Genomic DNA, 55129 nt, shown 5'->3' with positions numbered 1-55129 from the left:
CCAAGACCAACAAGGTGGTCATCACCGCCGACAAGACGGTCAGGGGCGCCGCGCTGGCGAAGCTCAAGAAGCAGGTCGCGGCGCAGGACGGCAAGGCCGTACTCAAGCGCACGGCCGGCGAGTTCACCACCAAGCTGTCGGGCGGCGACGCCATCTGGGGCTCCGGCTCCCGGTGTTCGCTCGGCTTCAACGTCACGGTGAACGGCCAGCCCGGCTTCCTGACCGCCGGGCACTGCACCAACGCGGTCGCCAGCTGGTCCGACTCGCAGGGCGGCCAGGAGGTCGCGGCGACCGAGGGCGGCAGCTTCCCGGGCGACGACTACGGCCTGGCGATGTACTCGGCCGACACACCGCACCCCAGCGAGGTGAACCTGTACAACGGCAGCACCCAGGCCATCTCCGGCGCGGGTGAGGCGACCGTCGGCCAGACCGTCCAGCGCAGCGGCAGCACCACGCAGCTGCACGACGGGGAGGTCCTGGCGGTCGACGCCTCCGTGTCCTACCCCGAGGGCACGGTCGACGGACTGATCCACACAAACGTGTGCGCGGAGCCCGGCGACAGCGGCGGCGCGCTCTTCGCGGGTGACGAGGCGCTCGGCCTGACCTCCGGCGGCAGCGGCGACTGCTCCTCCGGCGGCGAGACCTACTTCCAGCCCGTGGGAGAGGCCCTCCAGGCGTACGGCGCGCAGATCGGCTAGACGGTCCGGACCGACTGGATGGTTCTTCCGTCCGACCGGACCACAGCGTTCAACCCCCCACGCAGCACAGCCCCCGGGAGAGATCCTGGGGGCTGTGCTGTCTCTGCTGCGCCGTCTTCGCTGTGCGCGGTGACCGCCGGGCGTCAGCCCGCCTCGGCCGCCACCAGCTCCGCGATCTGCACGGCGTTGAGCGCCGCGCCCTTGCGGAGGTTGTCGTTGGAGAGGAAGAGGGACAGGCCGTGCTCCACCGTCTCGTCCCCGCGGATGCGGCCGACGTAGCTCGCGTCCCGGCCCGCGGCCTGGAGGGGGGTGGGGATGTCCGACAGCTCGACGCCCGGCGCCTCCGCGAGCAGCTCACGCGCCCGCTGCGGGCTCAGCGGCCGCTCGAAGCGCGCGTTGACCTGGAGTGAGTGGCCGGAGAAGACGGGGACGCGCACACAGGTGCCCGAGACCTTCAGACCGGGGATGTCCAGGATCTTGCGGCTCTCGTGCCGCAGCTTCTGCTCCTCGTCGGTCTCGTCCAGGCCGTCGTCCACGATCGAGCCCGCCAGCGGCAGCACGTTGAAGGCGATCGGCCGCTTGAACTTCACCGGCTCCGGGAAGTCCACCGCGTCGCCGTGGAAGGCGAGCCTGCTCGCGTCGCTCTCCACCGCCTTGCGCGCCTGCTCGTCCAGCTCCGCCACCCCGGCCAGACCGCTGCCGGAGACCGCCTGGTACGTCGCCACGACCAGGGAGGTCAGCCCGGCCTCGGCGTGCAGCGGGCGCAGCACGGGCATCGCGGCCATGGTGGTGCAGTTCGGGTTGGCGATGATGCCCTTGGGGCGCTGCCGCGCGGCCTGCGGGTTGACCTCGGAGACGACCAGCGGCACCTCCGGGTCGAGCCGCCAGGCGGAGGAGTTGTCGATCACGACGGGGCCCTGCGCGGCCACCGTCTCCGCGATCGCCCGCGAGGTCGCGCCGCCCGCGGAGAAGAGGACGATGTCCAGTGCGGAGTAGTCGGCCTCGGCCGCGTCCTCGACGGTGACCTCGCCGTCCTGCCACGGCAGCGTACGCCCGGCGCTGCGGGCCGAGGCGAACAGCCGCAGCTGGGTGACCGGGAACTTCCGCTCGGCCAGAATCTCGCGCATCACGCTGCCGACCTGACCGGTCGCTCCGACGATCCCGATCCTCATGGGGCTCCTTCTCCTCGTTCGTACGCTGGCGCGCTCGCTTGTGTCCTTGTGCCTGTACTTCCCCTACCCTGCCCTGCTCCGGCTACGGTCGCCAAACTCTTTGACCTGGGTCACACTCCCGGCCCCACCCCGGTGCGGCCGTCCCGCGGGCCGAAGGCGGCGAGCGCGTCCTCCGCGCTGTTCCGGGCCCGCAGGTACTCCGCCGCCCACTCCGCGGCGTCCGGGAAGCCCGACTCGGCCGCGATCCGGGCGCAGGCCGCGTCCAGGTCGTAGCGCGTGCGGCGCAGGCTCACCGCGTCCCCCGGACCGAGCAGTGCCCAGTGCGCGCCGGAGCGGCCGTACGGCATGCCGACGCTGCCCGGATTCACCGCAAGCAGCCCGTGCGTGAGCCGGACGTACGGCATGTGCGTGTGCCCGCACACGACGGCGGCCACCCCCGGCGACACCTCGGCCAGCACCTCCGCCCAGCGTGCCGGGCGCGAGTCGACGAGCACCACCTCCTCGTCGTCGCGCGGCGTCGCGTGGCAGAACAGCACCCGCCCGAGCCCGCCGACCGTCAGCTCCGCCCCGGCGGGCAGCCCGGCCAGCAGCTCGATCTGGTCCGGGCGCAGCTCCCTGGCCGCCCAGGGCGCGATCGGGTCCGGGATGTCCTCGACCTCCCCGCGCCGGTACTGGACCAGCTCCCGGTCGGCGTTGCCGCTGATCCACACGGCACGCTCGCCGAGCGTGCCCAGCAGGTCGAGCGTCGCGGCGGGCAGCGGACCGGCGGCGAGATCGCCGGCCAGCACGACGCGGTCGGCGTTTCGTACGGCGGGCTCGGCGAGCACCGCCTCCAGTGCGGGCAGCACGCCGTGGATGTCGGAGAGGACAGCGATCGTGCGGTACGGCGGTGCGCCGGCGTGGTCGTTCATGCGGCCCAGCTTCGCCCCGCGCCCGCCGTGGACGCGACGCTTTTCACCCCGGGCGATCACCGGCCGCCCGGCGCAAGGCGGGGCAAGGGGGTGCGCCCATGGCAGAGATACGGCTTGAACCGGTCACCGTGGACACCTACGAGGAAGTGTTGCGGCTACGGGTGGCCGAGGGGCAGCAGGACTTTGTGGGTGCGGCTTCCGCGCGACCGGCGAGGTCGACGAGGGCGAGGAGGGCATGGTGCGGGACCTGCCCGGCTGAGGGGCGGCGCGGGCGGTTCGCGGGGCAGAGCGTGCGCGGATCAGAGCCTGAGATGCATGACGTGCAGCCCGACGTAGCCCTGCTCCGGGTGGCGGAAGCCTTCGGGCAGCGTGCCGGTGATCTCGAAGCCGAGTGACTCGTACAGCTTGACGGCGTGCACGTTCGTCGCCACGACGGCGTTGAACTGCATCAGCCGGAAGCCCGCCGCCCGCGCCCACTCCACCGAGTACGCGCACAGCGCCCGGCCCACGCCCCGGCCCGAGTGCTCCGGGTCGACCATATAGCTGGCGCTCGCGACGTGCGAGCTGTTGCCCGTGTGGTTGCGGTTCATCTTGGCGGTGCCCAGGACTTTTCCGGCCTCGTCCACCGCGACGACCGCGCGGTCGGGCGCGGGCAGCAGCCACATCTCGCGGGCCACCGCCTCGGGGAGGTCGGCGGGGTAGGTGAAGGTGTCGCCCGCGGCGGTGATGCGGTGGAAGAACGGCCAGATGGCGGGCCAGTCCGCCGTGGTTGCCTCTCTGATCTGCATCCCCCCAGCATGCGGCACGGGCGTCGTGGTCGAACACCTGCCCCCGGCGAGACCCCGCCGCCCGCCGGGCGGGGTATGGAGTGCCGTCACGCTCATGTGCTACGCCAGCACGGATGGAGCGAGGAATTCAGGGTAATCGTTCGCCGTGGTCACGTGCGCGTACTGCGCGCATCGACCAGCGCATCGAACAGCCGGACAAGCGGCCGTTCGTACCAGACGGCTTTGAAGCCTGCCGCGAATGGCTCGACCTGTCGGCCTTCGATGACCACTCGACAGTGAGTGATCGGATTCCCCATCTGCCATTTCCCGCCGGTCTCGTTGACCAGTACCCGGCCGATGAATGCACCCAGTTCGGCAACGAATTTCTGTTGCAGAAATTCACCTTCGTACTCGATCCGTGGGCGGCGCTGCCCGACAAACAGTGCGTCAAGCGCTGCCAGTGCCGACCGGTCCGGGTGGAGCAGGGCATTCATCCCAGGCTCGGTGTGGTGGTAGACGAGCATCGCCTCGGCTGCGTTTTCGGGGTCGGTGTACGGCTTGTCATGCGGATCGATCGCGGCCAGGTCGGCCAGTCGTGGACGCCATCCGGACGCCTGCCCCTGGTGTGCGTAGACTTCTTCAAAAAGCTGTTCCGCTTCTCGTTCACCTCGCAATGTGCCGGCAGTGGTAAGCAGGCTGGCCAGATCTTCTTCGGGGTGTGACGGTGTGATCAGCGATCGTGCGCCAAGCGGACAGGTGGTGATGGCGTGTCGGTAGTGCTGTTCGGCCGCGACGGAATCACCCATGGTCTCGGTGTATCGGCCCAGCTCGTGATGCGTCACGCTCGCCCAACCAGGCTCGATTCCTTGCACTTCCGACAAGGACCGGCGCAGCAACTCAACGGCGGCAACCTGCCTTTCCGGATCATTCGAGCGGAAGAGAAAGCTCGCCTTGATGCGCATATACCGCCATCTGTTCCACGATTGCCTGCTGTGTCGTATCTTCGTTTCGAAGAGTTTCCGCGCGGCTTCGTTCCAGTCCGCAGATCGATACCACCGGTCACGCTCTCCTGTCATTCGCACGCCCATCTAATTTGTGCCCATCCCCCGAGAAGGGATCGTGGCGTACCGTTGGAAATCATCCGAGCCCCGGCGGCTACAACAGGCTCCCGATCCGCGAACTGGTTCCGGTGGCGGTCGCCGCCACCGGGTAGACCCCCGGCGACCGGAGTGCGCCCCTCGGCCGGCGAGGGCGGGATCGACGGTTCCCCCTCATTTCTGATCGGCGCTCCCCTCGTCAGAACGGCGCCCGCCGAAGGGCCGACGGATGAATCCGGGCGGGCGTCACGGCGAGGTTGCCGACGTATCCGGTGCGGGTGGCTGCCCAGACGGTGCCGTTCGGCCCGATCGCGGTGGCGATCGGCGCATCCGGCACGTCGGTGGTCCCGACCATGCGTCCGGTACCGAGGTCCCACACGCGCAGCGCCTCTCGTGTCGTGCCTGCGAGGACGGGCCGCCCGTGCAGCAGCCCGAGTTGGGGGTTGGACAGCTCCATGCCGCCCAGCCTGGGGCCGAGAGGTTCCCGACGTGCCAGGTCCCACGCCTGGCGGCGGGCCCCGAGCAGGGCCACGGGCCGCCCGGCCAGACCCCAGACGCCGTGCTGGAGGACGGGGACCGCCAGGGGCGGTCCGACAGGGGTGTCCGAGGTGACGTCCCACAGCAGGTGGCCGGGCTCAGCGGCCGCACGCCACCGCTCCTCCGCGGAGGTTGCGTCGGACAGTTGCCGCTCCAGCCAGGCGTATGTCCGTCCTCCGGTCCCCAGCAGGCGTGAACACCTCCACCCCTGGGGAACGCCCCAGGACCCGAGCACCCGGTCGCCGTCGAACGCGTCATGGAACACCGCGGCGCGCGAGGGGCTGTGGGACTCGCACACCAGGATGGCCAACCGCCCGGCGATGACCGCAGGGGCCGCAGCGTGGCCGGACATGTCGACAACCTGCTCGACGAGTTCGAAGCCGTCCCGGGTCACCCGCAGGAGGCGGTAGCCACGCCGGCGGCGCGTGAGGTGCAGGATGAACGGGCTGTCCTGCCAGGTGAAGCTGGTGAAGTGGTCGGCCGGGTCGTGCGGCCACTCCTTGTCGCCAAGGCCGTGGACATCGATCACCTCACCCGTGGAGGCGTCGCGCAGGTCCACACGCTGGAACCCCTCCTCCGAGCAGTACATCCCGGCCAGCAGGGTCCGGCGGCCGACCACGACGACCTGCAGCGCACCCGAGAGGTACTCGCCGGAGTGCGTCGTCGTGCCCGGCTCCGCCCCGCGCGTCTGCCTCATCAGGGCATTGTCCCACCGGGCGCGCCCGGACTCCCGAGGTGGGGCGGTGGCACCGCGCCGCCGCGTACGCCAGGCGCCGCACGTCAGCCGGCCGGAGACCCCGTGGAACTCCTCAGCCCGGAAGGGCCCCGCCCTGCCTGAAGGGGCAGGACGGGGCCCGTGGCGGAGGTGTCGGTCAGCAGGCGCTGACGTCCCGCCAGACGCCCGACTCGCCGCCCACGCCGGGTTCCTGGCCCTGGGTCCACCACTTGGCCTGGTAGACGCGGCCCTTGTGGGAGACCTGCTGGCCGCCCGTGTAGACCGTGGTCGCCGACCACGCCGCGACGGTGCAGTCACCCGGGCCGCCCGGGTCGCCGCCGCCGGGGTCGCCCGGCGTGGTGCCGCGTGGGTGGTCCCCGTTGAGGGAGTAGCTCTTGCCGCCGAAGGTCACCGTCCAGTTCGACGGGGTGGAGATCGGCAGCTGGTAGACGAGGTCGATGCTCGCCGTCTGCCCCGGCGCCAGCGTCTGGTAGCCGGGCAGCTTCACCGAGGCGCGGTGGAAGTCGCCCTTGAGGCCGCCGATGTTGCTGCCGGTGTGATCGGAGCTGATCACTCTGAGGCCCCACCCGGACTGGTCGGAGGCGGTCCCCGGCGCCGAGGTGCCGTAGTCGAACTGGAACTCCGTGCCTCCCGGAAGGGTGGCCTTGGTGTTGTTCGTGATCTTGAGCTTGGGGTTGATGGGGTAGTTGCTGTCGCCCAGGGCGAAGCCCGTCACGTCGGTCTGGATGTCCAGCGCTTCCGTGGGCATCGCGCGGTTGGCCTTCTTGGCGCCGTAGGGGGTGGCCGCCTTGAAACCCTCGTACATCTGCGTGACCATGGAGTCGCCCGGCTCGTACTGGCCCTTGGCGGCGTTCCAGCCGTAGTCGCCCGCCAGCTCCCACATCATGGTGCCGCCGAGGCCGCGTTCCTTGACGTAGTCGATCTTGGCGCCCAGGGACTGCTCGTCCTCGGTAGAGAGGAAGACCTTCTTCTGGGCGTTCCACAGCCAGGGGGACTTGAGCGTGGAGTCGTAGTGGCGGGTGTACCCGGTGGGCTTGGCGTCCGCGGGGACGCCGTAGTCGGCGAGGTAGTCGCCCGCGATGCCCTTCTCCAGGTTCTTGTTGTGCCACATCGGGTTGTACCCGGCCGGGACCTCCTTGCCCGCGGCGTCCTTGTCGTGCCAGATGTTGTCGATGCCGACGGCGCCGTCACCGCACTGCTGGTTGGTGCAGGTGACCTTCGCGGTGCCCCACAGCCCGTTGTTCCCGCCGGTGACGTTCTTCCAGCCGCGGGAGTAGGACGGCAGGCCGATGTTGATCCGGCCCGCAGGCATGGAGCCGCGGAAGTAGTGGTAGGCCCAGTCGGTGTTGAGGTAGCCGATGCCGCCGTACTGGGGCGAGTTGTAGACGTTCCAGTGCGCGAGTTCGGCGTCCTTGCCGTCGTCGAAGAGCGCGGAGTTGGGGCCGACGAACTCGTTCCAGGTGCCGTGCAGGTCGTACGACATGATGTCGACGTAGTCCACGTACTGCGTCACCTGGTGCGTCTCCATGCCGCGCAGCAGCCAGGCGGAGGCGGGGGCGGCGATGGTGAGCAGGTAGTGCTTGCCGTCCGCGGCGCCGGCCCTGTCGAGCTTCTCGCGCAGCGTCTTCATCAGCACGGAGTAGCTCTTCATCAGGCCCTTGCGCCGTGTGTTGGCGTGCGGCCAGTCCTCCGGGTTGCCCGCGTCCATCATCGACGTCGCGTACTCGTAGTCGATGTCGGCGCCGCTGAAGCCGTACTTCTTGATGAAGGCCACGGTCGAGTCGGCGAACGCGTCGATGCCCGCGGTGTTCACCGTGCCGTCGGCGTTGGTGGTCATGCGGTAGAAGCCGCCCTGGTCGAGGCGCTTGCCGTCGGGGCCCAGGACACCGCCGCTCTCGGCCCAACCGCCCACGGAGACCAGGGTCTTGACGTCCGGGTGTTGCTTCTTGAACTTGTTGAGCAGGTTGAAGTGGCCCTTGTAGGCGTACTCCGGGTCCATCTCGGCGCCCGCGACCCCGGGCCAGGTCATGCCGGTCGCGGGGTTGTCCGGGCTGTCGGCGCCCACCGAGAGCTTGTTGTCGGCACCGACGTGCGCGAAGGCGTAGTTGATGTGGGTGATCTTGTCCCACGGGATGTCGGAGGCCAGGTAGCGCTGCTGCTTGCCGTTCTTGCCGGTGCGCCAGCTGGTGAAGTAGCCGATGGCGCGGCGCTGGTGGTCCGCGCCCATCTTCTCGCGGCCCTCGGTGTCGTAGACGGTGCAGTAGGGCACCGCGACACCGGGAGTGCGGTACAGCCCGTCGGGGCGGCAGGCTTCGTGGTCCTGTGCGGCGGCTGGAGCGGGAGTCGCGGAGAGCAGCCCGGACAGGAGTCCGGCCAGTCCCGCGAACATTCCCGCGACCATGGTGCGTCTCAGTCTGTGGGAAGACAGCACGGTCACTTCCTCCATGGATGCGGTGGAGCAAGACAGGGCTTGCGTGGCTCGCGGTGTGCGCACACCGCGAACCGGTACCTCGGAGGTGTTTGTCAAAGTAGGAGGGCCAGGCCCTTCGGTCAATAGGTCTGTACCAATCCGCTCACCGGCTGTCACTCCGCGGATCAGGGGAGCGGAGCTTCCCGCCGCCCGGCGCCCGCCGCGGCACGCGGGACAGATAGGTTCGCCGCATGACACACGAGGAGGAGCCGACGGGGGCCGCGGCGTTCGTGGCCCACGAGTGGCGCTGCGCCCTGGAGGCGGACAGCACCCTGATCGACCCCGCGATGACACGGGCGGCCTACGCCGAGCCCCGCCTGCGTCAGCTGTTCCCCTTCGTCAGCCACGGCGCGCTGAGCCTGAGCCGGTGCACCCGGTTCCCCTGGACGAAGGACGTGGGCACGCTCTACCGCCGCGCGGGCGGCGGCTACGTGGTGATCCGTCACTCCGACGGCGCCACCCTGGGCGAGCCGGAGACGGCGGAGGCGGCGGCCGCCCTGATCGCGGCCCACCTCCCGCCGGGCACCGGCCCCGCGGTGGACGGCACCGCTGAGGACCTGGCGGGCTGAGCCGGGCCCGCCGCCGACGACTCGTGGGTGAGGCCGTGAAACCCTGGTCGTTCGAGCGTGCGCTATCCGCCGAGTGACCGCAGAGCGGCCACGAGCGCGAGCGGCCGGTACAGTTCGGCGGCCCCGCGCGTCGTGGCGGAGGCGGCGGCGCACTCCGCGCGCAGCGTCCGGGGATCGAGCAGCCTTTGACGGACGAGGACCGATCCGGGCAGCCACTGGGAGAGCAGCGGCAGGCCGTGTCGGAGCATGGCCGTCTCGCAGGTTCCTGCGAAGTCCTCCCGTAGCGGCGGCCGGATGACCTCGCGGGAGTATCCGGCCCGTGCCAGGCGCACACGCATCAGCCGCTTTCCCCGCCGCCAGACCAGCGGAAGTGATTCGCCGAACCGCAGGACGAGAGGCGTGGCGAGCGGGCTGACCGGCCACAGGCCATGGCGCATGGCGGTCGCGCTGTGCACGGCGAGGGCGGCGAGTGTCGAGGCGTGGAGTACGGAAGCGGGCGCCAGGTCGTCCGCGATGGTGGGCAAGAGGTCACGGGCGCGGGGGCCCAGGTGGCCGGGTGCTGGATGCAGATTCCACGGGTCACCGGTTCGGGCTCGCTCCTCTGGGCGCTGAAAGCACAGCTCGTCGCCACCTATTCCGGTGAAGACCCATCGGACGCCGATCGCGCCCAAGCGTCTGTACAGCTCGTTCATCGCTTCGGAGTAGGTGCCGTCCGCAGGACTGTTGGGCCGTCCAACGGCGCGGGGCCCCCGGGGATGGAACGGCGCGAACTCCTCGACGGGCACGGTCAGGTCGGGGCCGAGGTCGGCACGGGCGGTGAGTTCGCGGCGTCGCCGGACCTGCTGTTCGCCGACCACCCCACCGAGGCGGAGGGCTGCGGTGCGTGTGCCTCCGATGGACTCGGAGAGGGCCAACGCGGTCATCGCGCTGTCCATGCCGCCGGACAGTTCTACCGCGCAGGAGGGGAAGCCGGAGGTGCGCTGGCCGGGGGAGGACGAGACCTGCGGGCGCGGGCTGCTGCTCGTGGAGGCGCTGGCCGGTCGGTGGGGGGTGCGGGGCCGGGAGGGCGGCGACGGCAAGACCGTCTGGGTGGAGCTGGCCGCACCCGGCGCGGGGCGGGGCGCAGGCTCCTGACCGGGCCCGGGCCCGGGCCCGGGCCCGGTCACGCAGGCGTGTCCGCGAGCGCGTGGAGGGCCCGGGCGGTGAACTCGTCCAGCGGGTAGAAGAACTCGACCGCCAGCTCCGAGAGCGTCACGTCGGCGGGGGCGCCGAAAGTCGCCATCGTGCCGAACATCGACAGCTCACCCAGCGGCGTCCGGACGCGCATCGGCACCTGGATCGGGCCGGGCGGGGAGGCCGCGTCCCCCTTCGCGGGCGCCGCCTCCGCGCCGCCCTCGGGGCTCGGATAGCGGCTCACCTCCTCGTACAGCTCGCGCAGCCGCGTGTCGCCGGTGGCGTTGACCTGGCGCAGCAGCCGTTCCAGGAAGAGGGCGCGGACTTCGGCCAGGTTCACCAGGCGCCCGGCCAGCCCCTCCGGGTGCAGCGTCAGCCGGAAGACGTTCGGCTCAGGCTCCAGCAGATGCTCCGGTACGCCGTCCATCAGGACGGACAGGGCGCGGTTGCCCAGCCGCACGTTCCAGCAGCGGTCGACCACGACGGCCGGGTACGGCTCGTGGGTGGTCAGCATCATCTCCAGCGCGGAGCGGACCTGGGCCATGCTCTCGTCATCCAGGCCGCTCTCCTGGTACGCGGGTGCGTAGTCGGCGGCCAGCAGCAGGGTGTTGCGCTCGCGCAGGGGCACGTCCAGGGCGGCGGACAGCCGCAGCACCATCGCCCGGCTGGGGCGGGCCCGGCCGGTCTCCACGCAGGACAGGTGCCGCGTCGAGCTGTCCGCGCGGAGCGCCAGCTCCAGTTGGCTCAGCCTGCGCCGCTGCCGCCACTCCCGCAGCAGGACACCCACGCGCGACGGCTGATCCTCATCCATGCCGGGAGTGTAGCCGCCGGCGGATCAACGCGGCCATGACCTGGGAGGTCATTGAGTCCGGCACCTCCGGGATGCCACCGTCCGACCGTACGGGCCGGGCCGCTTCAGCCCCCGGCCCACGCATCGACCACGTGCCGAGGAGGCCCGTATGACCAGCCAGGCCCCGCCCCTCCGTGTTCCGGCTCCCGCCGCCCCGCGTCCGGCGGACGAGCTGCTGCGCATCATCCTGCGCGTCGACAGCTGGGGCACCGCCGCCTTCGGCGTGTTCTTTCTCTCCTGCGGCAACTGGCTCAGCGGGCCGCTCGGCCTGCCGGTCAGCTGGTCCCTGCCCTTCGGGATCGCGATGCTGGGCGGGGCCGCCGCGCTCGGCCTGATCGCGGGATACCCGCGCATCCCGGACCGGCTCGCCCTGACGGTCGTCGTGGGCAATACGCTCTCCACCGCCGGACTCCTCCTGCTGGTCCTCACCGGGGTGATGCCGCTCAACGGCCCCGGGACCGCCTTCATGCTCTTCGGCGTCCTGCTCGTCGCGGTCTTCGCCCTGCTCGGAGACCGCGGCCGGCGCGCCGCGAAGGAGGGCGGCGCGCTGCGCTGAGCACGAACGGGCGGCTCTGTCCGACGACGGCCCGCCCCGCCGTCGCGCTGCTGACCACCGAACTGGCACGCCGCCGACGGCGGGACGCTCCGCAGGACGGGGCCCCCTGCGTGGTCAACATCAGCACCGACGCCGCCCGCGCCTTCCCCGGCCAGCTCGGCTACGGCACCTCCAAGGCCGCGCTGGAAGCCTTCACCCGCGCCGCCGCCCTCGGCCTGGCCGAGGCCGGCATCCGCGTCAACGCGGTGGCACCCGGCCCGGTGCAGACCGGCTGGATGGACGCCGGGACGTACGAGCACGTCCGCGCCCTCGTGCCCATGCGGCGGGTCGGGGAGCCGGAGGACATCGCCGACGCCGTGGTGTTCCTGGCCTCGTCCCAGGCCCGCTGGATCACCGGCCAGGTCCTCCAGGCGGCGGGCGGGCACGCGCTCTGAGCACGTGCCGGCGTACGGGTTTCCGCGGCGGTGGCTCGAGTGCTAGCGTGACGGCCATGTTCCTCCTCTGTGCATAGGACGCGTACGGACCGCACCCACCGGGTGCGGCACTCCGGCGTCCGTGCACACCCGCAGCTTCCGGCCTCCGCGCCGCGCTGCCCTTCCGGGGAACGACCTCATGACTTCGCCTTCGCACACCTCGTGTGCCTCGCACACCCCCTCGTACGCGGCCGTCCTGCGTACCCGTCATGCCCGCGCCACCTTCGGCGCGGCGCTGCTGGGCCGCCTCTCGTACGGCATGGTCTCGCTCTCCCTCATGCTGGCCGTCAAGGACACCACCGGCTCCTACGCCGTGGCCGGTTCCGTGCTGGCGCTCTTCGGGATCACCGGTGTCCTCCTCTCACCCGCCCGCGCCGCCCTGATCGACCGCTACGGTCCGCGCCGCGCGCTGCCGCCGATGGCGGCGGCGTACGCGCTGCTGCTCACCGCGCTGGCCGGCGCCACCTGGCGGCCCGGGACCGGCGGACTCGCCCTGGGCGCCCTCGCGATGGCGGCCGGCACGTGTATGCCGCCGCTCGGTCCCGTGATGCGGACCCTGTGGAGCGTCCTGCTGCCCGACCGGCGGCTGCGGCAGCGGGCGTACAGCCTCGACTCCGTGGCCGAGGAACTCCTCTTCGTCAGCGGCCCGTTGCTGGTGGGGCTGCTGATGAAGCTGGCCTCGCCCGCGGCCGGAGTGGCCGTCAGCGCCGCGCTCGTGCTGACCGGCGCCCTCGCGCTCGCCGCCTCCCCGGCGATGCGCGCCGTGCCGGTGAGGGTGCGTACCCGCCCCGAGCCGGGCCGGCGCCTACGGGGCGCCGACCGGCCGCGGATGGCGCCGGACCTGCGTCGTGCCGTCCTCGCCGCGGCCGGGGTAGGGCTGTGCGTGGGCGCGCTGGAACTCCTGGCGGTGGCGTTCGCCGAGCAGCGCCACCAGGCGTCGTCAGTGGCCTGGGTGCTGGCCGCACTCTCGGCGGGCAGCGCGCTCGGCGGTCTGGCCTACGGCGCCGTGACCTGGCGGAGCACCGACCGGCGGCGGCTCCCGGTGCTCGCCGCCGCCCTGGCCCTGCTGCTGGCGGTGGCCGGACTCGCCCCCGGGCTGCTGGTGTTCACCGCTGTGTTCGCCGTCGCCGGGCTGTTCATCGCCCCGGCGCTCACGACCGCCTACCTGCTCGCGGACGAGTCCGCCGCACCGGAGCGCCGTACGCAGGCGGGCGCGTGGGTCAACACCGCCGTCAACGCCGGGATCTCCGGCGGCACGGCGGCGGTCGGGCTGCTGGTGGGGCGGCTGCCGCTGCCCGTCTGCTTCGTGCTCGCCGCCGCCCCGGCGCTGCTGTGCGCGGCAGCGGCGGCGTACGGGTCCGGGTCCGGGGGCGGGGCCGGTGCCGCTGCCGGTGACCGGCCGGCGCGGGAGGAAGTCGGATCCGGAGAGGCCATAAGCTGATCCGGCCACCGTGGCAGTGATCCTGTGGAGGCGGGAGCCGAGTCGATGGACATGTCCCTGCGCGAAGTTCGGGCCAGCGACCTGCCGTTCCTCCAGGAGCACCTGGCAGACCCCCGGTTGCCGCAGCTGACGGCCGTGACCAGGTGAGCGCGTCGCCGAGCACGCGGTCGGTGATCGCGCCCGCACAGCCGCCCGCACAGTCGCCCGCGCTGCTGTCCGGGCTGTCCGAGGTGCCGTTGCTGGAGCGCACCGAGGACGGCGTCGCCTGGCCGCTGCTGCTGTGGGCGCCGGGGCCCGGCTGGCGCATGTTGTCCAGCGCGGTGCTGGGCGGCGGCTGGGGCGAACGGCACTGGGTGCTCAACGCGCAGGTCACCCCCGGCTACCGCCGACCGGACCCGGCCGCGCACCTGGCGGCCCTCGCGGCCGAGGCGGGCGCGAGCGGGCCCGGCGTGGGGCTGATGACCGCCGCCTGCGTCGCGGACCGGCGCAGCGCCACGGACGAGGGGGTGGAGGCCCTGGTCACCGCCGGGGTGGGAGTGCACGGCTGGGCCGCCGCCCCGGCGGTGGCCGCGCGTCCGGGTCCGCCCCGGGCGGGGACGATCAACATCGTCGCCGCGCTGCCCGTACCGCTGGGCCCGGCCGCCCTGGTGAACGCGGTCACCACCGCGACGGAGGCCAAGGTCCAGGCGCTGCGGGACGCCGGATACGACGCCTCGGGCACCCCGACGGACGCGGTCTGCGTCGCCGCACCTCTGGCACCCGGCGGCCGGGACGGCTCGGACGAGGAGCCCTTCGCGGGCCCCCGCTCCCGCTGGGGCTCCCGGCTGGCCCGCGCCGTCCACACGGCGACCCTCGCCGCCTGCCTGGCCGACCACCACCGCCGGGTGGGCTGACGGGCAGGACGCCGGGACCTATTCGTCGCGGGCCTGGAGAAGCAGGTCCGATCTGGCCCGCAGCGGGGAGAAGTCGTCGTGGGGAAACGTCCGCTCCAGGAGGTCGAGGCCCGGTCCCAGGTCCGGCTGGCACCAGCCGAATCCGGGGTCGCGCGGATCGGCGTAGAGGTACTGCCAGTTGCACAGCCCCCGGGTCAGCAGCAGGGCTTCCAAGTACTCGGGATAGGTGAGGTCGAGCCGCACGAGGGTCCCGTCCGTGTTGACGGAGAACCAGATCTCCAGGTGCCCGGGCGCTCCCGCGGCGGTCTCGAATCCTTCGTCGCCTAGGAGGAACCCGGCGATCGCGCCCGTCCCCATGCCGCCCTGCGAGTCGAACGCGTGGAGCCAGCCTTGCTCGTCCGCGTACCCGTCCTGCGGGCCGAACACTTCGGTGCTGTTGCACAGCGATCCGTACCAACCGCATGCTTCGGCCGGCCACTCCGCCTCGGGCAGCCCGTCGGGAACCGTACCCACGCAGACGTTCACCAGATGGTTGAGCGTGAACTCGCCGCCGAGGGTGCTGTCCTCCTCGGCACGCCAGTAGCAGAGCAGACCGTTGTACCGGTGGAGGGCGTCGGCCATGGAAGGCGCGAGACGGACACCCGCGACCTTCCGGATCACCTCAAGCGCGTGCTCCGGTCCGGTGAGCCACGAGTCGAGGGAACCCTCCTCCGCATCGATCACCTTGATTCCCTCCGTCGAGCGAAGCTCGGCGAGCATGGCCCTCAGCCGGTCCTCGAAGCCAGTCATGTGCAACCTCTCTCCCGTCAGCCGTTCGAAGCATGAACATAGCCCGGCTGACGGTCAGTTGATGCCGCAGGGGCGGCCTGTCAACCCTCCGGAGGGCCGGGCGCCGCCTGGCCGGACGGCTGCATGACCGATCATGGGGCGTCCACGGACGCGACGGTGCGGGAGGGCGGGCAGGCATGCTGGAGGGGTTGGCCGAGTACTGCGGCAAGGTGCTGGCGGAGCGCGGCTGCCCGTCCGTCTCGGTCGCCGTGGCCGAGCGGGGCGAGGTGGTCCGCACCGGGGCGTACGGGCTCGCGGAGATCGCGGGCGGGCGCGCCGCCACGCCCGCCACGCCCGGCACGGCGTACGGGCTGGGCTCCGTCACCAAGCCGGTCACGGCGGTCGCCGTCTGCCTGGCCGCCGACGAGGGGCTGCTGGACCTGGACGCGCCGGTGCCGGGCACGTACGGGCGCCACCCCGCCCCGACGGCGCGGCAGTTGCTCCAGCACCGGGGCGGGCTCGGGGCGTACTACGCGTGGGAGTACGGCGGTCAGGAGCACACGATCGACCCGGACCGCTACGCGCTGCTCCACCGCGCGCCGGGCACCGGCTTCACCTACGCCAACCTCGGCTACCGCCTGCTGGGCGGGCTGCTGGAGTCGGCCACCGGGCAGCCGCTCGGCACGTTCGTACGGGAGCGGGTGTTCGAGCCGCTCGGGCTCACCGGCTGCCACCTGGGGCGTACGTACCCGGGCCCGGCGCCGTCGGCGGTGCGGTACACGGCCGACGGGCGCGCCTACCCGGATTACGGCTGCGGCCACCCCGGCGCCACCCTCGGCTGGGCGCCCGCCGGGGAACTGGCGCTGTTCGCGCAGTCCTACGAGCGGCTGCTGAAGCCGGAGACGGCCGCCGCCGTGCGCGCCGCGCAGCCCCTGAACGAACGGGTGGGATACGGGCTGGGCTGGAGCGTGTCGTACGGCGGCGGCCCGGTGGTGCTCAGCCACGGCGGCGGCGGGGGAGGGGTTGCGGCGATGCTGGCCGTGCTGCCCGAGCGGCGGCTCTCGGTGGCCGTGCTGGCCAACTCCACGGACAAGGCGGCCCGCGACGACGTCTTCGCGTACGTGCTGGGCGCGCTGGTGCCGGACTGGACGGCCGCGCTGACCGACCCCTCGGTGCCCGACCCGGTGCGCCCGGTGCAGCTGTCTGAAGGCGCCGTCTGGGCGGGCCGCATCAGCACGCCGGAGCGTGAAGTGCCGTTCGGCCTGCGGATACTGGCGGGACGACAGGTGAAGCTGCGGGTGGAGGGCGAGACGGCCGTCGGCGAGGCGTCCGCCTCACAGGGCTGGGACCTGCGGGCCGAGCTGCCGTTGCAGCTGCCGACCGCTGACGCCCGGATCAACAGCCCGCTGCTGGGGCTCCAGCTCCGCCTGGGAGACGACGGTCTGCTGGTCGGCGTGGCTCACGCGTACAAGAACGGCGACAGCGAGGGCTGGCTCGGCAACTTCCTCAGCCACCCCTGCGTACTGCGCCCGCGCTGACGGGATCACTCCTGCGTGCCCGGGTGCTCCACCGGGAGCCCGCGCTCCCTTGCCGCCGAAGCGAGGCGTCCGTCGTAGGTGACGAAGGCGGTGAGAGCGTGCTCCAGGTGCTCGGCACTGGCCAGGTGAATGGCGTCCAGGCTGCGTAAGTGCCGTGCGGGGAAGAGCCCGGCGGTACGCAGGACGGAGTCCGTGACGCGAACGCGCAGCACGCGGCTCCACATGTCCTCGGCCGCATCCGCGACTTCGGGGTCGGCCCCCACCCTGATCAGCGTGCGGGCGATCTCGGTCTGGGCCAGTGAGGAGGTGGCATGCCCTTCAGCCGCACGGGCGGAGAGGAGCGTACGCAGGTCAGGCGTTTCCGGCTCGGGCAGCAGCAGCTTGAGCAGTGCACCGGAGCCGAGGTAGATCAACGCTCCTCTTCCTCCCGGATTCGGAGCAGTACGTCGGACAGCGTGGGCGACGAAGCCGGGCGGGCAGGGAGCGGCTCCCAGTCGGCCAGTCCTGGTGCGGCGGCTTTGTCCGGGCCGACCGTGCCGGTGCGGACCAGCTCTTCCCGTACGCGCTGTTCGGGGTCGGGTGGGCCCAGGACCGCGATGAGCCGCCCGTTGCGGGTGATCTCCACCCGTTCCCCGGCCACGACTCGGTCGATGAGCTCACTCGCGTGTTGTTGGAGCTGGCGGATCGGCACCCTCGTTGTCATATGAAGCACGGTGAGCGACGGCGTGCGTCACTTCCTGCGCTCGTGCGGCGATTCCCTCGAAGGAGGGACGTGCCCACTTCCCGCGCGGGGCCCGTGCCCTGCGGTCGGCTATGCCGACGGGGCGAAGGGGGTGCGCAGCTGCTGGTCGTCCTGGTTCGGGTCCAGGTCCGGGCCGTCGTGCTCTTCTGTCGTGTCGTCGGCGAAGTCCGGGGCCTGGAAGGGCCTCGTCGTGGGCGGGCGTGCTGCTGTGGCGGCGTAGATGACCACCGGCTCGGGTTCCGAGAACAGCGAGGTCGTGTCGATGGGAACTGACTCCTTGAAGGTGCGGACGCGTCGGGCGGGAGGGCACGGCGCGGGGTGGTGCCGGTATGCGGGCACCGGTGGTGCTGGTGTGCTCCGGCCGGTCACTTCCGGGTGACCGGAGGGGTGCGGGCCGGGCGGGCGGTCCGGGCGGGGCTGGTGTCGGAGCCCCCGACCGGCCGCCGTGGCCTGGCCTGGAGAGGGCCTCAGAGCTGGGTCATCTTGGTGAAGGGAGCCATGATCCGTTTTTGGACCGGGCCGAAATCAACAAGCACCGCGTTCTCGCCCTCGAGCCCGATGACCCGGCCGAGGCCGTGCTCATCGTGGGTGACGCGGTCCCCCACGGCGAAATGCTTCGGGGGTGGTGCGACCGGATTCTTGAAGGGGCTTGCGGGCAGATTGCGCCGGGTTGCGGCTGACCTTGTCATTGCCCTCAGTATGCCCTGCCGACCCAGCGTACGGTCCCGGTGTGCGGTTTTCGATTACGGCGGAAGGCGGCCGAGAGGCCCGGGCCGCTGTCCGGAAGGGGCCGGAAGATCCCGGGAAGGCCGGGAATCAGGGCGCGTACCGCCGGAGTGTCCGCCCCATAGCGGCGAGCACGGACGGCTCGGCGCGGTAGTACACCCAGGTGCCCCGCCGCTCGGAGGTGAGCAGGCCCGCCTCCTTCAGCTTCTTCAGGTGGTGGGAGACCGTCGGCTGGGAAACGCCGACGTCGGAGATGTCGCACACGCACGCCTCGCCGCCCGGGTGGGAGGCGACCGCCGAGAACAGCCGCAGCCGCACCGGGTCGCCCAGCGCCTTGAACATCGCGGCGGCGCGTACCGCCTCCTCGGCACCCAGGGGGCGTTCGTCCAGCGGCGGGCAGCACGGGGCGGCGGCTTCCTCCCCGGCCGCCTCCGCGCCCGCCGCCGCCCCGGCCTCCGCGCCCGTCGCCAGCAGTGTCAGCGCCTTCACGTTCGACATGTGTCTATGTTGACACATGTCGAACCAATGGGGAGCCGGGCTTCGCCCAGGCATTCGAACGAATATTCGAGATCTGGTTTATGGTGGTCCCGAGGGAGGGGGTGGCCAGCTGGTGCGGGGTGCGGAGAGGAGCGTCGGATGGGCGGCTTTACCCACCTCCACGTCACCTCCGGGTACTCCCTGCGCTACGGCGCCTCGCCCCCTGACCTGCTGGCCCGGCGGGCGGCCGAGCGCGGGATGGACGCGGTCGCGCTGACCGACCGGGACACCCTCGCGGGTGCGGTGCGGTTCGCCAAGGCGACCGCGCGGGCCGGGGTGCGCCCGGTGTACGGGGTGGAGCTGGCGGTGGGCGAGCAGGCCGAGCCGCCGACCGCCGTACGCAGACTCCGCACGCCGGTGCGGGGCGGTGCCTTTGTCGACGAGTCGGCGCAGCGCGCCGTCTTCCTGGCCCGGGACGGGGCCGCCGGGTGGGCCGGGCTGTGCCGGCTGGTGACGGCCGCGCACGCCTCCGGCGCCGAGCGGCCCCTGCTGGGCTGGGCGGAGCTGGGCCGGGCCGGGGACGGGGTGACCGCGCTGCTGGGCGCGGAGTCCGACGTCGGGCGGGCGCTGGCGGCGGGCAGGCCGGACCGGGCCGCACGGCTGCTCGGGGCGTGGCGGGAGGTCTTCGGGAGCGGGCTGCGGCTGGCGGTCACCGCCTCCGGGCCGCTGCGGGAGGCCGCGCGGGCGCTGGGGCTGGCCGCGTCCGAAGGGGTCGCTCCGGTGCTGACCAACGCCGTGCGCTACGCCGACCCCGGTCAGGGCCCGGTCGCGGACGTGCTGGACTCGGCGCGGCGGCTCGTACCGGTCGACGGGCGGGCCGGGCTCGACACCGGCGAACGGTGGCTGAAGGGGCCGGCGGAGATGGCCGAGGCGGCCGGGCGGATCGCGGAGGCCGCCGGATACCGGCGCGACACCGCGCACCGGCTGCTCCAGCTCACCCAGGAGACCGCCGGGGAGTGCCGGGTCGACCCCGAGGACGACCTCGGGATCGGGCGGGTGCACTTCCCCGAGCCGCAGCTGGTGGGCGCCGGGCGGCGGACCGCCGAGCGGGTGCTGCGGTCGCGCTGCGCGGCCGGGATGGTGCGGCGCCGCTACGAGCGGGACGCCGGCCGGTGGGCCAGGCTGGCGGACGAGCTGGGGGTCATCGAACGGCTCGGTTTCTCCTCGTACTTCCTCACCGTCGCCCAGGTGGTCGAGGACGTGCGGGAGATGGGTGTACGGGTGGCCGCGCGCGGCTCCGGCGCCGGGTCCCTCGTCAGCCACCTGCTGGGCATCGCGCAGGCCGATCCGGTCGAGCACGGCCTGCTGATGGAACGTTTCCTCTCCCCGCGCCGCGCCGCGCTCCCCGACATCGACATCGATGTGGAGTCCGCCCGGCGGATCGAGGTCTACCACGCGATCTTCGACCGCTTCGGCCCGGAGCGGGTCGCGACCGTCGCGATGCCGGAGACCTACCGGGTGCGCCACGCCGTACGGGACGTGGGCGCCGCCTTGGGCATGGACCCGGCGGAGACGGACCGGCTCGCCAAGGCGTTCCCGCACATCCGGGCCCGCGACGCGCGCGCGGCCCTCGCCGAACTGCCGGAACTGGCGGCGGTGGACGCCGACCGGTACGGGGACCGCTTCTGGTCGCTGGTCGAGGCGCTCGACGGGCTGCCGCGCGGAGTCGCCATGCACCCGTGCGGCGTGCTGCTCTCCGACGGCTCGCTGCGCGACCGTACGCCCGTGGTGCCCACCAGCGGCGAGCACCTGCCGATGTCGCAGTTCGACAAGGAGGACGTGGAGGACCTCGGCCTGCTCAAACTGGACGTCCTGGGGGTGCGGATGCAGTCCGCGATGGCGTACGCGGTGCGGGAGGTCGAACGGGCGTCCGGGGAACGGGTCGACCTGGACGCCGTACCGCAGGGGGACCCGGAGACCTACGAGCTGATCCGCTCGGCGGAGACGCTCGGCTGCTTCCAGATCGAGTCGCCCGGACAGCGCGACCTGGTCGGCCGGCTGCAGCCGGAGACCTTCCACGACCTGGTGGTGGACATCTCGCTCTTCCGGCCCGGCCCCGTCGCCGCCGACATGGTGCGGCCCTTCATCGAGGCCCGGCACGGCCGGAAGGCCCCGCGCTACCCGCACCGGGACCTGGAGCCCGCGCTGCGCGAGACCTACGGCGTGGTCGTCTTCCACGAGCAGCTCATCGAGATCCTCTCGGTCATGACCGGCTGCGACCGCGCGCTGGCCGACGAGGCGCGGCGCGCGCTGTCCGATACCGAACGGCAGGGGCGGGTACGGGCCTGGTTCGCGCGGGAGTCCTCCCGGCGCGGCTACTCGGCGGAGGTCGTCGGGCGCACCTGGGAGATCGTGGAGGCGTTCGGCAGCTACGGCTTCTGCAAGGCGCACGCCGTCGCCTTCGCGGTGCCCACCTACCAGTCGGCCTGGCTGAAGGCCCACCACCCGGCGGCCTTCTACGCGGGGCTGCTCGCGCACGACCCGGGCATGTACCCCAAGCGGCTGCTGCTGGCGGACGCGCGGCGGCGCGGGGTGCCGGTGCTGCCGCTGGAGGTCAACCGGTCCGGGGTCACCTACCGGATCGAACAGGCGCCGGAAGAGGAGAGCGCGGGCGCGGGGGAGCGGCGGGGCGGCGCGGGGGAGCCCGGCGGGCGCGCGCGCCGCTGGGGCATCCGCCTGGCCCTTTGCGAGGTGCAGGGCATCAGCGACGCCGACGCCGAACGGATCGCCGCCGGGCAGCCGTACGACTCGCTCACCGACCTCTGGCGCCGGGCCCGGCCGCCCCGCCCGGTCGCCGAGGGGCTCGCCCGGGTCGGGGCGCTGGACGCCTTCGGCGCCAACCGGCGCGACATGCTGCTGCACATCGCCGAACTGCACCGCCAGCAGCGCGGGAAGGGCGCACGGGAGGGGCAGCTGGCGCTCGGCGACGCCGCGTCGCCGGAGGCGGCCGGACTGCCCGACCTGGACCGCGGCGAGCGGCTGGACGCGGAACTGGACGTCCTGGGCATGGACGCCTCCCGCCACCTCCTGGGCGACCACGCCGGGTTCCTGCGTGAACTGGGCGCGCACTCCGCCCGTACGCTGCGCGAGGCGCGGCACGGTGACACGGTCCTGGTCGCGGGTGCCAAGGCCGCCACCCAGACCCCGCCGGTACGCAGCGGCAAGCGGGTCATCTTCACCACCCTCGACGACGGCACGGGGCTGGTGGACTGCGCCTTCTTCGACGACTCCCACGCCGCGTGCGCGCACACGGTCTTCCACTCCTGGCTGCTGCTGGTGCGGGGGGTGGTCCAGCGGCGCGGGCCGCGCAGCCTGAGCGTGGTCGGCGCGGCGGCCTGGGATCTGGCCGAGCTGATCGAACTGCGGCGTACGGGCGGCCTGGAACAGGTCGCGGCACGGCTCGCGGCGGGGACCGGAGAAGCGGGGGAGGACGGCGGGACGGGGGCCGACGGCGCCGGGCAGGACGGCGCCGGGCAGGACGGCGCGGCCGGCGCCGATCCGGTCGGAGGGCGCCGGATCGAGATGCCGACGGGCTACCGGATGCACCCCTGGGCCGACCTCCGGCCCGCGGGCGGGCCCGCGAAGAGCCCGCGCAAGATGTGGCACTCCAGCCCGGGGAGCGCGGGATGAGGGAACACACGCGCCCCGCGGCGCCGGGTGCCGCTCCCGTACCCGCCGTCGCGCCCGTGCCCGCCCGGGCCCACGTGCTCTACGTGCACTTCGGCCCCCGCTCCGCCCCCCGCTACCCCGAACTGCTGGAGCTGCTCGGCGACATCACCCCGGTCGTGCAGGCGCTGCCCCCCGACGCCGCACTCGCCGACGTGCGGGGCGCGGTGCGCTACTTCGGGCGGGACGCCGCCGAACTGGCCGCACTCGTACGCCTGCGCGCGCTCGCGCTGCACGGCGTCGACTGCACGGTCGGCGTCGCGGTCAACCCGCTGCTCGCCCGGATGGCCGCTTGCGACGGGCCGCCGGGGCGGGTGCGGTGCGTGCCCGCCGGGCCGGGGGAGGCGGCGGCGTTCCTGGCCGGGAAGCCCGCCGCGGCCCTGTACGGCGTCGGCCCGGCGACCGCCCGCACCCTGGACGCGTACGGCCTGGACACCGTCGGCCGTATCGCCGCCGCCCGCCCCGGCACGGTGCAGCGCATCCTCGGCGCCGCCATGGGCCGCCGGGTCCAGGAGGCCGCGCGCGGTGTCGACCCGACGCCCGTCACCCCCGGCGCACCGGCGCCCTCGCTGAGCCGGGAGTACCACTTCGGGCGGGACGAGCTGGACGCGGGCCTGCGCCGCCGGGCACTGCTGACACTCGCCGACGAACTGGGCTTCCGGATGCGTACGGAGGAGCGGGTCGCGCGCGTGCTCACGCTCACCGTGCGCTGCGCGGACCGCTCCACGGTCACCCGCACCCGGCGGCTCGCCGAACCCACCGCGCACACCCCGGCCCTGACCGCCCTCGCCTACGCGCTGCACGACGCGCTGGGGCTCCAGCGCGCCCGGGTACGCGCGGTCGCGCTGCGCGCGGAGCAGCTCACCGCCGCCGAACTCGCCGCCCGGCAGCTGTCCTTCGACCCGCGCGAGGAGAACGCCCGCCGCGCGGAGGCCGCCGCGGACCGGGCCCGCCTCCGCTTCGGCACCACGGCGGCCCGCCCGGCGGGCCTGCTGGACACCGCCGCCTGAGAGCTCGCCTGTGGCTCCCGGCCGGCGGCGTGTTACGTTGCGAGACTTTGCTCCGTTCGGAAGGACCGCCATGGACGCCCCCTCGCCGCACAGCCGCTTCCTCGACGACGTGCTTCCGCCGATCCAGCGGGACGTGCGGGTGAGGGGTGTTGCCGTCTCGGGATCGATCGCGGAAGGGCGCCCCGACCTCTACTCCGATGTCGATCTCATCCTGGGCATCGACGACGAGGCGTTCGACTCGGTCATGAAGGAGCGGCTCACCCTGATCGGTTCCTGGACGGCCCTGGTGGCCGGGTTCACCGGGGAGCACGTCGGCGAGCCCCGCCTGATCGTCACGCTGGTCGGGCCGCCCCTCCTCCATGTCGACTTCACGTTCGTGCGGGACGCCGACTTCGCCGCGTTGCCCCAGGGCCCGGAGATCCTGTGGCTCCGGGACGGCTTCGAGGTCCGCGCGCCCGCTGACGGCCCGTCGGTGCCCCTCTCGCCCGACCTCCAGTGGATCGAGGACCGTTTCTGGGTCTGGGTGCACTACGGTGCGACGAAACTCGGCCGTGGTGAACTGTTCGAGGTCATCGGCTTTCTCAACTACCTCCGCGAGACCGTGCTCGGCCCCCTGGCGGCATGCCGGGCCGGGGTGGCCACCCGTGGAGTGCGCCGCCTCGAATCCCTCGCACCGAACGAGGCGCGAGACCTTCGGGCGACCCTGTGCGGCCACGATCCGCGCGACGCCGGCCGGGCGCTCCTGGCCAGCGCCGAGTTGTACGGGCGGTGGCTCGGGGACGCCGGAGCAAAGGTCGAGCGGCACCGTCGCGCCGAGAAGCTCGCCATGCGGTACCTTCGCGACGTCATCGCTCAGGTGGGCTGACCCGGCCGCCTCGCGCCGCACTGCCGTCCTCCAGGCGCGTGGCCGGTGGTGACGTGCTCGAAGGAGACCGTCCGAGGGGGGAGGGCAGGACATGGTGAGGACGCTGCTCACGCTGCTGCGTGCAGCGATCGCCTGCTCGGCGGGCGCGGCCGGCTGGTTGACCCTCCAGTACGGGGCCCCGGTGTTCCTCGATGATCCGGCGGCCGGGCGGCCGGACGGCTCGCTGGTGTTCCCTGTCCTGCTCTGCGCCCTCGCCCTCGTCGGTCTCGCCGTGCCCGCCCGGCACCTCTTCCGGCTCCGTCACCCGCTTCCGTCGAGCACCGCCCAGGTGCCGGGCCCCGCCGGGGCGATCGCGCGCGAGGACGGCGCGGAGAGGGAGGGTCTCGTACCCGCGCTGACCGGGGTCGCGCTGGGATCGGCCCTCGCGCTGATCACCGCCGGTGCGGCGGTGAGGCCGCTCGCGGCCGGCTCCGCGGTGGTCGCCGCCGTGATCGCGGTCGCCCTCGCGCGGGCCGGTGCGCGGGACCGCCGCCAGGCCGCCGAGCGGCACGACCGCATCGCGCGCGTACGGGGGCACGGCACGCGGGCGGTGGCGGAGGTGATCGCGACCGGGTTCGGCGGCCGGTGGCGCCACAACGGCCCGGAGATCAGGGTCACCGCTCGGTTCAGCACGCCCTCGGGCACCCGCACCGTCACGGACGACGTCGTCACCGAACCGGCGGATGCTCCGACACCGGGCGGGACGGTGCTCGTCTGGTACGTCGGGGACGGAGCCCGGCGGCGCGAGTTCTACCTGGAGCAGGACCCCGAAAGCGTCCGCGAACCCGGCGCGGCGGACCGGTACAGGGCACCGGACTGAGTCCCGCGCTCACCACGCCGGCCACGTCCGCACGAGGGCCGCCGCCGGGGGCGGCAGGCGGCGGCTCACCCGTCGCCGTAGAACCGAGCGCCCTCCTTGCCCACCCAGGAGAGGTCCACCGCGATGCCGAGCCGCCGGAGGTGGAACAGCTCTCCTCCGCGCTCCCAGACGACGATGGTCTCCTCCGGGTAGTCGTCAGGGTCTCCGAACGCCGAAGTCAACGCGGACATGTACTCCCAGAAAGAGGCGTCCAACTCGGCCTGCCCGCCGGCGTTCTCGCGCGGAGTGACTTCGGTGAGCGTGACATTGACCTCGAGAACGACCGACCTTTCCGTCAGATGCACGACGAACCCGCAGACGCCCGGCAGGTCGGGATGCTCAATAGGGATCGACGCGCAGTCGAGGGAGTCCAGCGCGGTGAGCTGAGCCGCCCGGAGGGCTTCCGGGATCTGCGCGGGGGTCCAGTCCCAGTCGATTCCGTCGAGTCGCAGCGCGAGCCCGGTGACTTGCTCCTCGGTCAGGCGTCGAAGCATGATCTGTCCTCACTGCACGTGGGTGCCCGTCGCACCAGCAAAGTTGACGACGACCCTACGTGACCCAGGGACCGTGGCCGGGAGGGCCTGCGGGCGTGCGGGACGGTCGAACGCCCCACCGTGTGCGACACGGTGGGGCGGCTGGGCCGGATCTGCTCAGACCGTGAACGCTCCGGCCTTCACGCCTGCCACGAAGGTGGTGAACGCTTCGGTGGGGAGGGTCAGTGCCGGGCCGTTCGGGTTCTTGGAGTCCCGGACGGGGACGACGCCGAACGATCCAGCGAGGTTGGCGGCGACCTCGACGCAGGTGCCGCCGTTGTCACTGTAGGAGGACTTGAACCAGCGGGGGGATACGGTCGTGGTTGTCACGGGGTGCCCTTTCGTGCCTGGTCGATCATGGCCACGGATGCCGTCTGTGAGAGCGCTTCGGCCTGTAGCTGATGGTAGGCCGTCAGCATCGGCAGCACGGACGAGCTCTCTCGGTCCAGGTGTCCCTGAGTCTGGGATTCGGCGTAACACATCACCGACCGATCCGGCAGCGTCAGAAGGTTGACAGGCCGATTGAACGTGCGTCGCTCGCCTATCTCGTACGGCGCCACCTGCAACAGTGTGTTCGGCAGCTCGGCGAACTCGGCGAGGCGCTCCAACTGCGCGTCCATGACCACCGTGCCGCCGACGGGCCGCCGGATGCAGCTCTCGTCCAAGGTCACAAACACCATGGGAGCCCGGGGCCGTACCAGCGCGGCTTGTCGCTCCGCCAGGAACGCAACTCGTTCCTCCGCTTGTTCGGGGCTGATGGTTCCGCGCCGTACGGCACTCTCCGCCAGGACCCGTGCGTACTCCGAGGTCTGCAACAGGCCGGGGATGATCCCGACCTCGAACAGCCGGATCTCCGCCGCGCGGCCTTCGTAACTCACGTACTCCGGGAAGCCTTGAAGCAGGATTCCGTGCCGGATCTCGCGCCACTGGCGTTCGAAGGACTCAGCCGTGCCTTCGATTCCGAGAGCGGCATCAACTGCAAGTGAGAACTTGCGAGTCGGCGGCTTATTCGCATTCTCCACCCCGGAGACATGCCGCCCGGTGTACCCCGCCCGTTCGCCGAGGTCGTCCTGCTTCCAGCCCCGCGCCTCACGTGCGCTGCGCAGACGCGCGCCGTACGCGGCTTCCGGGCTCGCTTCAGGGTTCAGCTCTTTGAGGTTTACCAACGTACCCTCCGCACACGCCACGTTGATGACATGCCAACTCTAAGTCACGCTGAGCCGCCTTGGTAGTGGAACCACTACAGAGAGGAGCGGTCGTGTCCGAGAACCCCCCGGCGGAACGGCGAAAGACCCCACAAACCTCCGCCCCGGATGGTCGCCTGCCCCAACTACCCACCCCGCCAAGCCCTGTCGGCTGGCGCATCGACCGCATCCCCGGCAAACCCGTCCTGCGTCAGCCGGAGTTCGACAGGTACCTGTTGCCCCTGTGGCTCGTACGCGAGGGCGAGCACCACAGCGATCTCGACCTGATCCTGGACACCCCGCAGGCCGAGGATCTGCACGCCCAGTTCTGCCGCGCCCTCCAAGGCGAGGCGACACCGAACCCGCCCCCGCTCTGCCCGCCCTCCAGCATCCACTGCCCGCGCGGATGGTCCGTCGAGCGGACCCCCGGCATACCGCTGCGTGCCGAGGAGAACGGGTACGTGCTGCCCCTGTGGCTCCTGCACAACGGCCGCCCCCACGCAGACCTGATCCTCTGCCTCTCCCCGGCCGAAGCCGAGCTGGTGCACGCCCAGTTGTGCCGCGCACTCGGTGACGCGCCGCTGCCACCCCAGGCACCGGAGTGCCGTCGCACCGTGCAGGTCACCCGCCCGGCGCTGTGAGACCGGCTCCGTCCCCTTTCCTCCTCCCCGCACGGAGGGGGACGGAGCCCCCCGCCACCACACAGCCAGGGGAGACACGATGACCGAGGTCGGCGAGCCTTGGCCAGACCCTCTTGGTGACCGTGCAAGCCCGGCGGGCGAGGCGGCTGAAGCACCCAGGGTGCATGAGCCGTCAAGCCGGTGGCTCAGCCGCCCTGCGTGCCGTCGCCGGTGTCGAGAGGGGCGTCGGTGACGAACGTGGCGTGGGCCGCAATGATCTTCCAACCCGCCTGGTCACGGGTCCAGGTCCGGGTATAGCGCATTCGTGCGACCATCGGCTGACCGCCGACGGAGCCTTCCAGCGTGCCGAGGAACCAGGTGACACCGGCGTGCGCAGTGGCCAGCACCTGGAGGTCCTCCTCCTCGACGCGGCTCAGCACCTGCTGGCCGGTTTCGTGCGCACGTAGATCGTCCTGCTTCGAGTAGACGCTTCCGTCCGGTCCGGTGAACCGTCCCGCGTCGTCGATCAGATCCTTCAGTGCATCCACATCGGAGGCGAGTTGGGCGGCCTGGAGGCGCCGTTCGGCTGCGCGAAGGCTATCGGTGTGGTCGTCGTTCGGCATATGCCCACTATGACGACCGGAGCGCTCGCACCTTCCATAGTTCTGCTTCTGGCGAATCCAGGCTCGGCTGCTGGAGGGGTTCGCGAGGGGGGTGGCACGGCGCCTCCCGTCCCGGCTCTTGTCCTAAATCTTCGAAAGCCGAGCTGTCGGAGTCACCCGAGCAGGCCCACTGCGAGGGCGATCCTCCGCCTTGCGAGCCGTCCCCTGCCTGCGGCGGGGAGACCCCAGCACCGGACGCCGCGCGCTTCCCGGCGAACCTCCCGGTCACTCACCCCGCACCTGACGTGCGCAAACTGAGGTGGGCAAAAGGCTGGGCCGCGACCGTCACCACAGTGCCGTCGGCGAGGAGGCAGTACCCGGGTGCGACCTTGTGCTCGGCCCCGAGCTACCGGGCGCGTGGAGGTCTGTTGTCGTACTCTTCCGCCTATGGGAATCGGGGCCGAGGGCCAACTGGTCGACGGGCGGTTCGAGTTGCTGGACCGCCTCGGCGGTGGCGGGATGGGGCTCGTCTGGCGGGCACGGGACGTCGTCCTCAAGCGGGACGTGGCTCTCAAGGAGGTCAGGCCGCCGGATCCGGAGCTGCTGGGGCTGCGCCCGGACGCAGCCGACATGCTGCGGGCCCGTGTCCTGCGTGAGGCGGTTTCCCTCGCCCAGCTCAGCCACCCCAACGTGGTCACCATCTACCACATCGTGAGTACGGAAGAGGTGGACCACCCCTGGCTCGTCATGGAGTTGGTCCCCGGAGGGTCGTTCCAGGACCGCCTCGACCGCGGACCGTGTACTCCGACGGAGACGGCGCAGTTGGGGCGCGGTGTCCTGCGGGCGCTGCGCGCCGCGCACCAGGCAGGGATTCTGCACCGGGATGTCAAGCCCGGGAACGTACTGCTGCGTACCGATGGGACTCCGGTTCTGACCGACTTCGGTATTGCCGCGGTCCGCGAGGCCACCAATCTGACCAACACCGGCGAACTCATCGGCTCCCCGGACTACATGGCGCCCGAGCGGCTCCGCGGGCGCGATGAGGACCCCTCCTCCGACCTGTGGTCGCTGGCGATGATGCTGTACGTCGCTGTGGAGGGCCACCACCCCATGCGCAGGGGGTCCACCCTGGCCACGCTGGCCGCCATCTTGGAGGAGGACGTCCCGGAACCTCGCCGCGCCGGAGCTCTCGCACCGGTACTGACGTCTGTGCTGTCCAAGGACGTGTCGGCCCGGCCGGACGCCGAGATGCTCGACCTGCTGCTGGCGGAGGCTGCGGGGGAGCGCATACGGACTTCCGTCGGCGGCGCGGTCGTACGGCCTTCGGCGACGGCGCATCCTGCGCCAGGCAGCGGTGCGGACACCGGCTCCGTCGACGCGGGAGTCCCGCAGCCGCGGGACGAGGAGCACGACGCCGGTGGAGGAGAAGACGACAGCCCCGAGGACGCAAGGGGGAGCGGCCCGGCAGCAGACGCGTCCCCAGTCCGACGGGGCCCACGCACCAGGAGTGCCCGGCGCCGGCTCGTGGTGCCCTCGACGCTGGCAGTCCTGGTCGCCGCCGTGATCGCCTGGTCCGTCGTCCCCGACTTCTTCGACGACGACAAGTCGTCCGGCGCGAGCGGCAGCACGCCTGGGGCATCCAGCACCCCTACCCCCACCTCCACCGCGTCGCCCACCGCGGAGCCGAAGAAGGAGAACCTGTTCACCCCCGCCGGCGCCCGCCGAGTCGTCCGTGAGCTGGACAAGGCCATGGGCACGACGAAGGCGATCAGCTTCACCGTCTACGGGAGCTCCGCGGACGTCTACGCGGTCTCGGCGGACGGTGAGGTGTACGACTCCTTCGACTACCAGGACGGCAAAGGGCAGAAGGGGAAGAGCGTCGGGCTGATGAACGGTCGTGGGTCGTTCGATGCCGCCAAGGTCGACTGGGATGCGCTGCCCCGCTTGATCAAGGTGGCCGAGACCGAGCTGGAACTGCGGCAGCCTGCACGGGTCACCCTCATCAGTCTCAACCTGGATTCGGACGGACCGTACATCATGCTGAGTGCAAAGGGTGAGATCGGCACCGCCTCTCTCCGTGCGAACTTCGACGGGGAGATCATCGATCGCACGATGGCGAGCTGAGCCCCGGCGGCGGCCGGCCCGCCTCCGCGCGGTGGGGGGCGGGTCAGCGGGCGACGAACGGCTCGGTCAGGTGCGGGGTCGCGAGGTGGAGGGTGCCGGCGGCGCAGCTGCGGAGCACCCGTTCCCGTGAGGCTCTCGCCTGCTCAGGGTCCATCTCCTGGGCGTAGGCGAGTGCGGGGTGGAGCAGTTGGATCGCGTGTACGAGCAGATCGCCGGTGACGGCCACCAGGTCGTGCCCGGACGCGACGAGGACGCTCTGGTGACCGGGTGTGTGGCCGGGCGTGGCGCAGACGCGCTCGCCGCCGCGCAGCGGGGTGTCGCCGTCGAGCAGCCGTAGCTGACCGGTCTTGCGGAGCGGGTCGATCACCGCGGCCCGCAGCTGCGGGTTGATCTCCTCGATCGCGTCGAGTTCGGCCTGCTGCAACAGGTAGGCGGCGTTCGGGAAGAACGGCCGCTTCTGCTCGCCGACGACGGCCCAGCCCACGTGGTCGGTGTGCAGGTGCGTGAGCACCACGGTGTCCACCTCGGACGGGTCGATACCCGCGGCGGCCAGCGAAGCCGGGAGCGCTCCGGGCACGGGCGCCCACGAGGCCGCCGGGCTGTCGGCCGGACCGATCCCCGCGTCGACCAGCGTCACGCCCTGGTCGCTGCGGATCGCGAACGCGCGGAACTGGAGCCGCCAGCTCCCGTCGGCGTCGAGCGCGCCGGGATCGAGCCGGTCGGCCGCTGCCCACTGCTCGGTGGTGGCGTCGGGGAACGCCTCCGACCTGGGAGAGAAGAAGGGGCCCGCGCCGTCGTCCAGTGCGATGACGGTGTACGGGCCGACCTCAAGGGAAGGGAGCATCCACAGATGGTGCCACCGGCGGACAGCCCACAACCGGGCGGGGCCGACCCGGGCACCGTTCAGCTGCCCGGAAGGCGAGGGCCGGTCAGCGCGCGGTATGCGCCCGCCCGGCGGCTCTGGCCGCCTCCGCCGCCTCGTGCAGCGCCGCGAGCCCGAGGGCGACGGGGGTGTGCCCGGTGCTGCCCCGCCGGACGCAGCCGAGGAGTTGGCGGGTCGGTGCCCCACGGCCGCGCAGCGGCACCCGTACCACGTCGAACTCCCGTGGCACGTGGGCGAGTCGGGGCACCAGGCTGATCCCGAAGCCGTACGCGACCAGGGCGGCGACCGCGTGCCACTCCACCGCACCGTGCGGCGTCACCCGAGGGGTGAATCCGGCCGCGGCGCAGGCGGTCAGGAGCAGCGGGTGCTGGTCGCGCGGGTCGCCCGCGCGAATCCAGCGCTCGGCTCCGGCCTCCGCCAGCCGTACGCCCTCGCGGTGGCGGGCGGCGAGGTGGTGGCCCGCCGGGACGAGCAGGTCCTGCGGCTCCTCGAACAGCGGCTCCTGCTCGAAGCGCGGGTCGTCCGGCGGCGGTCCGCCCGGCGCGGGGATGACCACGGCGATGTCCGCCCGGTCGGTCAGCAGCAGTCCGAAGCGGTCCTCGCCGGGGTCCTCGGTCAGCTCGACGGTCATCGCGGGACGCTCCCGGCGGAGCCGCTCCGCGGCTGGAAGGACCAGCGCCGCGAGTGCCGTGGCCACGGCCGTGACCCGCAGGCGTCCGGCCGCGCCCGCACGGTGGGCCGCCAGCTCCGCGCTGGCCTCCTCCCAGCGGGCGAAGAGCGCGTCGGCGTGCCGCAGCAGCGTCAGCGCCGCCGGGGTGAGCCGCACTCGGCGGCCCTGCGGCTGCAGGAGCGTGACCCCCAGGCGGTCGGCGAGCTGCCGCAGCTGCTGCGAGACGGTCGAGGGGGTGAGGTGCAGGGCTTCGGCCGCCGCGGTGACAGTGCCCCGCTCGTGCAGCACGCGCAGCGCCTGGAGGCGCGGGTCGATCATGCGGATATTCAACAAGGTCATGTGCGGAAACATTCGATGGACCCGCACATTGCCGCGGTCCGAGACTGCGGCCATGACCGCTTCGATCCTTGCGGGGCTCTGGGCCGGGTACGCCCTCGCGATCCCCGTCGGCGCCCTGGCTGTCCTCCTGGTGAGCCTGACCGCCCGGACCTCCTTCCGGGTGGGCGCTTCGGCGGCGCTCGGCGTCGCCACCGCCGACGGCTGCTACGCGGCCCTCGCCCTGCTCGGCGGCGCGGCGCTGGCGCATGCCGTGGAGCCGGTGGCGGGGCCGCTGCGGTGGGCCGCCGCTTCGGTGCTCGTCGCGATGGCGGCGCGGATCGCGGCGACCGCGCTGCCGGGCCGGGGCGCGGCGGCTGCGACGTCGGCTGCGGCGTCGGCGGCGGGCTCCGCGGACGGGCCGGACGTCCGGCAGCGGGGGCTGGCCGTGCCGTGGCGGGCGTACCTGGGCTTTCTGGGCCTGACCCTGCTCAACCCGTGGACCGTCGTCTACTTCTCCGCGCTGGTGCTGGGCCGCCAGGCGGGCGTGGGGGAGGGGGTGCCCGGCGCGGTCGGCTACGTCGCGGCGGTGACCGTCGCCTCCGCGAGCTGGCAGCTGCTGCTGGCCACGGGCGGCACGCTGCTCGGCCGGACGCTCACCGGTCCGCGCGGGCGGATGGTGACGGCGGTGGTGTCGAGCGTGGTGATCACGGTGCTCGCGGGGGGCCTGCTGCTGGCGGGCTGAGCGGACGCTCCGGCGTCAGGCCGGGCAGCCATCGCCGCCCGGCGTGCCGCGGGCACGCCGGGCGGTCGCCGCGGGCTCAGTCGTAGAGCTTGTCCGCGTACTTCGGTCCGTAGTAGTCCTCCAGGAATTCCAGCGAGTCCTCCTGCCGGTCCAGTGCCTTCGCGATCCGGGCGCGGCTGGGCACTGCGTCCGGCTCCCAGGTCTCCGGCTTCCAGGTGCCGGACCGCAGGAACGCCTTGGAGCAGTGGTGGAAGACCTCGTCGATCTCCACGATCAGCGCCAGTTGCGGGCGTCGGTTCCGGACGGCCATCTCGTCGAGGAACGGCGCCTCCCGCACGATCTTGGCCCGGCCGTTGATGCGGAGTGTGTCCCCGCGTCCGGGCAGCAGGAAGATCAGGCCGACGTGCGGGTTGGCCAGGATGTTGCGGAGGCCGTCGACGCGCCGGTTGCCGGGGCGGTCGGGGATGGCGAGTGTGCGGTCGTCGAGCACCTTGACGAAGCCGGGCGGGTCGCCCTTCGGGGAGACGTCGCAGCTGCCGTCCGGGCCGGAGGTCGCGATCAGGCAGAGCGACGTCCGGGCCAGCCAGTCGCGATCCAGCGCGTGCAGGGCGGGTCGTGTCTTGTGTACGGCGCGCGCCGTCGGCTCGCCGATCAGCTCGCGGAGCTCGGCCTCGGAGGTGACCTCCACCAGTTCTGTCCCTGTTGTCATGCCACCGATCCTACGGAGGTCGCGGGACCGGGTCCGGTCAGGAATTGTGGTGCGAAATGCCCGTAAAGTCCATTCTGGGGTTAGCGTCGAGGTATGCACACCGCATCCGCACCCGCACCCAGGCACGGGCTCCACGGGCACGGGCTCCGGCTCGCCCGATTGCTGGCCGTCCTCGTGGCGGCGCTGGCACTGGTGGTCGTGACGGCCCCCGAGGCGCGTCCGGCGGACGGCCTCGACCGTGCGGCGGCGGCCCTGCGCGAGGGGCCGGTCCACGTCGACCCGCGCGCCGCCGGCGAACTGTCCGGGGCCGACGCCCGCGCGCTGGCGGACACCATCGAGTCGGCGGACGCCCCGGTCTTCGTCGCCGTGCTGCCCGCGGCGGCCGAGTTCGACCCGGACACCGTCTTCCACGACCTGCGGACCAAGGTGGGGATCACCGGCGTCTACGCGATCACGCTGGGCGACCGCTTCTCGGCCCGCGCCGACGCCTCGGTGATGTCGCGTGCCGAGGTCGCCAACCTCGTCGGCACGGTGGAGCGCTCCGACCCCGGCGACGTGCGGGCCCGGCTCAACGGCTTCGTCGACCAGGCTGTGCAGCAGGCCGACGGCCGGGCCCCGGCCTCCTGGGACGTGCGCGGAGCGGACGCCGGCGGGGGCTCCGGGGCGGGCGCGGCCGTGCTGATCAGCCTCGGCGCCGTGCTGGTCCTCGTCACCGGTGCCGCGCTGCTGGCGGGAGGCGGCCGGCGCAGGCGCCGCAGCCGCCAGGACCGGCGGCGGCTGGAGACGCTCCGGCCCGTCGTCGACGAGGACATCACCGCCTTCGGCGAGGAGCTGGACCGCGTCGACCTCTCTGCCGCGCGGATGGACGACGCGGCGCGCGCGGAGTACGCCGCCGCTCTGGACTCGTACGACCGGGCGAAGGCCGCGATGGCCGCCGCGCGCCGCCCCGGTGAGGTGCGGCAGGTGACCGAGGCGCTGGAGGAGGGGCGGTTCTCGCTGGCCACCCTGGACGCGCGGCTGGCCGGCGAGCCGCTGCCCGCCCGCCGCCCGCCGTGCTTCTTCGACCCCCGGCACGGCCCCTCGGCCGAGGATGCGTCCTGGGCGCCCCCGGGCGGCGCCGAGCGGACGGTGCCGGTCTGCGCGGCCGACGCCGCCCGGCTGGCGGACGGCCGGGAACCGATGGCCCGCGAGGTGGACACGCCGTCCGGGCGGCGGCCGTACTGGGAGGGCGGTCCGGCCTACGGGCCCTGGGCCTCCGGCTACTTCGGCGGCGGCCTGCTGCCGGGGCTGCTGGTGGGCACGATGCTCGGCGGGAGCATGCTGCACGGTCCGTACGCGTACGGCGCCGGGGGTGAGGCGGGCGGCGACGGTGGCGGCGGCTACGAGGGCGGCGACACCTCCGGCTCCGACTTCGGGCCGGGCGACTTCGGCGGCGGGTTCGGCGGAGGTGGCGGCGACTTCGGCGGCGGGTTCTGAAGCCGTCGCTCAAGGCTGTTCCGCGTCCCCCGTCCCGTGCGGGTGCCGGAGGAAGCCGAGGAGGACGGCGGTGAGTTCGGCCGGCGCGTCCTCCTGGACGAGATGGCCCGCACCGGCGATCAGCTCGAGCCGCGCGCCCGGGATGCGCCCGGCCAGCTCCTGCCCCTTCGCCGCGGGAATCCACTCGTCGTTCTGGCCCCAGCACACCAGCGTCGGTACGGCGATCTCGCCGTACCGGTCCTGCACCTCGTCGGTGTGGCGCTGGTCGGCCTGGGCGATCTGCCGGTAGAAGGCCGCCTGTCCCGGGTCGCCGAGCCAGGGTTCGACGAGCCGGGCCAGGACCGCCGGGTGCAGCCCGGGGCTGCTCGCGGAACTCACGTACTCGCCCACCAGCGCCCGGTGCAGCGCGGGGGGCAGCTGCTCGAAGACCTCGGGGTGCTCGCCGACGAGCCGGAAGAAGGGGGAGCCCCACGGCGCCAGCGCGACGGGGTCGACCAGGGCGAGCGCGCGGTAGCGGGCACCGTGCAGCAGATGGGCCCGCAGGGCGACGGCACCCCCGAAGTCGTGCGCCGCCACCAGCGGTTCCGCCAGCCCCCAGTGGCCCAGGAGTTCGGTGAGGACCCGGCCCTGAGCGGCCAGCGAGACGTCCTGGCCGGCGGACTGCTCCGACTGCCCGTATCCGGGCATGTCCCACACGAACACCTCATGGCTGCGGGCGAGCGAGCGGGCGACGCCGCGCCAGACGTACGAGGAGAAGGGGGTGCCGTGCAGCAGGACGACCGGCGGAGCGCCAGGCCGCCCGAGGCGGTCCCAGCGGACGTCGCCGGAGGTGCTGCGGAAGGTCTCGGTCAGCTGCCAGTCACCCATGGGTGCGGTTCCTCTCGGGTCGGTCGCTTCCGTGGATCGGCGGGTCCTCTCCGGGAAGCGTTCCACAGCGTCTCCCGGGGGCGGTGTGCCCGGCATCGCGCCGGAACGCCGTCGGCGGTACGCGCTGCCAGGCTCCGCCGTCACCCTTCCCGCGCCGCCGCCCGGACGCGCCTGGCGGAGTCAGCCGAGCAGGGCCGCGAGCGTGGTGTCGAGGTCGTCGGCCCTGGGCTGGTTGTGGGGGAGCCTGGCGAGAATCTTGGCCATGCCGCAGGTGTTGGTGAGCGCGGAGAAGACCAGGCCGCCGGCGACGGCCGCGGACAGCCGGCGGGCCGCGCTCCAGCGCTGTCCGGCGATGAGGCCGGCCAGGACGAGCGTTCCGGCGGCGAGGCGGACCTGGCGGTCCATCGCCCAGGAGGTGCGGGTGCCCGCGGGGCGGTGGGTGCCGTGGCCGAGCCGGGTCCAGGCGGTGGTGCCGCCGCTCAGGGTGGCCGCGGCGATGCCCTGGTCGGCCAGGCGCCGGCAGGCGGTCGCGGAACGGGCGCCGGAGGCGCACACGACGAGCAGGTCGCCGCGGCCGGCGGCGGCCCTCAGGGCGGGCAGGGCCGTGCCGAGGTGGTCGAGGGGGATGTTGTGGGCACCGGGCAGGTGGCCGGAGGCGTATTCGCCGGGGGTACGGACGTCTATCACGGTCAGCTCGTCCAGACGGGCGTGCGCCTGGACGGCGGTGAGGGTGGTGGGTGCCACGGGGATTTTCCTTTGCTCGGTTGGGGTTACCCCCTTCGATAGGATACCCAAGGGGGTATCTCGAAGGAGTGTGGGCTGTGGAACTCGCGATGGCGGCTGAGGAACTGAAGACGGTGGTCAACCGGCTGCGCCGGGCGCAGGGCCAGATCGCCGGTGTGATCAAGATGATCGAGGAGGGGCGGGACTGCGAGGAGGTGGTCACGCAGCTCGCGGCGGCCTCCCGGGCGTTGGACAGGGCGGGTTTCGCGATCATCGCGACCGGTCTGCAGCACTGCCTGACCGATGTGGACATGGCCGCCTCCGGCGACCGGGAGCAGATGCGTGCGCGTCTGGAGAAGCTGTTCCTTTCGCTGGCCTGAGCCGGTGTCCGGCCCCGTGCGGGGCCGGGGTCAGGTGAGGCTGTCGATGAGCATGAAGGCGGCCACGGCCAGCAGGACGACGGCGAAGGCGCGTTGCAGCAGGGCGCCGGTGACCTTGGCGGCCAGGCGTTCGCCGTCCCAGGCGCCGAGGATCGCGGCGCCGGTGAAAGGGCCGATGAGCGCCCAGTCGATGCCCGCGGTGGTGGCGCCCCGGGTGGCCAGGGAGGCGAGGGAGTTCGCGGAGACGACCAGCAGGCTGGTGCCGACGGCGGCCCGCATCTCGAAGGCGAGCACGCGGGCCAGCGCGGGGACGGTGAGGAAGCCTCCGCCGACGCCGAGCAGGCCGGTCAGCGCCCCCAGCCCGGCTCCGGTCCCGGCCGCCTTCGCCGGCCGCACCGTCGTGGTGCCGCCGCCGCTGCCGGGCCGCAGCATCTTCACCGCGGCCAGGGCGGCGACGGCGGCGAACGCGGCGGTCAGCAGCGCTTGCGGCAGACGGGCCGCGGCGGCACCGGCCGCGGCAGCGGGCAGGAGTCCGGCCGCGGCGAACAGGGCACCGGCCTTCCAGCGGACGCTGCCGGTGCGCGCGTGGGCGTACAGGGCGGTGAGCGAGGTGGCGGCGACGATGATCAGGCTGGCGGTGGTGGCGGCGGCCGGGGTGAAGCCGAGCAGGTAGATCAGCGCCGGGACGGCCAGGACGCTGCCGCCGCCGCCGAGCGCGCCGAGCGCGAGGCCGACCACCGCCCCGGCGGCCAGCGCCAGGATCAGCGTGCTCACGCCCTGACTCCGCCGCCGCCCCGACCGCCGGTGACGCAGCTGGCCTCCACGCCGCGTCCGCCGGACAGCGGCAGGTGCGGCGCGCCGGGTGCGTGCCCGGCTTCCCGCTCCGGTGTCTCACGGACGTCCAGCAGCACGGCCTTGCCGTCCCCGGTCCGCTGGTGGACCTGGGCGGGGGTGAGGCGGCCGGGGCCGCGTCGAGGAAACGGGAACATCGTGGATCACCTTCGTGGGGAGGGCGGGGCGGGTGCGGGGACGTGTGTCAGCCGGTGGTGCCGGGCCGGGTGAGGGGCAGTCCCGCCTCGGTGGCGGCGTCGAAGCCGTCGTCGACGGCGACCACGTCACGGCCCGCGGCATCCAGCAGGGACGCGGCGATCGCCGCGCGCATCCCGCCGGCGCAATGCACCCACACCGTCCCGTCCGGCACCTCGTGGATGCGGCCGTGCAGCTCGTGGACCGGGATGTGCACCGAGCCGTCGACGTAGCCGCCCGCGCGCTCGGAGTCCCTGCGCACGTCGAGGACGACCACGTCCTCACCGCGCTCGCGCACCTGGGCGAGGCCGGCGAAGCGGGCGCGGGGGAAGGAGGCGAGCTGCTCGCCGGTGCGTACCCAGCCGTCCGGGTCGCCGGTGGCGGCCGCGGCCGGGCGGTCGATGCCCACCCGGGCCAGCTCACGCTGCGCGTCGGCGACCTGCTCCGCTGTGGCGGCGAGCAGGGTCACGGGCTTGCCCCACGGGATCAGCCAGGCCAGGTAGGTGGCGAGCTTGCCCTCGCCCTCGAAGTTGAACGACCCGGCCACGTGCCCCTCGGCGAACGCCGTACGGCTGCGCAGGTCCACCACCCACTCACCTGCGGCCAGCCGGGAAGCGATCTCCTCGCCGTCCGCACGCCGGGGCGGGGTCAGGTCGAGCGGCGCGGGACCGGCGGCGTTGACCGGGCCCATGTGCGCGTAGTACGCGGGCACGTCCTCCAGCCCGGCGAGCGTCCGCGCGACGAAGGTGTCCACGTCCAGGGTCAGCGCGTCGTTGGTCCGGCGCTCCTTGCCGATCGTGCTCGCGTCCCCCTCGGCCTGCCCGGAGGAGCAGAAGCTGCCGAACCCGTGCGTGGGCAGTACCGGCACGTCGTCGTCCAGTTCGTCGGCCAGCCGGTGCGCGGAGGCGTACTGGGCACGGGCGAGCTGTTCGGTCAGCCTCGGTTCGACCAGGTCCGGGCGGCCCACGCTGCCGATCAGCAGCGACCCGCCGGTGAACGCGGCGACACCGCGCCCGTCCTCGGCGAGGGCGTAGGAGGTGTGGTGCGGGGTGTGACCGGGCGTGGCGATCGCCCGCAGTGTGAGGCCCTCGTCCACCGTCACGGTGTCACCGTCGGCGACCGGCGTGCGGGCGAAGGAGACGTGCGCCCCGGCGGGTACCAGGTACTGGGCGCCGGTGACGCGGGCCAGCTCCAGGCCGCCGGTGACGTAGTCGTTGTGCACGTGGGTCTCGGCGACGTACGCGATCCGCACCCCGCGCCGGGCGGCTGCGGCGATGACCTGATCGATGTCGCGCGGCGGGTCGACGACCACCGCGGCACTGGGACCGCCGGCCAGGTGGCTGCGGTTGCCCAGACCCTCGAATTCCAGGGTGTCGACGAAGAACACGACGGTGACTCCTCTTGGACGGTGTACCCCGGGGGGTATTGGACTCACTCTAACAGGCATACCCAGGGGGGTATTCCGTGGGTGGAACGCGCCCGTCCCGGCGTCGCCTCGCCCCATGCGGGCGCTCGGCGGGGTATAGCGGAACCAGTCGTTCCGAACCCTCCGGGAGTGTCCGTGTCCTACGACCGCACCGTCCGCCTCGACGCCGGCTTCGACGCCGCCGTCACCGCCGTCCGCAAGGCCCTGGCCGACCAGGGCTTCGGCGTCCTGACCGAGATCGACGTCCGAGCCACCCTCAAGGCCAAGCTCGGCCACGACATGGAGGACTACCTGATCCTCGGCGCCTGCAACCCGCCCCTCGCCCGCCAGGCCCTCCAGGCCGACCGCAGCATCGGCCTGCTCCTGCCCTGCAACGTCGTCGTGCGCCGCGACGGGGACACCACCCTCGTGCAGGCCCTGGACCCGAACACCATGGTCACCCTGAGCGGCCTGCCCGCCCTCGAACCCGTCGCCGACGATGCCGCCGCCCGCCTGGACGCGGCGCTGGCCGCCCTCACCTGACGGTCGGCCGAGCCCGGACCGAAGACCGTGGAGGCCCTGTGCCCGTTTGGTGCGCGCCGGAGTAGTGTCCGAAGGCGTGTGCGAAGAAAGCGTGCGACAGGGCCACGGCACCCAGGGGCGGACGGGCGGGGGGCTTCGGTGAAGAGGCTGCGGGCACTGGTGGTCGGAGCTGGTATCGGCGGGCTGACCACGGCGCTCAGCCTGCACGCCGCCGGAGTGGCGGACGGCGGCGGTCTCACCGTCGTGGACGCCTCCGAGCGGCTGCTGCCGCTCGGGGCGGGCATCAACCTCCAGCCGCACGCGGTGCGCGAGCTGACCGAACTCGGCCTCGGGGAGCGGCTGTCCGCCGTCTCCGCCGAGCCGCGTGAACTGCTGCTGGCCGACCGGCACGGCAACCGCGTCGCCGCGCACCCGAGGGGCCGGTTCGCGGGCTACCGCTGGCCGCAGTTCTCGGTGCACCGGGGCGAGTTGCAGCGCCTCCTGCTGGCGGCCGTCCGCGAACGCCTGGGGCCCGGCGCGATACGGACGGGGCTCGCGCTGGAGCGCTTCGAGGAGCGCGCGGACGGGGTGACCGCGCTGCTCCGGTCCCGTCCGCGCCCGGGACCTGGCGGGTCGACGGCCGCCGAGATCTCCGCCGACGTGCTCGTCGGCGCCGACGGCATCCACTCCGCCGCGCGGCGCCAACTCCACCCCGGCGAGGGCGGGCCGCGATGGAACGGCATCCGCATGTGGCGCGGCGTCACGCAGGCCCCGCCGCCGCTGGACGGCGCCACCATGGTCGTCGCGGGCAGCTACCGGCCCGCCCGCGTCGTCGTCTATCCGCTGGGCGGCGGCCAGGTCAACTGGGTCGCCGAGGTGCGGATGCCCGCTGCGGCGCCCCCGCCGGGCGCCGACTGGTCGCGCGCGGGGCGGCTCGCCGACGTCCTGCCGTACTTCGCGGACTGGCACATCGACGGCGTCGACGTCGGCGGGCTGCTGCGCGGCGCGCCCCGCATCCTGGACTACCCGATGGTCGACCGCGACCCGCTCGCCTCCTGGGGCAGCGGCCGGGTGACGCTGCTGGGTGACGCCGCCCACCCGATGCTCCCGGTCGGCTCCAACGGCGGCTCGCAGGCGGTGCTCGACGCGCGCGTGCTGGCCCGCGAACTGGCCGCCGAACTGCGGCGCGAGAGGCCGGACCCGGTCGCCGCGCTGCGGGCGTACGAGCACGCACGGCTCGGTCCGGCCAACGAGATCGCGGCAGCCTGCCGGGACATGCCCGCGGACCGCGTCCTGGACACCGTCGCCGAGCGCGCCCCCGGCGGCTTCCGCCATATCGGCGACGTGCTCTCCGCGGCCGAACTGGCCGGAATGCGCGAGGGCATGCGCCGCACCACGGACATGGACGTGACGGCGCTCAACTCCCGCCCCTCCTGGTCCGTGCCGGGCCGCCCGCACACCTCCTGACCGACTGCTGCCGGTGCCGCCCGCGCGCCCGTCGCGCTGCCCGGAAGCCCCTGTCCGACGCGCCCTAGCCGAACTGCACGGAGCGCTTGGCCAGGCCGTTCCAGAATCCGTCGATGACCGTGCGCTGGGTGTCCAGATCGGCCTCGCCCGCGCCGAGTGCCACGAACAGCGGGGCGAAGTGCTCGGTGCGCGGATGGGCGACGCGGCCCGCCGGGGCGCGGTGGCGGAAGTCCAGCAGGGCGTCGAGGTCCCCGCTGTCCAGGGCCTCCCTGCCCCATTGGTCGAACTCCCGCGACCAGCCGGGGGCCTCGTCCGGCCCGGTGCCCCAGCTCAGCCCGCTGAGGTTGTGGGTGAAGAAGCCGCTGCCGATCGCCAGCACGCCCGCGTCCCGCAGCGGCGCGAGCCGGCGGCCGAGCCGCATCAGCTCCGCCGGGTCGAGGCTGGGCATCGACAGCTGGAGGACGGGCACCTCAGCGCAGGGATACATCTCGGCCAGCGGTACGTACGCCCCGTGGTCCAGGCCGCGGGTGGGGTCGTCACGTACGGGGGCGGCGGGGGAGTCAAGCAGGCCGCGTACCGCTTCGGCCAGCTCAGGGGCGCCGGGTGCCGGGTAGCGCACCTGGTAGTAGCGCTCGGGGAAGCCCCCGAAGTCGTAGACCAGCGGCACCGTGCGGGTGGCGGAGAGGGTGACCGGGGCGGACTCCCAGTGCGCGGAGATCATCAGGACCGCTTCGGGGCGCGGCAGTCCGGCCGCCCAGGCGGCCAGCTGGCCCGTCCACAGGGTGTCGTCGGCGAGCGGGGGCGCGCCGTGGCTGAGGTAGAGCACGGGCATCCGCCCGGCGTGGCCGGAGGTGGCGGGCTGCATGGCGGGCTCCCGGTGTGTTAGTTCACATTCGAATAGCTTCGCGGGCAAGCCTACGACTTAGTTTTAATTTGAACAACCGCGTAGAGTGGCCCCATGAACGAGACCCGGTGGCTGGACGCGCACGAGATGGCGGCCTGGCAGGCGTTCCTCCAGGCGAGCAACCGCGTCGCGCGCCATCTGGAACAGCAGCTCCGGGAGGGCGCGGGGCTCTCCCACCCGCAGTACGAGATCCTCGTGCGGCTGGCCGCCACCCAGGACGGCGAACTGCGGATGACCGAGCTGGCCGACCTGCTCGTCACCTCCAAGAGCGGGCTCACCTACCAGGTCGGCCAGTTGGAGAAGCGCGGCCTGGTACGGCGCCGCAGCTGCCCGACCGACGTGCGGGGCGTGCTGGCCGCGCTCACCGCCGAGGGGCGCCGCCTCCTCCGCGAGGCCGCGCCCGGCCACGTGGCGGCCGTACGCGAGTCGCTCATCGACCACCTCACGCCGGACGAGCTGGCCGTCCTGGCCGACGCCCTGGGCCGGGTCGGCCGGCGCCTCGGCGCGGACGCGCGCCCGCCGGACTTGGAGGCGGGGACGAACGGGTCGCCAGGCCCGAGGCCGTAGTCGGTGCGGGACTCGTAGTGCAGGACGTCCGGGCAGCTTCCGCCGCCGGTCTGCACGCTGTGCGGACCGACGCGCTTCCCGGTGCACAGCTCGCAGACCTTCAGCAGGACGCGGACCTTGTCGTTCTCGTGGTTCGGTCACCCCGTCCGCAGCGGTGATAAACGCCAGGTGGCGAAGCGGAGCCTGGACCGCCGGAATACCGGCCGCGGGCGGGAACCCGTGCCGGATGGGGGGAGAATCGGCAGCGCACCACCCGCAGGACCACCCGCGCACCCCGTCCACGAGCAGAGCCGGAGCACCTGTGCCCCCGCAGATCACCATCGATCCCACCTCGGCCGAACCGCCCTACGAACAGCTGCGCGCCCAGGTCGCCGGCCTGGCCCGCAGCGGACGGCTGCCCGCCGGGCACCGGCTGCCGACCGTGCGCGGGCTGGCCCAGGAGCTGGGGCTGGCGGCGAACACCGTCGCCAAGGCGTACCGGACGCTGGAGGCCGACGGAGTGATCGAGACCCGGGGGCGCAACGGCACCTTCATCGCCGCCGCCGGGGACGCCGCGGAGCGGGCGCTGGCCGAGGCCGCGCAGACCTACGCGCGGCACGCGCTGCGGCTGGGCGCGGACCGGACCGCCGCCCGCGAGGCCGCGGACGAGGCCCTGCGGGCGGCGTACGGGGGCGGCGCCGCGCGCGGGGGCGGCTGACCGGCGGCGCCGGTGTAGTGCCGGCGGCGCCGGGGCGCGCTACTCGAAGCGCGACGGGTCGCCCGCCCCCCGGCGTACGACCTCCGCCTCGCCGCTGGAGAAGTCCACCACCGTGGTCGGCTCCGTGCCGCAGTCGCCGGAGTCGATCACGGCGTCCACCACGTGGTCCAGCCGCTCCTTGATCTCCCAGCCCTGGGTCATCGGCTCGGGCTCGTCGGGAAGCAGCAGCGTGCTGGAGACCAGCGGCTCGCCCAGCTCGGCGAGCAGCGCCTGGGTGACGACGTGGTCGGGGATGCGGACGCCGACCGTCTTCTTCTTCGGCTGGAGCAGCCTGCGCGGCACCTCCTTGGTCGCCGGGAGGATGAAGGTGTAGCTGCCGGGCGTGGCCGCCTTGACCGTGCGGAAGACCCTGTTGTCCAGCTGCACGAACTGGCCCAGCTGGGCGAAGTCCTGGCAGACCAGGGTGAAGTGGTGCTTGTCGTTGAGCTGCCGGATGGAGCGGATGCGGTCGATGCCCTCCTGGTTGCCCAGCTGGCAGCCGAGCGCGAAACAGGAGTCCGTCGGATAGGCGACCAGCGCCCCCGCGCGGATGCTGTCGGCCACCCCGCTCATGGTGCGGCGCTGCGGGTTGTCCGGGTGCACGTCGAAGTACTTCGCCATCCACCGAGCTTACGGCCTGACGCCTGCCCGGGCCCGCGGCGGCCCCGCCGCGGGCCCACGGGTGCCTACAGCAGTTCCACCGCCTTGAGCGTGGTCGCGCGGAAGTCCTGCACGGGGGCGTCCGCCAGGGTGCCGATCTGGCCCCACTGCACGGCGGTCACGGTCCTGCCGTCCCGCCCGACACCGAAGAGGTGCACGTTGTGCGAGGAGTTGGGGAGCGCGCTGTACACGCCGTACAGGTGCGCCCCGTCGCCCACCTCCAGCGTGCCGTAGTCCTCCCAGGAGGCGGTGCCGCCCGGGTGGTCCCCGAGCCAGTCCCCGGCGCACTCCGCCACCGACTCGTTCAGCTCCTCGGCCAGCTCGGCGGCCTTCGCGCTGCTCCTGGCGGTGACGCTGACCTGGACGGCCCCGGTGTCCAGGTCGGTGGTGAAGGTGCGGTGGTAGCTCGCGGCGGCCGGCAGGTCGTCGCCGTCCAGGCAGAAGGGCCGCGGGTCGGGCGGCCCCTGGGTGACCTCGCCCGCCCGCCATTCGGACGACGGGTGCGGCGGCAGGTCGTCGGCCGACAGGAAGCCGGGCGCCGGAGCGGCGGGCCGCTCCACCGCGTGGGACTGTCCTGCCGTGGTCAGGCTCGCCGCGAGGACGGCGGCGGCAGCGGCGGCACCCGCCGCGAGGGTGCGGAATCGATGAGAACGCATGAGCAGAACCCTTCCCCCAAGAAGAAACTCTCCTCACGAAGACACCTCGTTCGGCAGCAGGGTTGTACGCCTCGACGGGTGACCCCGGTTTCTGCCGCGTCCGTACGGCCCAGTCGGGATGCGGCCCGGCCCGCCCGTTGGTGAGCTGACCGGACACGGCCCGGAATCCGCCGGCTGTCCAGGGAGGGCCCGCCCGTGACCGATACGTCCGAGGAGAACCGCCAGGCGCCCGAGGCCGGGCTCGACGGCCCGGCCGCCGAACTGCTGCTGCGCACCGGCCGGTTCTTCCGCCGTGGCACCACCGCCGCCACCTCGGCCGACCTGCGCGCCCTCTACCGGGAGGGCGGGCGCCAGGGCGACGTCTTCTACCGCGACCGCTGGAGCCACGACAAGGTCGTGCCCTCCACCCACGGGGTCAACTGCACCGGCTCCTGCCGCTGGAAGGTGTACGTCAAGGACGGGATCATCACCTGGGAGACGCAGGAGACCGACTACCCCTCGGTGGGCGCGGACCGCCCCGAGTACGAGCCGCGCGGCTGCCCACGCGGCGCCGCGTTCTCCTGGTACACCTACTCGCCCACCCGGGTGCGCTACCCCTACGTGCGCGGCGTGCTGCTGGAGACCTACCGGGAGGCGAAGCGGCGCCTGGGCGACCCGGTGGCCGCCTGGGCGGACATCCAGGACGACCCCGTACGCCGCCGCCGCTACCAGCGCGCCCGCGGCAAGGGCGGACTGGTGCGGGCCACCTGGGAGGAGGCGGTGGAGATCGTCGCCGCCGCCCATGTGCACACCGTCAAACGGCACGGTCCGGACCGGATCGCGGGCTTCTCGCCGATCCCGGCGATGTCGATGGTCTCGCACGCCGCCGGTGCCCGCTTCATGTCGCTGATCGGCGCGCCGATGCTCTCCTTCTACGACTGGTACGCCGACCTGCCCGTCGCCTCCCCGCAGGTCTTCGGCGACCAGACGGACGTACCCGAGTCGGGCGACTGGTGGGACGCGGCCTACCTCATCATGTGGGGGTCCAACGTGCCCGTCACCCGTACGCCCGACGCACACTGGATGGCCGAGGCGCGCTACCGCGGCCAGAAGGTCGTCGTGGTCGCCCCGGACTACGCCGACAACGCGAAGTTCGCCGACGAGTGGCTCCACCCGCACCCGGGCACCGACGGCGCGCTGGCCCTCGCCATGGGCCACGTGGTGCTCCGGGAGTGCTTCGTCGACCGGCAGGTCCCCTTCTTCACCGACTACGTCAAACGCTTCACCGACCTGCCCTTCCTGGTCACCCTCACCGAACGGGACGGCGCCTGGGTGCCGGGCAAGTTCGTCACCGCCGCCGACCTGGGCGACCGCGGTGAGGGAGCGCGTTGGAAGACGGCCGTGCTGGACGCGCGTACCGGACTGCCCGCCGTCCCCAACGGCTCGCTGGGCTTCCGCTGGACCGACTCCGGGGCGGGCAGCTGGAACCTGGACCTGGGGCAGATCCGCCCCAAGCTGAGCCTGTACGCGGACCCCGCGGCGGACGGCGTGGAGGTACTGCTGCCGCGCTTCGACACCGACGGCGGCACGCACGGCCAGGGCCGGGGCGAGACCCTGCGCCGGGGGGTGCCCGCCACCCGGCTCGGCGGCCAGTCCGGTCCCCTGGTGACCACCGTCTACGACCTGCTGCTCGCCCAGTACGGCGTGGCCCGGGACGGCATGCCCGGCTCCTGGCCCACCGGCTACCTGGACGCGGACGCGCCCGGCACACCCGGCTGGCAGGAGACCCACACCTCGGTGCCCGCCGACCGGGTCGTGCGCATCGCCCGCGAGTTCGCGGAGACCGCCGAGCGGTCGCGGGGCCGCTGCATGATCCTGATGGGCGCCGGGACCAACCACTGGTTCCACTCCGAGACCATCTACCGCGCCTTCCTCGCCCTCCTCCAGCTGACCGGCTGCCAGGGCCGCAACGGCGGCGGCTGGGCCCACTACGTCGGCCAGGAGAAGTGCCGCCCGGTCACCGGCTGGGCCACCCTCGCCTCCGCCAACGACTGGTCCAGGCCGCCGCGGCAGATGATCGGCACCGCTTACTGGTTCCTCAACACCGACCAGTGGCGCTACGACGGCTTCACCGCCGACGTCCTCGCCTCGCCGCTGGGCGAGGGCCGCTTCACCGGCATGACCGGCGCTGACTGCCTGGCCTTCGCCACCCGCAACGGCTGGATGCCCTCCTACCCGACCTTCGATCGCAACCCGCTCGACCTGGCGGACGAGGCGGAGCGGTCCGGCACCGACCCGGCCGCGTACACGGTGGCCGAGCTGCGCGCCGGACGGCTCGGGTTCGCCTGCGAGGACCCGGACGCGCCCGCCAACTGGCCGCGCGTACTGACCCTGTGGCGGGCCAACCTGCTGGGCTCCTCCGCCAAGGGCGCCGAGTACTTCCAGCGCCACCTGCTGGGCACCGACTCCTCGGTCACCGCGGCCGAGGCCCCCCAGGAGGTACGCCCCAGGGACGTGCGGTGGCACGAGAAGGCGCCCGAGGGCAAGCTCGACCTGCTGCTGTCGCTGGACTTCCGGATGACCTCCTCGACGCTGATGTCGGACGTCGTGCTGCCCGCCGCCACCTGGTACGAGAAGCACGACCTCTCCAGCACCGACATGCACCCCTACGTGCACGCCTTCACCCCCGCCGTCGACCCGCCCTGGCAGGCCCGTACCGACTTCGACGCCTTCCACGCCCTGGCCCGCCGCTTCAGCGAACTGGCCCGCGACCACCTCGGTGTACGGCGCGACCTGGTGGCCACCGCGCTCCAGCACGACACGCCGGGGGAGACCGCGCAGCCCGGCGGCGTCGCGCTTGACTGGCGGCGCGGCGAGTGCGAGGCCGTACCGGGGCGGACGATGCCCGCGCTGACCGTCGTGGAGCGCGACTACACCGCGATCGCCGAGAAGATGGCCACCCTCGGCCCGCTGGCCGCACAACTGGGCCTGCCCGCCAAGGGGATCGTGCTCCACCCGGACCAGGAGATCACCGAACTGGCCGCCCGCAACGGCACCCGGCGCGGCGGCGGCCCGGCACACGGCCGCCCGCTGATCGACACCGCGGTCAAGGCGGCCAACACCGTCCTCGCGCTCTCCGGCACCACCAACGGGCGCCTGGCCACCCAGGGCTTCCGCACCCTGGAGGCACGCACCGGCACCGCCATGGCGCACCTGGCCGCCGAGCACGAGGGCAAGCAGGTCACCTACGCGGACACTCAGGCCGCGCCGGTCCCGGTGATCACCTCGCCGGAGTGGTCCGGCAGCGAGGCGGGCGGGCGGCGCTACGCCGCCTTCACCCTCAACACCGAGCACCTCAAGCCCTGGCACACCCTCACCGGACGGCAGCACTTCTTCCTGGACCACGACTGGATGCACGAACTGGGCGAGGCCCTGCCCGTCTACCGGCCGCCGCTGGACATGAACGCACTGACCGTCGAGCGTGCGCGAGCCGGCCAGGGGCTCGGCGGCGAACCGGCGCCGGGCCCCGGCGGGCAGCAGGAGGTGACCGTGCGCTACCTCACCCCGCACAGCAAGTGGTCCATCCACTCCGAGTACCAGGACAACCTCTTCATGCTCTCGCTCTCCCGCGGCGGCCAGAACATCTGGATGTCGCCGCAGGACGCCGAAGCCATCGGCGTCCGCGACAACGACTGGATCGAGGCCGTCAACCGCAACGGCGTGGTGACCGCCCGCGCGGTGGTCTCCCACCGGATGCCGCGTGGCACCGTCTACATGCACCACGCCCAGGACCGCACCGTCGGCGTCCCCAAGGCGGAGACCACCGGGCGACGCGGCGGCATCCACAACTCGCTCACCCGGCTCATCCTCAAACCCAGCCACCTCATCGGCGGCTACGCCCAGCTCTCCTGGGCCTTCAACTACCTGGGCCCCACGGGCAACCAGCGCGACGAGATCACCGTCATCCGCCGCCGCTCCCAGGAGGTGACCTACTGATGAAGGTCATGGCGCAGATCGCGATGGTGATGAACCTCGACAAGTGCATCGGCTGCCACACCTGCTCGGTCACCTGCAAGCAGGCGTGGACCAACCGCACCGGTGTGGAGTACGTGTGGTTCAACAACGTCGAGACCCGCCCCGGACAGGGCTATCCGCGCCGCTACGAGGACCAGGAGAAGTGGAAGGGCGGCTGGGCGCTGAACCGGCGCGGCCGGCTCCGGCTGCGCGGCGGCGGCCGGTTCAAGAAGCTCGCCACGATCTTCTCCAACCCCCAGCTCCCCGACATCCGCGACTACTACGAGCCGTGGACCTACGACTACAGCCACCTCACCAACGCCCCGCTGGGCGACGACATCCCCGTGGCCCAGCCGCGCTCCCTCCTCACCGGCAAGCCGATGAAGATCGAGTGGAGCGCCAACTGGGACGACAACCTCGGCGGCGTCAGCGAGCAGGGCCACCTCGACCCGATGGTCACCCGGGCCCGCGAGGCCGCCTCCGAGAAGGTGCGCTTCGCCTTCGAGGAGACCTTCATGTTCTACCTGCCGCGCATCTGCGAGCACTGCCTCAACCCCTCCTGCGTCGCCAGCTGCCCCTCGGGGGCGATGTACAAGCGCAGCGAGGACGGCATCGTCCTGGTCGACCAGGACCAGTGCCGCGGCTGGCGGATGTGCGTCTCCGGCTGCCCGTACAAGAAGGTCTACTTCAACCACAAGACCGGCAAGGCCGAGAAATGCACCCTGTGCTACCCCCGGCTGGAGGTCGGGCTGCCCACGGTCTGCTCGGAGACCTGCGTGGGACGGCTGCGCTACCTCGGCGTCATCCTCTACGACGCGGACAAGGTGCTGGAGGCCGCCGCCACCCCGCAGGACACCGGGCTCTACGAGGCGCAGCTCGGCGTCTTCCTCGACCCCGCCGACCCGGCGGTGCGCCAGGAGGCCGAGCGGGCCGGGATCTCCCACGACTGGATCGAGGCGGCCCGCCGCTCACCCGTGCACGCGCTCATCAGCCGCTACAAGGTGGCGCTCCCGCTGCACCCCGAGTACCGCACCATGCCGATGGTCTGGTACATCCCCCCGCTCTCGCCGGTCGTGGACGCCCTCACCGGGACCGGGTTCGACGGGGAGGACGCGGGCAACCTGTTCGGCGCGATCGACGCGCTGCGCATCCCGTTGGAGTACCTGGCCGAACTCTTCACCGCGGGGGACACCGCCCCCGTACGCGCCTGTCTGGAGAAGCTCGCCGCGATGCGCGCCCACCTGCGCAACGTCAACCTGGGCGGCCCCCCGGACGAGGCGGCGGCCCGTGCGGTGGGAATGAGCGGCGAGGAGATCGAGGAGATGTACCGGCTGCTGGCCATCGCCAAGTACGAGGAGCGGTACGTCATCCCCACCGCGGCCCTCGGCGACGCGCGGCGGCTGGAGGAGAGCGCGCTGCCGGACGGGTGCAGCCTCGACTTCGAGGGCGGTCCCGGCATGGGCGGCGGCCCGCGCACCGGCTCCGGGCCGGTGGGGGAGGCCTCCGGGACCCCCACGGCCGTCGCGGTGGAGAACTTCCACGTCCTGCGGGACCGGCAGACCGCCGATGAGCCCAGCGCGCCCGGCAAGGAGCGGGTCAACCTCCTCAACTGGGACGGCAACGGGCGGCCCGACGGGCTCTTCCCGGCCACCGCGTCCGATCCACCGGAGGAACGATGAGCGACCACGCCGTACTCCACCAGGCCGCCGCCCGCTGCCTGACCTACCCGGACGCCGGCTTCCACGCGGACGTGCCCCACCTGCTGCGCGCCCTCGACAGGCGCGCGCGCCCGCGCCCCGGCCGCGACCGCGGGCGCCGCGGTGCCCGGCTGCTGCGCGCCTTCCTCGCCGACGCCGCCGGGATGGGCCCCGAGCGGCTCACCGCCCACTACGTCGAGGTCTTCGACTTCCGCAACCGGCGCTGCCTCCACCTGAGCTGGTGGACCGACGGCGACACCCGTCGCCGCGGCATGGCCCTGGTGCGCTTCAAGGAGTACTACCGGCAGCACGGACTGGAGTACAGCGACGGCGCGGAACTGCCCGACTTCCTCCCGGCCGTCCTGGAGTTCTCCGCCCGCACCGGCACCGACCGCCTCCTGCGCGAGCACCGGCCCGCCCTGGAGTTGCTGCGGCTCGCCCTCGCCGACTGCGGCACCCCCTACGCGCAGGTCCTGGCGGCGGTGTGCGCGACGCTGCCCGGCGCCTCGCCCAAGGACCGCGCCGCCGCCCAGGCCATGGCCCGCGAGGGGCCGCCGCGCGAGGACGTCGGCCTGGAACCGTACGGGCCCGGGGCGCGGCTGCTGCCCGTGCTGACCGGGAGCGGGGAGGAGCGATGAGCGTCGCCGACGGGCTGCTGTGGAGCGCCCTGCCGTACGTGGTCCTCGCGCTGCTGGTGGCGGGCACGGTCTGGCGCTACCGCTACGACAAGTTCGGCTGGACCACCCGCTCCTCCCAGCTCTACGAGTCGCGGCTGCTGCGGCTCGGCTCGCCCCTCTTCCACTACGGCATCCTGTTCGTCCTGGCTGGGCACCTGGTCGGGCTGCTGATCCCGGACTCCTGGACCAGCGGCCTCGGCGTGAGCGAGCACGCCTACCACTACCTCTCCCTCTACACCGGCACCGCGGCCGGGCTGCTCACCGTCGCCGGGATCGCGCTGCTGGTCTACCGGCGGCGCACCAACGGGCCCGTCTTCCTCGCCACCACCCGCAACGACAAGCTGATGTACCTGGTGCTGCTGGGCGCGATCGTGATGGGCATGTGGGCCAAGCTCGCGCACGCCACCGGCACCGGCTACGACTACCGCGAGACGATCGGCCCGTGGCTGCGCAGCCTCTTCGTCCTCCAGCCGGACCACGCCCGCATGGACGGGGTGCCGCTGACGTACCAGATCCACGTCGTCGTCGGCCTCGCGCTGCTCGCGCTCATCCCCTTCACCCGGCTCATCCACATCTTCAGCGCCCCGGTGCACTACCTCTTCCGGCCCTACATCGTCTACCGCAGCCGGGACGCGCGGCAGCTGGGCCCGCGGGCGGAGCGGCGGGGCTGGGAGCGGGTGCGATGACGGCCGCGGCCGAGGAGCGCCCGCGCGCGGCGCAGGAGCGACCGTCCGCCGCCGCCTACCGCAACCTCGCCGTCGCGACCGTCGGCTTCGCCCTCACCTTCTGGGCCTGGAACCTCATCGCGCCGCTGGCCGGAGACTTCCGCGACACGCTGGGCCTCAGCTCCTTCCAGCAGTCGCTGATGGTGGCCGTGCCGGTCATCGTCGGCTCCCTGGGCCGCGTCCCGGCCGGGGCGCTCACCGACCGCTACGGCGCGAAGGTGATGTTCCCCCTGGTCACCGCGGCGACCATCGTCCCCGTGCTGCTGCTCGTCCCGGCGAAGGAGTCGTACGCGGGCCTGCTGCTCGTCGGCTTCTTCCTGGGGCTGGGCGGCACGACCTTCGCCATCGGGGTGCCCCTGGTCAACTCCTGGTTCCCGCCACGGCGGCGCGGCTTCGCGGTGGGCGTCTTCGGGATGGGCATGGGCGGCGTGGCGCTCTCCGGCTACTTCACGCCGCGCATCCACGGGCACGGCGAGGACCTGCCCTTCCTCATCGTGGCCGTCGCCCTCGCGGTGTACGCCGTCCTGGGCTACCTGCTGCTGTCCGACCCGCCCGGCCGCACCGTGCCCGCCACCTCGCTCACCGAGCGCCTGGGTGCCGCCGGACGGCTGCGGGTCACCTGGGAACTCTCCGCGCTCTACGCCGTCGGCTTCGGCGGCATCGTCGCCTTCGGCGTTTACCTGCCCACCTACCTGAAGACCTGGTACGACCTGGACGCCACCGACGCGGGCACCAAGGCAGCGGGTTTCGCCCTGGTGACCGTCCTCTTCCGGCCGCTGGGCGGCTGGCTCTCGGACCGCAGCCACCCGGCGGCCGTCACCTCCTGGGCGCTGGGCGTCGTCGGGGCGGGCGCCGTCGCCCAGGCGTTCGACCCCACGCTCGACCCGGTGGGCACGGTCTGCCTGCTGACGATGGCCGCGGGGCTGGGCACCGCCAGCGGCAGCGTCTTCGCCCTGGTCGCCCGCGTCACGCCGCCCGCCAGGGTGGGCAGCGTGACGGGCATCGTCGGCGCCGTCGGCGGGCTCGGCGGCTTCGTCCCGCCGCTGGTGATGGGCGCCATCTACAGCGCCAAGGACTCCTACTCGATCGGCTTCATGCTGCTCTCCGACCTCGCGCTGGCCGGGTGCGTGTACGCGTACGGGCGGATGCGGTCGGCGGAGCCCCCCGGCGCACGGAGCTGAGGGCTGCCGCCGGGGCACCGCGCGCGCCCCCGACTGCACCACCGCACCCGCGGAGCCGCCCGCCCGGCTACAGGTAGAGCCCCGAGTCCGCACGGTCGCTCTGGAGCGGCACCGACGCCGGGGAGGTGCCGCGGCGCAGCGCGAACAGCTCGGCGAGCGTGGCGCCGTCCCGGCCCACCCCCTCCTCGGTACCCAGCCAGTTGACCGCCTCGGGCCGCGTCAGCCTGCCGACCTCGATCCGGGCCAGGCAGCGGCCGGGGCGTACCACGGCTGGGTGCAGCCGCTCCAGGTCCTCGTTGGTGGTGATCCCGACCAGCACGTTGCGGCCCTGGCCGAGCAGCCCGTCGGTCAGGTTCAGCAGCCGGGAGAGGGCCTGGCCCGCCGCGTACTTGGCCTCGCCGCGGATCAGCTCGTCGCAGTCCTCCAGCAGCAGCAGCCGCCAGCGCTCCTTGCCCGCCTCCGAGTCGTCCGCGCCGATGGCGATGTCCATCAGGTAGCCGATGTCGTTGAACAGGCGCTCCGGGTCCAGCACGCAGTCCACCTGGCACCAGTCGCGCCAGGAGCGGGCCAGGGTGCGCAGCGCGGAGGTCTTGCCGGTGCCCGGCGGCCCGTGCAGCAGCAGGAGCCGCCCGGAGATGGCGTCCGGGGTGATCTTCATCAGCTCGCCCATGGCGTCGGCGACCGGAGCGGTGTAGTTGCCGCTCACCTCCTGCCAGGTGCCCGCCGTGATGGTGCGGGTCGTGCGGTAGGGGCCGCGCCGGGGCGACTGGTACCAAAAACCCATCGAGACGTTCTCGGGCTGCGGCTCCGGCTCGTCCTCCGCGCCGTCGACGGCCTGCTTGAGCCGCTCCTCGGCCAGTTCACCGGTGACCGCCGTGACCGTGACGTCCGCGCCCTGGCTCCACCGGGAGACCAGCACCGTCCAGCCCTCGCCCTCGGCGAGTACGGCGCCCCGGTCGTCGTCGCGCGCGTCCCGCAGGACGGTGGCGTCCGGCGGCAGCAGCGGGTGGTCCTTCTTGACCCGGTCCACGGAGTGGCTGCGGGAGAAGGGCTGGTCACCGGTGGCGAAGCGGCCCAGGAAGAGGGCGTCGATGACGTCCGAGGGGGAGTCGTTGTCATCGAGGTTCAGCCGGATGGGCAGCGACCGCTCGGCCGGGGCGGGCGCCACGGGCGGCTGCGCGGAGGGCGTGGGCGAGGGCAGGGCGGAGCTCCTGTCGTCGGCGGGGCGGCGGTCGGCACACATGGCGGCAATGATCCGGCATCCCCGCTGCCACCGCACGTGCGTTTTCGCACAGCGTTCGTCAACCGCCTTACGGGGTAGGTGAATCAGGTGACCGGGATTCCGGAGTGTCGGCGGCGGGAGATAGGGTTACTCTGCCCGGGCCGGGTGCCCTCGTATGGGTGGGGAGTGTGATGGAACAGATAACAGTGCGCAGCAGGGCGCGCGTGCCTGCGATCAACTGCGGCACAGGCGCGACCAGTTCGCGCCTCGACCGGCATCTCTCGGTGCTTTCCGGTCCCGCGGTCCCGCAGGTGGAGACCGAGGAAGCGACGACGCTGATGCGGGAGATCACCAGGCGTGACACCGTGCCGAGCCGGTCGAAGACCCAGCGTGCGCGCGTGTCGCTCTTCGCGCCGCTGCGCAGGCTGCGGCGTTCGATCTTCGGTGGGCGCGGCTGACACTGAAGCCGGCCGTGTCGCACGGCATGTCGGGGCCGAGGGGGACGGCCCGGACACCGCTGTACCCGAAACCCCCTCTCCTCGTCCGGTCTCCGGCCCCGGCGCGACCGGTCGTCACTCCGGTGCGGCGTCCACCGTCACCGCGAACGAGAAGCGGTCCCCCCGGTAATGGATGAGGGCGACGTCCACCACCCGGCCGGTGTCGTCGTAGGTCACCCCCGTGTAGTGCAGGATCGGGCTCAGCAGTGGTACCTCCAGCAGCTGAGCCGTCTCCGGGTCCGCGAGCCGCGCCTCGACCGTGTCGGTGAT

General features: G+C 72.9%; 58 protein-coding genes (2 of these 58 cut by a window edge). 27 read left to right on the top strand and 31 right to left on the bottom strand.

The genetic code is table 11. From position 1 onward, the window contains the following. On the top strand, window positions 1-698 hold the 3' portion of the coding sequence (locus tag H299_RS0129305; RefSeq protein WP_037761162.1) for a S1 family peptidase. 319 nt of this gene lie to the left of the window's left edge; 698 of the gene's 1017 nt are visible here — the last part of the coding sequence; its start codon lies beyond the left edge, outside the window; the stop codon is at window positions 696-698. 143 nt (window positions 699-841) lie between these two features. Here H299_RS0129305 and H299_RS0129300 read toward each other — a convergent pair whose 3' ends face one another. The 6 genes from H299_RS0129300 to H299_RS0129275 all read right to left on the bottom strand — a co-directional run bounded on the left by H299_RS0129300 (window position 842) and on the right by H299_RS0129275 (window position 8307). Then, window positions 842-1870 carry an aspartate-semialdehyde dehydrogenase gene (locus H299_RS0129300; RefSeq protein ID WP_027751336.1) on the bottom strand — a complete coding sequence of 343 codons (1029 nt, stop codon included), beginning with the start codon at window positions 1868-1870 and terminating at the stop codon, window positions 842-844. A 110-nt stretch (window positions 1871-1980) separates the two neighbouring features. Continuing rightward, window positions 1981-2781 carry a metallophosphoesterase family protein gene (locus H299_RS0129295; RefSeq protein WP_051262958.1) on the bottom strand — a complete coding sequence of 267 codons (801 nt, stop codon included), beginning with the start codon at window positions 2779-2781 and terminating at the stop codon, window positions 1981-1983. A gap of 299 nt (window positions 2782-3080) precedes the next feature. Further along, entirely contained in the window at window positions 3081-3569 is a 489-nt protein-coding gene (locus H299_RS0129290) for a GNAT family N-acetyltransferase (protein WP_027751334.1), read from the bottom strand. 149 nt (window positions 3570-3718) lie between these two features. Next, window positions 3719-4510, bottom strand: coding sequence for a hypothetical protein (locus H299_RS39765; protein ID WP_158692408.1), 792 nt, complete (start codon window positions 4508-4510; stop codon window positions 3719-3721). A 334-nt stretch (window positions 4511-4844) separates the two neighbouring features. Beyond that, complete coding sequence (locus H299_RS0129280) at window positions 4845-5879, bottom strand: hypothetical protein (RefSeq protein ID WP_027751332.1); 1035 nt, start codon at window positions 5877-5879, stop codon at window positions 4845-4847. Between the two features lie 175 nt (window positions 5880-6054). Beyond that, window positions 6055-8307 (bottom strand): chitinase C-terminal domain-containing protein, encoded by a 2253-nt coding sequence (locus H299_RS0129275; RefSeq protein ID WP_486587476.1) that lies wholly within the window; start codon window positions 8305-8307, stop codon window positions 6055-6057. A gap of 272 nt (window positions 8308-8579) precedes the next feature. Between H299_RS0129275 and H299_RS36895 the strand changes: the two genes are divergently transcribed. Beyond that, window positions 8580-8957, top strand: a complete 378-nt coding sequence (locus H299_RS36895) for a DUF6193 family natural product biosynthesis protein (protein WP_027751330.1) — start codon at window positions 8580-8582, stop codon at window positions 8955-8957. Between the two features lie 62 nt (window positions 8958-9019). Here the strand turns inward: H299_RS36895 and H299_RS39760 are convergent, their stop codons facing one another. Continuing rightward, window positions 9020-9481: a hypothetical protein gene (locus tag H299_RS39760; protein ID WP_158692407.1), complete on the bottom strand. Its 462-nt coding sequence runs from the start codon at window positions 9479-9481 to the stop codon at window positions 9020-9022. Between the two features lie 370 nt (window positions 9482-9851). Between H299_RS39760 and H299_RS36885 the strand changes: the two genes are divergently transcribed. Beyond that, entirely contained in the window at window positions 9852-10091 is a 240-nt protein-coding gene (locus tag H299_RS36885; protein WP_051262956.1) for a hypothetical protein, read from the top strand. Window positions 10092-10119: 28 nt separating this feature from the next. Here the strand turns inward: H299_RS36885 and H299_RS0129260 are convergent, their stop codons facing one another. Further along, window positions 10120-10941 (bottom strand): helix-turn-helix transcriptional regulator, encoded by an 822-nt coding sequence (locus tag H299_RS0129260; RefSeq protein ID WP_027751329.1) that lies wholly within the window; start codon window positions 10939-10941, stop codon window positions 10120-10122. Window positions 10942-11089: 148 nt separating this feature from the next. Between H299_RS0129260 and H299_RS36880 the strand changes: the two genes are divergently transcribed. The 4 genes from H299_RS36880 to H299_RS0129235 all read left to right on the top strand — a co-directional run bounded on the left by H299_RS36880 (window position 11090) and on the right by H299_RS0129235 (window position 14343). Beyond that, window positions 11090-11536: a hypothetical protein gene (locus H299_RS36880; RefSeq protein ID WP_051262955.1), complete on the top strand. Its 447-nt coding sequence runs from the start codon at window positions 11090-11092 to the stop codon at window positions 11534-11536. Further along, entirely contained in the window at window positions 11533-11970 is a 438-nt protein-coding gene (locus H299_RS0129250) for an SDR family NAD(P)-dependent oxidoreductase (protein ID WP_486587485.1), read from the top strand. The genes H299_RS36880 and H299_RS0129250 overlap by 4 nt, the downstream gene beginning before the upstream one ends. A gap of 178 nt (window positions 11971-12148) precedes the next feature. Next, window positions 12149-13450 carry an MFS transporter gene (locus H299_RS36875; protein ID WP_051262954.1) on the top strand — a complete coding sequence of 434 codons (1302 nt, stop codon included), beginning with the start codon at window positions 12149-12151 and terminating at the stop codon, window positions 13448-13450. A gap of 173 nt (window positions 13451-13623) precedes the next feature. Continuing rightward, a complete protein-coding gene (locus H299_RS0129235) occupies window positions 13624-14343 on the top strand; it encodes an adenosylcobinamide amidohydrolase (RefSeq protein ID WP_486587484.1) in 720 nt (239 codons plus the stop codon). 18 nt (window positions 14344-14361) lie between these two features. Here H299_RS0129235 and H299_RS0129230 read toward each other — a convergent pair whose 3' ends face one another. Continuing rightward, window positions 14362-15132, bottom strand: a complete 771-nt coding sequence (locus tag H299_RS0129230) for a hypothetical protein (protein ID WP_027751326.1) — start codon at window positions 15130-15132, stop codon at window positions 14362-14364. Window positions 15133-15308: 176 nt separating this feature from the next. Here H299_RS0129230 and H299_RS0129225 point away from each other — a divergent pair, with 176 nt between their 5' ends. After that, window positions 15309-16649 (top strand): serine hydrolase domain-containing protein, encoded by a 1341-nt coding sequence (locus H299_RS0129225; RefSeq protein WP_027751325.1) that lies wholly within the window; start codon window positions 15309-15311, stop codon window positions 16647-16649. Between the two features lie 5 nt (window positions 16650-16654). On the opposite strand, the gene H299_RS0129220 is transcribed toward H299_RS0129225, so the two are convergent. The 5 genes from H299_RS0129220 to H299_RS0129200 all read right to left on the bottom strand — a co-directional run bounded on the left by H299_RS0129220 (window position 16655) and on the right by H299_RS0129200 (window position 18615). Next, window positions 16655-17062 carry a type II toxin-antitoxin system VapC family toxin gene (locus tag H299_RS0129220; RefSeq protein ID WP_027751324.1) on the bottom strand — a complete coding sequence of 136 codons (408 nt, stop codon included), beginning with the start codon at window positions 17060-17062 and terminating at the stop codon, window positions 16655-16657. Further along, complete coding sequence (locus H299_RS0129215) at window positions 17059-17352, bottom strand: type II toxin-antitoxin system prevent-host-death family antitoxin (RefSeq protein ID WP_037761158.1); 294 nt, start codon at window positions 17350-17352, stop codon at window positions 17059-17061. The genes H299_RS0129220 and H299_RS0129215 overlap by 4 nt, the downstream gene beginning before the upstream one ends. 108 nt (window positions 17353-17460) lie before the next feature. Beyond that, window positions 17461-17730, bottom strand: coding sequence for a hypothetical protein (locus tag H299_RS36870; protein WP_037761155.1), 270 nt, complete (start codon window positions 17728-17730; stop codon window positions 17461-17463). A 128-nt stretch (window positions 17731-17858) separates the two neighbouring features. Continuing rightward, complete coding sequence (locus H299_RS0129205) at window positions 17859-18080, bottom strand: CarD family transcriptional regulator (protein WP_027751321.1); 222 nt, start codon at window positions 18078-18080, stop codon at window positions 17859-17861. 127 nt (window positions 18081-18207) lie between these two features. Further along, window positions 18208-18615 carry an ArsR/SmtB family transcription factor gene (locus H299_RS0129200; protein WP_027751320.1) on the bottom strand — a complete coding sequence of 136 codons (408 nt, stop codon included), beginning with the start codon at window positions 18613-18615 and terminating at the stop codon, window positions 18208-18210. A 138-nt stretch (window positions 18616-18753) separates the two neighbouring features. Between H299_RS0129200 and H299_RS0129195 the strand changes: the two genes are divergently transcribed. The 4 genes from H299_RS0129195 to H299_RS0129180 all read left to right on the top strand — a co-directional run bounded on the left by H299_RS0129195 (window position 18754) and on the right by H299_RS0129180 (window position 25054). Beyond that, window positions 18754-22284, top strand: coding sequence for a DNA polymerase III subunit alpha (locus tag H299_RS0129195; protein WP_027751319.1), 3531 nt, complete (start codon window positions 18754-18756; stop codon window positions 22282-22284). After that, the gene (locus H299_RS0129190; protein WP_078513130.1) at window positions 22281-23330 is read left to right on the top strand and encodes a DinB/UmuC family translesion DNA polymerase; all 1050 of its coding nucleotides are present in this window, start codon (window positions 22281-22283) and stop codon (window positions 23328-23330) included. The genes H299_RS0129195 and H299_RS0129190 overlap by 4 nt, the downstream gene beginning before the upstream one ends. Before the next feature lie 70 nt (window positions 23331-23400). After that, complete coding sequence (locus tag H299_RS0129185) at window positions 23401-24195, top strand: hypothetical protein (protein WP_027751317.1); 795 nt, start codon at window positions 23401-23403, stop codon at window positions 24193-24195. Window positions 24196-24286: 91 nt separating this feature from the next. Next, window positions 24287-25054 (top strand): hypothetical protein, encoded by a 768-nt coding sequence (locus tag H299_RS0129180; protein WP_027751316.1) that lies wholly within the window; start codon window positions 24287-24289, stop codon window positions 25052-25054. A gap of 65 nt (window positions 25055-25119) precedes the next feature. Here H299_RS0129180 and H299_RS0129175 read toward each other — a convergent pair whose 3' ends face one another. The 3 genes from H299_RS0129175 to H299_RS36865 all read right to left on the bottom strand — a co-directional run bounded on the left by H299_RS0129175 (window position 25120) and on the right by H299_RS36865 (window position 26792). Then, complete coding sequence (locus H299_RS0129175) at window positions 25120-25587, bottom strand: DUF6301 family protein (protein ID WP_037761151.1); 468 nt, start codon at window positions 25585-25587, stop codon at window positions 25120-25122. Between the two features lie 156 nt (window positions 25588-25743). Continuing rightward, a complete protein-coding gene (locus H299_RS0129170) occupies window positions 25744-25956 on the bottom strand; it encodes a DUF397 domain-containing protein (protein WP_027751314.1) in 213 nt (70 codons plus the stop codon). Continuing rightward, window positions 25953-26792 (bottom strand): Scr1 family TA system antitoxin-like transcriptional regulator, encoded by an 840-nt coding sequence (locus H299_RS36865; RefSeq protein ID WP_037761148.1) that lies wholly within the window; start codon window positions 26790-26792, stop codon window positions 25953-25955. Before H299_RS36865 ends, H299_RS0129170 begins: the two co-directional genes overlap by 4 nt. Window positions 26793-26884: 92 nt before the next feature. Between H299_RS36865 and H299_RS39370 the strand changes: the two genes are divergently transcribed. Then, a complete protein-coding gene (locus H299_RS39370) occupies window positions 26885-27451 on the top strand; it encodes a hypothetical protein (protein ID WP_158692406.1) in 567 nt (188 codons plus the stop codon). A 185-nt stretch (window positions 27452-27636) separates the two neighbouring features. Here the strand turns inward: H299_RS39370 and H299_RS0129155 are convergent, their stop codons facing one another. Further along, window positions 27637-28053 carry a nuclear transport factor 2 family protein gene (locus H299_RS0129155; protein WP_027751312.1) on the bottom strand — a complete coding sequence of 139 codons (417 nt, stop codon included), beginning with the start codon at window positions 28051-28053 and terminating at the stop codon, window positions 27637-27639. Between the two features lie 426 nt (window positions 28054-28479). On the opposite strand from H299_RS0129155, the gene H299_RS0129150 reads away from it, so the two are divergent. Beyond that, window positions 28480-30156, top strand: coding sequence for a serine/threonine-protein kinase (locus tag H299_RS0129150; RefSeq protein WP_027751311.1), 1677 nt, complete (start codon window positions 28480-28482; stop codon window positions 30154-30156). A 43-nt stretch (window positions 30157-30199) separates the two neighbouring features. Here the strand turns inward: H299_RS0129150 and H299_RS0129145 are convergent, their stop codons facing one another. Further along, window positions 30200-31000, bottom strand: coding sequence for an MBL fold metallo-hydrolase (locus tag H299_RS0129145; protein ID WP_027751310.1), 801 nt, complete (start codon window positions 30998-31000; stop codon window positions 30200-30202). Window positions 31001-31085: 85 nt separating this feature from the next. Next, a complete protein-coding gene (locus H299_RS0129140; RefSeq protein WP_486587475.1) occupies window positions 31086-32048 on the bottom strand; it encodes a LysR family transcriptional regulator in 963 nt (320 codons plus the stop codon). A 52-nt stretch (window positions 32049-32100) separates the two neighbouring features. Between H299_RS0129140 and H299_RS0129135 the strand changes: the two genes are divergently transcribed. Next, window positions 32101-32769, top strand: a complete 669-nt coding sequence (locus H299_RS0129135) for a LysE family transporter (RefSeq protein ID WP_027751308.1) — start codon at window positions 32101-32103, stop codon at window positions 32767-32769. Window positions 32770-32845: 76 nt separating this feature from the next. Here the strand turns inward: H299_RS0129135 and H299_RS0129130 are convergent, their stop codons facing one another. Beyond that, window positions 32846-33478, bottom strand: a complete 633-nt coding sequence (locus tag H299_RS0129130; protein ID WP_027751307.1) for a pyridoxamine 5'-phosphate oxidase family protein — start codon at window positions 33476-33478, stop codon at window positions 32846-32848. A gap of 93 nt (window positions 33479-33571) precedes the next feature. Between H299_RS0129130 and H299_RS0129125 the strand changes: the two genes are divergently transcribed. Next, on the top strand, window positions 33572-34954 hold the full coding sequence (locus H299_RS0129125; protein ID WP_051262952.1) for a hypothetical protein: 1383 nt from the start codon (window positions 33572-33574) through the stop codon (window positions 34952-34954). 9 nt (window positions 34955-34963) lie between these two features. Here the strand turns inward: H299_RS0129125 and H299_RS36860 are convergent, their stop codons facing one another. Both H299_RS36860 and H299_RS0129115 read right to left on the bottom strand, forming a co-directional pair. Then, on the bottom strand, window positions 34964-35821 hold the full coding sequence (locus tag H299_RS36860; protein ID WP_037761145.1) for an alpha/beta fold hydrolase: 858 nt from the start codon (window positions 35819-35821) through the stop codon (window positions 34964-34966). Between the two features lie 180 nt (window positions 35822-36001). Continuing rightward, window positions 36002-36565, bottom strand: a complete 564-nt coding sequence (locus H299_RS0129115; RefSeq protein ID WP_027751305.1) for a rhodanese-like domain-containing protein — start codon at window positions 36563-36565, stop codon at window positions 36002-36004. A 77-nt stretch (window positions 36566-36642) separates the two neighbouring features. On the opposite strand from H299_RS0129115, the gene H299_RS0129110 reads away from it, so the two are divergent. Continuing rightward, window positions 36643-36924 (top strand): metal-sensitive transcriptional regulator, encoded by a 282-nt coding sequence (locus H299_RS0129110; protein ID WP_027751304.1) that lies wholly within the window; start codon window positions 36643-36645, stop codon window positions 36922-36924. A gap of 30 nt (window positions 36925-36954) precedes the next feature. Here H299_RS0129110 and H299_RS0129105 read toward each other — a convergent pair whose 3' ends face one another. Genes H299_RS0129105 through H299_RS0129095 form a run of 3 tightly spaced genes read right to left on the bottom strand, consistent with a single transcriptional unit; the run spans window position 36955 to window position 39337 of the window. Next, on the bottom strand, window positions 36955-37698 hold the full coding sequence (locus H299_RS0129105) for a sulfite exporter TauE/SafE family protein (protein WP_027751303.1): 744 nt from the start codon (window positions 37696-37698) through the stop codon (window positions 36955-36957). Further along, a complete protein-coding gene (locus H299_RS40040) occupies window positions 37695-37913 on the bottom strand; it encodes a rhodanese-like domain-containing protein (protein WP_199782519.1) in 219 nt (72 codons plus the stop codon). Before H299_RS40040 ends, H299_RS0129105 begins: the two co-directional genes overlap by 4 nt. A 47-nt stretch (window positions 37914-37960) precedes the next feature. Further along, the gene (locus tag H299_RS0129095; protein WP_027751302.1) at window positions 37961-39337 is read right to left on the bottom strand and encodes an MBL fold metallo-hydrolase; all 1377 of its coding nucleotides are present in this window, start codon (window positions 39335-39337) and stop codon (window positions 37961-37963) included. Between the two features lie 174 nt (window positions 39338-39511). On the opposite strand from H299_RS0129095, the gene H299_RS0129090 reads away from it, so the two are divergent. Next, entirely contained in the window at window positions 39512-39898 is a 387-nt protein-coding gene (locus H299_RS0129090; protein WP_027751301.1) for a DUF302 domain-containing protein, read from the top strand. Window positions 39899-40036: 138 nt separating this feature from the next. Continuing rightward, window positions 40037-41344, top strand: coding sequence for a flavin-dependent oxidoreductase (locus tag H299_RS0129085; protein ID WP_486587474.1), 1308 nt, complete (start codon window positions 40037-40039; stop codon window positions 41342-41344). A gap of 64 nt (window positions 41345-41408) precedes the next feature. Here H299_RS0129085 and H299_RS0129080 read toward each other — a convergent pair whose 3' ends face one another. Continuing rightward, window positions 41409-42209: a dioxygenase gene (locus tag H299_RS0129080; RefSeq protein ID WP_027751299.1), complete on the bottom strand. Its 801-nt coding sequence runs from the start codon at window positions 42207-42209 to the stop codon at window positions 41409-41411. Between the two features lie 93 nt (window positions 42210-42302). On the opposite strand from H299_RS0129080, the gene H299_RS0129075 reads away from it, so the two are divergent. Together H299_RS0129075 and H299_RS0129070 are read left to right on the top strand one after the other, a co-directional pair. Further along, complete coding sequence (locus tag H299_RS0129075) at window positions 42303-42815, top strand: MarR family transcriptional regulator (protein WP_027751298.1); 513 nt, start codon at window positions 42303-42305, stop codon at window positions 42813-42815. A gap of 301 nt (window positions 42816-43116) precedes the next feature. Continuing rightward, window positions 43117-43512: a GntR family transcriptional regulator gene (locus H299_RS0129070; protein ID WP_027751297.1), complete on the top strand. Its 396-nt coding sequence runs from the start codon at window positions 43117-43119 to the stop codon at window positions 43510-43512. A 39-nt stretch (window positions 43513-43551) separates the two neighbouring features. Here the strand turns inward: H299_RS0129070 and H299_RS0129065 are convergent, their stop codons facing one another. Both H299_RS0129065 and H299_RS0129060 read right to left on the bottom strand, forming a co-directional pair. After that, entirely contained in the window at window positions 43552-44172 is a 621-nt protein-coding gene (locus tag H299_RS0129065; RefSeq protein WP_027751296.1) for an L-threonylcarbamoyladenylate synthase, read from the bottom strand. A 65-nt stretch (window positions 44173-44237) separates the two neighbouring features. Then, a complete protein-coding gene (locus H299_RS0129060) occupies window positions 44238-44867 on the bottom strand; it encodes a hypothetical protein (RefSeq protein WP_027751295.1) in 630 nt (209 codons plus the stop codon). 261 nt (window positions 44868-45128) lie between these two features. On the opposite strand from H299_RS0129060, the gene H299_RS0129055 reads away from it, so the two are divergent. From H299_RS0129055 to H299_RS0129035, 5 genes are read left to right on the top strand one after another with little or no spacing between them, the layout of a single operon-like run. Then, entirely contained in the window at window positions 45129-48842 is a 3714-nt protein-coding gene (locus H299_RS0129055) for a nitrate reductase subunit alpha (RefSeq protein WP_037761312.1), read from the top strand. Then, window positions 48842-50539 (top strand): nitrate reductase subunit beta, encoded by a 1698-nt coding sequence (gene narH / locus H299_RS0129050; RefSeq protein WP_027751293.1) that lies wholly within the window; start codon window positions 48842-48844, stop codon window positions 50537-50539. The genes H299_RS0129055 and narH overlap by 1 nt, the downstream gene beginning before the upstream one ends. Beyond that, entirely contained in the window at window positions 50536-51195 is a 660-nt protein-coding gene (gene narJ / locus H299_RS0129045) for a nitrate reductase molybdenum cofactor assembly chaperone (RefSeq protein WP_027751292.1), read from the top strand. The genes narH and narJ overlap by 4 nt, the downstream gene beginning before the upstream one ends. After that, complete coding sequence (gene narI, locus H299_RS0129040) at window positions 51192-51920, top strand: respiratory nitrate reductase subunit gamma (RefSeq protein ID WP_027751291.1); 729 nt, start codon at window positions 51192-51194, stop codon at window positions 51918-51920. The genes narJ and narI overlap by 4 nt, the downstream gene beginning before the upstream one ends. Next, a complete protein-coding gene (locus H299_RS0129035) occupies window positions 51917-53140 on the top strand; it encodes an MFS transporter (RefSeq protein WP_027751290.1) in 1224 nt (407 codons plus the stop codon). Before narI ends, H299_RS0129035 begins: the two co-directional genes overlap by 4 nt. 67 nt (window positions 53141-53207) lie before the next feature. Here the strand turns inward: H299_RS0129035 and H299_RS0129030 are convergent, their stop codons facing one another. Further along, window positions 53208-54383, bottom strand: coding sequence for a DUF5925 domain-containing protein (locus tag H299_RS0129030; protein WP_078513128.1), 1176 nt, complete (start codon window positions 54381-54383; stop codon window positions 53208-53210). Between the two features lie 170 nt (window positions 54384-54553). On the opposite strand from H299_RS0129030, the gene H299_RS0129025 reads away from it, so the two are divergent. After that, window positions 54554-54820, top strand: a complete 267-nt coding sequence (locus H299_RS0129025; RefSeq protein ID WP_027751288.1) for a hypothetical protein — start codon at window positions 54554-54556, stop codon at window positions 54818-54820. Window positions 54821-54934: 114 nt separating this feature from the next. On the opposite strand, the gene H299_RS0129020 is transcribed toward H299_RS0129025, so the two are convergent. Continuing rightward, window positions 54935-55129 carry the final stretch of a GntR family transcriptional regulator gene (locus H299_RS0129020; RefSeq protein ID WP_027751287.1) on the bottom strand. The gene runs 564 nt beyond the window's last position, so the window shows 195 of its 759 coding nt (coding positions 565-759); its start codon lies beyond the right edge, outside the window; the stop codon is at window positions 54935-54937.

It is taken from the genome of Streptomyces sp. CNH287 (assembly GCF_000424825.1).
Note: the sequence above shows the minus strand (reverse complement) of the source record. Positions and strands in the feature narration are given on the sequence as shown.

Coding starts and splice junctions, on each gene's coding strand:
- H299_RS0129230 (WP_027751326.1), bottom strand. CDS start 15,132: ATGACTGGCTTCGAGGACCGGCTGAGGGCCATGCTCGCCGAGCTTCGC.
- H299_RS39765 (WP_158692408.1), bottom strand. CDS start 4,510: ATGCGCATCAAGGCGAGCTTTCTCTTCCGCTCGAATGATCCGGAAAGG.
- H299_RS0129190 (WP_078513130.1), top strand. CDS start 22,281: ATGAGGGAACACACGCGCCCCGCGGCGCCGGGTGCCGCTCCCGTACCC.
- H299_RS0129205 (WP_027751321.1), bottom strand. CDS start 18,080: ATGACAAGGTCAGCCGCAACCCGGCGCAATCTGCCCGCAAGCCCCTTC.
- H299_RS0129280 (WP_027751332.1), bottom strand. CDS start 5,879: ATGAGGCAGACGCGCGGGGCGGAGCCGGGCACGACGACGCACTCCGGC.
- H299_RS0129185 (WP_027751317.1), top strand. CDS start 23,401: ATGGACGCCCCCTCGCCGCACAGCCGCTTCCTCGACGACGTGCTTCCG.
- H299_RS0129065 (WP_027751296.1), bottom strand. CDS start 44,172: ATGGCGAAGTACTTCGACGTGCACCCGGACAACCCGCAGCGCCGCACC.
- narH (WP_027751293.1), top strand. CDS start 48,842: ATGAAGGTCATGGCGCAGATCGCGATGGTGATGAACCTCGACAAGTGC.
- H299_RS36895 (WP_027751330.1), top strand. CDS start 8,580: ATGACACACGAGGAGGAGCCGACGGGGGCCGCGGCGTTCGTGGCCCAC.
- H299_RS0129155 (WP_027751312.1), bottom strand. CDS start 28,053: ATGCCGAACGACGACCACACCGATAGCCTTCGCGCAGCCGAACGGCGC.
- H299_RS0129275 (WP_486587476.1), bottom strand. CDS start 8,307: ATGTTCGCGGGACTGGCCGGACTCCTGTCCGGGCTGCTCTCCGCGACT.
- H299_RS0129030 (WP_078513128.1), bottom strand. CDS start 54,383: ATGTGTGCCGACCGCCGCCCCGCCGACGACAGGAGCTCCGCCCTGCCC.
- H299_RS0129060 (WP_027751295.1), bottom strand. CDS start 44,867: ATGCGTTCTCATCGATTCCGCACCCTCGCGGCGGGTGCCGCCGCTGCC.
- H299_RS36860 (WP_037761145.1), bottom strand. CDS start 35,821: ATGGGTGACTGGCAGCTGACCGAGACCTTCCGCAGCACCTCCGGCGAC.
- H299_RS0129295 (WP_051262958.1), bottom strand. CDS start 2,781: ATGAACGACCACGCCGGCGCACCGCCGTACCGCACGATCGCTGTCCTC.
- H299_RS36875 (WP_051262954.1), top strand. CDS start 12,149: ATGACTTCGCCTTCGCACACCTCGTGTGCCTCGCACACCCCCTCGTAC.
- H299_RS0129125 (WP_051262952.1), top strand. CDS start 33,572: ATGCACACCGCATCCGCACCCGCACCCAGGCACGGGCTCCACGGGCAC.
- H299_RS0129260 (WP_027751329.1), bottom strand. CDS start 10,941: ATGGATGAGGATCAGCCGTCGCGCGTGGGTGTCCTGCTGCGGGAGTGG.
- H299_RS0129035 (WP_027751290.1), top strand. CDS start 51,917: ATGACGGCCGCGGCCGAGGAGCGCCCGCGCGCGGCGCAGGAGCGACCG.
- H299_RS0129290 (WP_027751334.1), bottom strand. CDS start 3,569: ATGCAGATCAGAGAGGCAACCACGGCGGACTGGCCCGCCATCTGGCCG.
- H299_RS0129300 (WP_027751336.1), bottom strand. CDS start 1,870: ATGAGGATCGGGATCGTCGGAGCGACCGGTCAGGTCGGCAGCGTGATG.
- H299_RS0129215 (WP_037761158.1), bottom strand. CDS start 17,352: ATGACAACGAGGGTGCCGATCCGCCAGCTCCAACAACACGCGAGTGAG.
- H299_RS0129195 (WP_027751319.1), top strand. CDS start 18,754: ATGGGCGGCTTTACCCACCTCCACGTCACCTCCGGGTACTCCCTGCGC.
- H299_RS0129075 (WP_027751298.1), top strand. CDS start 42,303: ATGAACGAGACCCGGTGGCTGGACGCGCACGAGATGGCGGCCTGGCAG.
- H299_RS0129180 (WP_027751316.1), top strand. CDS start 24,287: ATGGTGAGGACGCTGCTCACGCTGCTGCGTGCAGCGATCGCCTGCTCG.
- H299_RS36885 (WP_051262956.1), top strand. CDS start 9,852: ATGGACTCGGAGAGGGCCAACGCGGTCATCGCGCTGTCCATGCCGCCG.
- H299_RS0129175 (WP_037761151.1), bottom strand. CDS start 25,587: ATGCTTCGACGCCTGACCGAGGAGCAAGTCACCGGGCTCGCGCTGCGA.
- H299_RS0129130 (WP_027751307.1), bottom strand. CDS start 33,478: ATGACAACAGGGACAGAACTGGTGGAGGTCACCTCCGAGGCCGAGCTC.
- narJ (WP_027751292.1), top strand. CDS start 50,536: ATGAGCGACCACGCCGTACTCCACCAGGCCGCCGCCCGCTGCCTGACC.
- H299_RS0129150 (WP_027751311.1), top strand. CDS start 28,480: ATGGGAATCGGGGCCGAGGGCCAACTGGTCGACGGGCGGTTCGAGTTG.
- H299_RS0129025 (WP_027751288.1), top strand. CDS start 54,554: ATGGAACAGATAACAGTGCGCAGCAGGGCGCGCGTGCCTGCGATCAAC.
- H299_RS0129225 (WP_027751325.1), top strand. CDS start 15,309: ATGCTGGAGGGGTTGGCCGAGTACTGCGGCAAGGTGCTGGCGGAGCGC.
- H299_RS0129200 (WP_027751320.1), bottom strand. CDS start 18,615: ATGTCGAACGTGAAGGCGCTGACACTGCTGGCGACGGGCGCGGAGGCC.
- H299_RS0129140 (WP_486587475.1), bottom strand. CDS start 32,048: ATGACCTTGTTGAATATCCGCATGATCGACCCGCGCCTCCAGGCGCTG.
- H299_RS0129080 (WP_027751299.1), bottom strand. CDS start 42,209: ATGCAGCCCGCCACCTCCGGCCACGCCGGGCGGATGCCCGTGCTCTAC.
- H299_RS0129135 (WP_027751308.1), top strand. CDS start 32,101: ATGACCGCTTCGATCCTTGCGGGGCTCTGGGCCGGGTACGCCCTCGCG.
- H299_RS36880 (WP_051262955.1), top strand. CDS start 11,090: ATGACCAGCCAGGCCCCGCCCCTCCGTGTTCCGGCTCCCGCCGCCCCG.
- narI (WP_027751291.1), top strand. CDS start 51,192: ATGAGCGTCGCCGACGGGCTGCTGTGGAGCGCCCTGCCGTACGTGGTC.
- H299_RS40040 (WP_199782519.1), bottom strand. CDS start 37,913: ATGTTCCCGTTTCCTCGACGCGGCCCCGGCCGCCTCACCCCCGCCCAG.
- H299_RS0129145 (WP_027751310.1), bottom strand. CDS start 31,000: ATGCTCCCTTCCCTTGAGGTCGGCCCGTACACCGTCATCGCACTGGAC.